Genomic DNA, 57387 nt, shown 5'->3' on the forward strand with positions numbered 1-57387 from the left:
GACGCACCACCGTTGGAGATCTCGCGCACCCTCGCCGAGACCGGTCGCGCGCCGAGCGCGGGCGCCCCGGCCCGCGCGCGCACCGCCAGTTCCGGCGGGATCCCGGATTCGGCCATGAAGGTCGTGAGCACCGGTTTGTCCGGCGCCGCCGCGGCGGCCGCGCGCAGGGCCTCGCCGAATCCGGTCATGGGCACCGGCACCGGGGGCGCCACCACCACGATCACCGCGTCGACCCGGGTGCTGCGCAGCGCGACGAGCACCGCTTCGCGGTAGTCGGCCGGGGTCGCCTCCGGGCCGAGGTCCACCGGCCCGTCCATCAGGGCACCGTCGGCGCCGCGTTCGGTCGGGCGGGCACCGGGGCCGCGATCGACCGCGGTGGTGGGGCGGTGGATTCGCAGCCCTTCGCTGCGGGCGGCGTCGACGGCCAGCCAGTTCAGGGCGGCGCTGTTGCCGATCACCGCGACCCGGGGACCGCGCGGCAGCGGTTGGCAGGCCAGCAGGGCGGCGCAGTCGAAGAGCTCGGAGATGGAGTCGACCTGGATGATCCCGGCCTGGGCGAACAGGTCGCGCACCACCGTGCGGTCCATGTCGGCGCCGGCGGCCACCCGACCACTGCTCACCGCGACGATCGGTTTGGCGCGCGCCACCCGGCGGGCCAGCCGGGAGAACTTGCGCGGATTACCGAAACTCTCCAGGTAGAGCAGGATCACCTCGGTGTCGGCGGCGGTGTCCCAGTACTGCAGCAGGTCGTTGCCCGAGACGTCGGCGCGGTTGCCCGCCGAGACGAAGCTCGACAGGCCGAGGCTGCGGGTGGCGGCCTCGCGCAGGATCGCCGCGCCGAGCGGGCCGGACTGGCAGAAGAACCCGATCGGGCCGCGCTCGGGCAGCACCGGGGCCAGGGTGGCGTTGAGGCCGACGGCGGGGTCGGTGTTGGCGATGCCGAGCGCGCTGGGCCCCACCACCCGCATCCCGTGCCCGCGCGCCGCGGCGACGAGTTCGTGTTCGGCGGCCAGCCCGGGGGCGCCGGTCTCGCCGAAGCCCGCGGTCAGCACCACCAGTCCCTTGACGCCCTTGGCCATGCAGTCGGCGAGAACGGCCCCGATCGCGGCGGGCGGCACGGCCACCACGGCGAGGTCGACCGCGTCGGGGATCTCGCGCACGGTGGCGTAGGCGCGCACGCCCCACACCGACCGCCGGTGCGGGTTCACCGGGAACACCGGCCCGCTGAATCCGCCCGCGAGCAGGTTGGCCAGCACCGCGCCGCCGACCCTGGTCCGCTCCGGAGACGCCCCGATCACCGCGACCGAGCCGGGGGCGAGCAGGTTGGCGACGCTGCGCGCCTCCGAGGCGGCCTCCCGCGCGTCGCGCACGGTGCGCAGCGCCTCGGTGGGGTCGATCGCGAACTCGAGATGCACCTCGGCGCCGTCGCGACTGCGCTGGAGCTGGTAGCCGGCCTCCCGGAAGACCGTGATCATGGCCTCGTTCTCGGCCAGCACCTCGGCGACGAAGGCGGCGACGTCGTTCTCGGCGGCGGCACCGGCCAGGTGTTCGAGCAGGACCGAGCCGAGCCCGCGCCCCTGGTGCTCGTCGGCCACCACGAAGGCCACCTCGGCCGCGCGCGGCCCCGGCCGGTCGAGCAGTTCGTAGCGGGCCACGCCGATGATCGCGGTCCCGAGCACCGCGACCAGGCCGACGCGATCGCGATAGTCGACATGGGTGGTGCGGTACATGTCCTTCGGCGAGATCTGCGGGTACGGACCGAAGTAGCGCAGGTACCGGGTGCGGTCGGACAGGCCGGCGTGGAAGACCGCCAGCGCCTCGGCGTCGGCGGGCATGATCGGGCGCACCCGGACCACGCGCCCGTCGGCGGCGAGCACGTCGCCGTACCAGTGTTGCGGTGGCGCGGGCGGATTCGCCGGTGTGTCGGGGGTATCGGGCAGCAGGGGCTCAGTCACGCGGATCCTCCGGGTCGAGACCGAGCAGGCCGAAACTCGCCCGCCGGGTGGCGCTGATGGCGGTGTCGACCGCGCGCTGCGCTCGAATCTGGCCCGCGTCACCGATTTCGGGGGTGCCGCCGGGCCCGTCCCACGCCCGGTAGGCGGTGTCTCCGCCGTCACCCATCGTCAAGGGTGGTTGCACACGCGGGGCGGCCGCGCGGACCTGCTCGATCCACTCGGCGGGCACCGCGGTCTCCGGCGCCAGCGGCCGATCCAGCGCGGCCGCCAGCAAATGCGTCCACGCGCGCGGCACCACCCGCACCACCCCGTAACCGCCGCCGCCGATGGCCAGCCAGCGTCCCTCGGCGTACTCGTCGGCGAGGTCGCGCATCGCGAGAAAGGCCGCGCGCTGGCCGTCGACGGTGAGTTCCAGATCGGCGAGCGGGTCCTCGCGATGGGTGTCGACACCGCACTGGCTGATGATGATCTGCGGCCGGAACGCGGCCACCGCGCCGGGCACCACCGCGTGAAAGGCCCGCAGCCACTGGGCATCTCGCGTGCCCGGCAGCAGCGGCAGATTGATCGAGGTGCCCTCGGCCGCGCCGACCCCGGTTTCCTCCGGCCAGCCGGTATTGGGCCACAGCGTCGCCGGGTGCTGGTGCAGCGACACGGTGAGTACGCGGGGGTCGGCGTAGAACGCGCGCTGCACCCCGTCGCCGTGGTGGACGTCGACATCGAGGTAGGCGATGCGGTCGAAACCGTGGTCGAGCAGCCACGAGATGGCGATGGCGGCGTCGTTGTAGACGCAGAACCCGGCAGCCGAATCCGGCATGGCGTGGTGCATTCCGCCGCCGATGCTGACCGCGCGCCGGGTGCGTCCGGCCGCGATCTCGCGCGCGGCGGCCATGGTGCCGCCCACGATCACCGAGGCCGCCTCGTGCATGTGCGGGAACACCGGGTTGTCGGCGGTGCCGAGCCCGTGCAGGGTGTCCTCGGGGGTGGGCGGGCCGTGGCCGGCCCGGCGCACGGCCTCGATGTAGGCGTTGCTGTGCACGCGCATCAGATCGGCGGGGGTGGCGGCGTCGGGCGAGAGCGGTTCGACACCGTCGAGCACACCCAGACTTTTCGCCAATGACATGGTGTACCGCAGGCGCGCCGGTTTCATCGGATGCTCCGGGCTCCAGGTGTAGCCGAGGAATCGCTCGGTCCACACGACGGTCCCTGCTGGTTCGCTGCGCGGCGACGTGACCATGCTCGCCACGCTAGCCGGAAGCAGCAGTCCCCGTGTGGCGTTGACATGCAGTAGAAATAGGGCCGCTGGTCCGGCGGGCGGAGCGGTGTTCGCGCGTGGGTAGAATCGTGCCGACGAAGGGGTATTCAGGTGAAGGATCTGGTCGACACCACGGAGATGTATCTCCGTACCATCTACGACCTCGAGGAAGAGGGCGTGGTGCCGTTGCGCGCGCGCATCGCCGAACGCCTCGAGCAGAGTGGTCCGACGGTGAGCCAGACGGTCGCGCGCATGGAGCGCGACGGCTTGCTCCTCGTGGCAGGCGACCGCCATCTCGAACTCACCGACAAGGGTCGCGCCATGGCCGTGGCGGTGATGCGCAAGCACCGGCTCGCCGAGCGATTGCTGGTCGACATCATCGGCTTGGATTGGGAGAACGTGCACGCCGAGGCGTGCCGGTGGGAACACGTCATGAGCGAGGAGGTGGAGCGGCGCCTGATCGAGGTGCTCAACCACCCGACCACCTCGCCCTACGGCAACCCCATCCCCGGCCTGGACGAGCTCGGTCTGACCGACGCTCCCGTCGAGGAGACGCTGATCCGGCTCTCCGATCTGCCCAACGGCCCGCTGCACGCGGTGGTCGTGCGCAGGCTCGCCGAGCACATCCAGACCGACCCCGAGGTCATCGGTCGTCTGCGGGAGGCGGGCGTGGTGCCCGACGCCCGCGTGACCGTGGAGACCAAACCGGGCGCGGTGCTGATCACGGTGCCCGGCCACAACGGTTTCGAACTGTCCGAAGAGATGGCGCATGCCGTCCAGGTGAGGCTGGTCTGATTCGTGAAACTCCTTGTCACCGGCGGCGCCGGCTATGTGGGCGGCGGATGCGCCGCGGTTCTGCTCGAAGCCGGGCACGAGGTCGTCGTGGTCGACGATCTGTCCACCGGTAACGCCGAGGGTGTTCCCGCCGGGGCGCGGTTCGTCGAGGGCGATATCGCCGTCGCGGCGTCCGCGGCACTGCGCGCCGAATCCTTCGACGGTGTGCTGCATTTCGCGGCCCAGTCGCTGGTCGGCGAGTCGGTGGAGCAGCCGGAGAAGTACTGGCACGGCAATGTCGTGAAGACGCTCACCCTGCTCGAGGCGATCCGCGAGACCGGCACCCCGCGCCTGGTGTTCTCCTCCACGGCCGCGGTGTACGGCGAGCCGGAGCAGGTGCCGATCACCGAGGACGCGCCCACGCGCCCCACCAATCCGTACGGGGCGAGCAAGCTCGCCATCGATCACGCGATCACCTCCTACGCGGCGGCCCACGATCTGGCCGCGACCAGCCTGCGCTACTTCAACGTGGCGGGCGCCTACGCGGGCCTCGGTGAGAACCGGGTGGTGGAAACACATTTGATCCCCCTGGTGTTGCAGGTGGCGCTGGGCCACCGCAAGGCGATTTCGGTGTACGGCACCGACTGGCCGACCCCGGACGGCACCTGTGTGCGCGACTACATCCACATCCGCGACCTGGCGCAGGCGCATCTGCTGGCCCTGTCCTCGTCGCAGCCGGGCACGCACCGGATCTGCAATCTCGGTTCGGGCACGGGTTTCTCGGTGCGCGAGGTGATCTCGGCGTGCGAGCGGGTCACCGGCCTGCCGATCGAGACGATCGACGCCCCGCGCCGCGCGGGCGATCCGGCCGTGCTGATCGCCTCGAGCGACCGTGCCGTGGCCGAGTTGGGCTGGCGGCCCGAGCACAACGACCTCGACGAGATCGTGACCGACGCCTGGGCGTTCCTGCGCTCGCTCGGCGCGAACGCCCACAGCGCCCGCTGAGTCGACCCGCGTCCGGTTCATCGGGCGATCGGCCCGATGTCGACGCCGAGGTCGGTGGCGATCCGGTAGCCGCAGTGCGCGAGTTGGCGCAGTCGTTCCGGGCGCAGCCCGGTCTGCAACGAGGTCTCGAGCAGCACCGCCATCGAGTGGTCGCCGTCGGCCTCGACCGCGGCGGCGATCGCGATCCCGGCGAACGGTCCGTCGCCGCGCAGGTAGGCGCTGTATCCGAGCAGCGCCGCCGCCTCGGCCCGGTCGGTGCCCGGCGTCGCCCTGGCCAACTGGGCCCACAGGCGCTCGGCCGTTTCGGCGTGCTCACCCAGGGCCAGCCCGTACATGGTGTCGCGGATCGCGCGGTCGCGCAGGGTCGCGGCCAGGCGGGCGAGTTCGCGTTCGGCGCGCGGTGCGCCCGAGGCGGTGTCGGCGATCTGCCACAGCACCCATTCCAGGGCGCGGCGCTGGAAGTCGAGCTGGTATCCGGCGCGCGTCGCCGCGGCCAGTCCGCGCCGGTAGCGCGCGATGGCGTCGCCGAGGTGGGGGCGCACGCGGGCGCGCAGCAGTTCGTCGGGGATCATCAGCGCCGTCATCTCCTGGCGCGAACCCCGGATCTGCCTGCCGTCCACCACCTGTGACACCGCGATGATCGAGGACGTGGGATCGGCCACCAATCCGGTGCCCATCGAGCCGAAGACGCTGTGGTAGCGCTGTCCCGCCGCGATCGCCTGCACCGCCCAGGCCCCGCGCAGCGCGATGCCGTCCTCGGCCAGGATGTCGGCCAACGCGGACGCGCGCAACACCTCGGCCCCCTCGAATTCGCCGCTGTCGTCGACGAAGACGGCGAGTACGCCGGTCGCCTCCTCCCGCAGGCAGATCGCCCCGAGGCAGGCCACGAACTGGTCGATGCGCGCCATGTCGACGGCGGCCTCGAGGTCGAACCGCACCACCGCTTCGATCATTTCCGTTCGCGCGCCGTCGTATTCGCGCAGGATGGCGACGACGAGGGAGCGTTCGGGCAGGAATCCGAGCATGGCGGGCATGGCGGCGATCAACTCGCCGGGATCATCGACCCGCAGTGGCCGGCGCGGACGGGCGCCGGGGTAGCGCGGGGTGGGTTCGGCGCAGCCGAGTGCGCGGGGGAAGGGGCGGGTGCGTGGGGTCCGGCGGGTGCGGTTCGTCGAGGGCGTCATGGGTCCACCGTGCCGGATGCCGCTCGGGCGACCGGTGTGGCGACCTGGGCTTTTCCAAGACCTGTGCACAACGTCGAACCTGTGGACAAACCCGGGTTCGCGCCCGGTCCGACGGAGGAGTTTGTCGGTGCCCGATGGTAGGTGGCTCAGCTGCCGCGCACGGAGTCGACGGTGGTGGCGAACATCTCGTCCACCGCGGCCGTATCCGGTTGTCCCGCACCGAAGATCATCGAGGTCACGGTGATCCGCACGTCCCCGACCCGGCCGATCGAGGTCTGCATGGTGCGCGTCAGGCCGGCACCGCCGACCGCGGGAACCACGGTGCGCCGCAACGCTATCGCCTCCTGCGCACCGGGGGGCGCGGTGGGGTCGAGAACGGTCGTGACGGTCGAACTCGCGCCCGCGCGCGAGACCGTGATCCGCTCGCAGCGGTGCAGCTGATCACGCAGCCGCGACAGCAGTTCGACATTGCGCGCCACCTCCACGGTGAGGGTGGCCCGGCTCGCGTCGTCGGTCCCCACCGCGACCGCCGCGGGCTCGGTGCCGGGCGCGACGTCGGGCGGTGTGCAGGCCGCCGGATCGACGGCATCGCCGATCCCCACCCCGTCCAGGTCGCCCGCCGCCGCGGCCGCGGCCTGAGCCGGGAGCACCACCGCCGGATATCGGGCGGGAAACCGGGCCGGGTCGGGCAACAGTTCGGCCAGCGGACTCGCGATCCGCTGCACCGAGACCGCGCTCTCGGCGACCGGCGTCCCGCTGACGCTCTGCGCGCACCCGGTGGCCGCGCACACCAGCGCCACCAGCACCGGCGACCAGCGTCGCACGCCCGCCGCACCCGTCGTGCGCACCACGTTCACGCCCTCCACTGTGCCCCACCGCCGCCACCGGCCGGTTCGCGCCACGCCGGGCGGGAATGCCCGACGCGCCCGTACTGTTGCCTACCAGGAACGGGCCGTCCCCGGCCGTGTGTGCCCACGCCGTTCGCGTGGGGGACAATGGAGATCCGCTTCCCCACCCCGCGAGCGATGGTGGACCGCGCAGGAAGGAGAAACGCGATGGATGACCAGTCGCATATGTACGAACTGGAGTTCCCGGCGCCGCAGTTGTCCTCGGACGACGGCGCCGGACCGGTGCTGGTGCACGGTCTGGAAGGTTTCACCGACGCCGGCCACGCCGTGCGCTTGGCGACCACGCACCTGCGCGAGAGTCTCGAAGCGGAGCTGGTGGCGTCCTTCGATGTCGACGAACTGCTCGACTACCGTTCGCGGCGCCCGCTGATGACCTTCAAAACCGACCATTTCGCCGATTACGCCGAGCCGGAACTGAACCTGTGGGCGTTGCGCGACACCACCGGCACCCCGTTCCTGCTGCTCTCGGGCCTGGAACCGGATCTGCGCTGGGAGAAGTTCACCACCGCGGTGCGCCTGCTGGCCGAGCAGCTCGGGGTGCGGCGCACGATCGGGCTCTCGGCGATCCCGATGGCGATCCCGCACACCCGCCCGCTGGGCGTCACCGCGCACGCCTCGGACAGTTCGCTGATCGGTGAGCACCAGCGCTGGCCGGGCGAGTTGCAGGTGCCGGGCAGCGCGTCCTCGCTGCTCGAGTACCGGATGGCCCAGCACGGCCACGAATCGTTGGGTTTCTCGGTGCACGTGCCGCACTACCTGGCCCAGACCGACTACCCCGAGGCCGCGCAGACGCTGCTCGAGAACGTCGCCGAGAACACCGGTCTGGATCTGCCGCTGTCGGCGCTGGGCGAGGCGGCCGCGCGGGTGCGCGAGCAGGTCGCCGAGCACATCGCGGGCAACGAGGAGGTGGAGACGGTCGTCACGGCGTTGGAGCGCCAGTACGACAGCTTCGTCACCGCCCAGGAACGTCAGTCCAGCCTGCTGGCCGCCGACGGCGAGCTGCCCAGCGGCGAGGAACTGGGCGCGGAGTTCGAGCGCTTCCTGGCCGAACAGGGCGGTTACGACGACACCCCCGGCGAGGGTCTGGTCTGACCCGCCGCCGGTCTGCGGGAAGTTCGGGTCCCGCCGACGACTAGGGTTGGCGGAGTGGATCTGACCGACCTGCTCGACATCCCCGGGACCGACGCCGACGCCCTCTACGAGTCGTTCGCGCTGTGGGCCGCCGAGCGGGGCACGACGCTGTATCCGGCCCAGGACGAGGCGCTGATGGAATTGGCGTCGGGGTCCAATGTCATCCTGGCCACGCCGACCGGGTCCGGCAAGTCGCTGGTCGCGGTCGGCGCGCACCTGTTCGCGATGGCCAACGGGCAGCGCAGCTACTACACCGCGCCGATCAAGGCCCTGGTCAGCGAGAAGTTCTTCGCGCTGTGCGAGGTGTTCGGCGCGGAGAACGTCGGCATGGTCACCGGGGACGCGGCGGTCAACGCCGACGCCCCGATCATCTGCGCCACCGCCGAGATCCTGGCGAATCTGGCGTTGCGCGAGGGCGCGGCGGCCCAGGTCGGCCAGATCGTGATGGACGAGTTCCATTTCTACGCCGATCCCGATCGCGGGTGGGCCTGGCAGGTGCCGATCATCGAACTGCCCGGCGCCCAGTTCCTGCTGATGTCGGCCACGCTGGGCGAGGTGGATTTCTTCGCCGACGATCTGCGCGCGCGGACCGGCCGGTCGACGGTGGTGGTCGCGGGCACCGAACGTCCTGTCCCCCTGACGTTCTCGTATGTCCGCACGCCCATCACCGAGACGCTCGAAGAGCTGGTGACCACCCATCAGGCGCCGGTCTATGTCGTGCACTTCACCCAGGCCGCGGCCCTGGAACGCGCCCAGGCGCTGACCAGCGTGAACTTCGCCTCCCGGGCGGAGAAGGACGCGATCGCCGCCGCCATCGGCGATTTCCGGTTCGCCTCGGGTTTCGGCAAGACCCTGTCGCGATTGATCCGACACGGGATCGGCGTGCATCACGCGGGCATGCTGCCCAAATACCGCCGCCTGGTGGAGAAGCTGGCCCAGGACGGGCTGCTGAAGGTGGTGTGCGGCACCGACACCCTCGGCGTCGGCATCAATGTCCCCATCCGCACAGTGCTGCTGACCGGGCTCACCAAATACGACGGCGTGCGCACCCGCAGGCTCAAAGCCCGTGAGTTCCACCAGATCGCCGGGCGCGCGGGCCGGGCGGGCTTCGACACGATGGGCACCGTGGTGGTGCAGGCCCCCGAACACGAGGTGGAGAACGCGCGCCTGCTCGCCAAGGCGGGCGACGACCCGAAGAAGCAGCGAAAAGTGGTGCGCCGCAAGCCCCCGGAGGGTTTCGTGTCGTGGAGCGAGGAGACCTTCGATCGGCTCATCGCGGCCCCGCCCGAACCGATGGTGTCGCGGTTCGCGGTCACCAATTCGATGCTGCTCAATGTGATCGCCCGCCCCGGCAACTGTTTCACCGCCATGCGCCACCTGCTCGAGGACAATCACGAACCGCGTCCCGCCCAGCGCCGACATATCCTGCGCGCCATCCGTCTCTACCGTTCGCTGCGCGATGCCGGGGTGGTGCAACAGCTCTCCGAACCCGACGCCAAGGGCCGGATGGCGCGACTCACCGTCGACCTGCAACGCGATTTCGCCCTCGATCAGCCGCTGTCGCCGTTCGCGCTGGCCGCGTTCGAACTGCTCGACCGCGACAGCCCCACCTACACCCTCGATGTGGTGTCGCTGATCGAGGCGACCCTCGAGGACCCCCGCCAGCTGCTGATGGCCCAGCAGCACAAGGCCCGTGGCGCGGCGGTGGCCGAGATGAAGGCCGACGGCATCGAATACGAGGAGCGCATGGAGCTGCTCGAGGAGGTGACCTGGCCCAAGCCGCTGGCCGAGCTGATCGACCCGGCGTTCGAGACCTACCGGGCCGGACATCCGTGGGTCTCGGAGTTCGCGCCGTCACCGAAGTCGGTGGTGCGCGACATGATCGAACGCGCGATGACCTTCGCCGAGCTGATCTCGCACTACGAACTGACCCGCTCCGAAGGTGTCGTGCTGCGCTATCTCGCCGACGCCTACCGGGCCCTGCGCCGCACCGTGCCCGACGCCGCGCGCACCGAGGAACTCGACGACCTCACCGAATGGTTGGGCGAGCTGATCCGCCAGGTCGATTCGAGCCTGCTCGACGAATGGGAACAGCTCACCAATCCCGGTGCCGAGAACGACACCGAGCAGATCGCGTTCGGCGCCGAGACGGTGCGCCCGATCACCGCCAACGAACGCGCCTTCCGGATCATGGTCCGCAACGCCATGTTCCGGCGCGTGGAACTGGCCTCCCGACGCCGCTGGAACGAACTCGACGACCTGGGCACCGGCCCCGACTGGGCCGAGGAGCTCGCCGACTACTTCGACGAGTACGCCACCATCGGCACCGGCCCCGACGCGCGCGGCCCGCAGCTGTTCACCGTGGAGCAGCGGCCCGGTTTCTGGCACGTGCGCCAGGTGATCGACGACCCCGCCGGCGACCACGGGTGGGCGCTGACCGCGATCGTGGATCTCGAGGAGTCCGACGCCGCGGGCGAGGTGGTGTTCGACGAGGTCACGGTGGCGGCGGGCTGAGTCATACGCGATCGCTATGCCGAATATGACGAATGTTTGACGGATTCGTTGTTGGGTAGGCGCCGCTGATAGTCTCTCCCGGCTGCCGAGGAGAAAGTTCACTGTGCCCGAGTCCCCGTATCTTGTGATCGACCCCGCGCGGGTTCGTGCCAACTACCGCACCCTCGCCACCGCCCTGGCGACGGGTCGCGGCGAGGGCACCCGGATCCGGTACGCCGTCAAGGCCGCCCCGGTGGCGGAGTTGATCACCCTGCTCGCCGCCGAGGGCGCCGAGTTCGACGTGGCCAGCATCGGCGAGATCGACCAGTGCCTCGCGCTCGGCGTCGACCCCGAGCGGCTGTGTTACGGCAACCCGATCAAGAAGAGCGCTCACATCGCGCGCGCCTTCGCCCTCGGGGTGCGCCGCTACGCCTGCGACACCGAGGACGATCTCGAACGCATCGCCGAGCACGCGCCCGGTTCCGAGGTCGAGGTGCGGTTCCTGTCGAGCGCCCCGGAATCACGCACTCCCTTCGGCACCAAGTTCGGTTGCGCGCCCGCCGAGGCCCTGCGCCTGCTGGTGCGCGCCCGCGATCTGGGGCTGGTAGTCGGCGGCCCGTACTTCCACGTGGGCTCCCAGCAGCTCGACCCGGCCGCCTGGCGGATCGGCATCGAGCAGGCCGGTGAGATCGTGGACGCGTTGGCCGCCAAGGACATTCACGTCCACGCGGTGAACGTGGGTGGCGGGCTGCCGATCTCCTACGCCGACGCCGCCCCCGAACTCGACGCGATCGCGGCCGCCATCGGCGCCGCCGCCGCGCGTCTCCTGCCCGCGACCACCGGTCTGATCGTGGAGCCCGGCCGTGCGCTGGTGGGCAACGCGGGCACTGTTCACGCCGAGGTCGTCGGCGTGCGTTTCGCGCCGGATGGTCGGCGCTGGGTGTATCTCGACATCGGCCGTTACAACGGTATGGCCGAGACGGAGAACGAGTACATCGCCTACCGGTTCGTCACCGATCGCGACGGCGATCCGGTGGACGAGGCGGTGGTCGCGGGTCCGACCTGCGACGGCGACGATGTACTGTATCAACGCACGAAGGTCCTTCTGCCGACCACGTTGCGAGCCGGTGACCGGATTCAGATCCTGCACACCGGCGCCTATACCGCGAGTTATTCGTCGGTGTCCTTCAATGGTTTTCCGCCCTTGACCGTTCATGTCTCGGGCGCTGAACCTACCCGCCCCGCCGGCTCCGCCGGCTGCCATCCCCTTAAGCGAGAGTGAGTTACCCCATGACGGCGGAATTCACCGGCTGGCACGTGCTGGCCGAGTTCGGTGGCGTCGACACAGCCCTGTGTGACGATCTCGAACAACTCGAATCGGCGTTGCGTGAGTCCTTGATCGCGGCGGGCGTCACCATCTGCGAAGTCGTTCACAAAAAGTTCGATCCGCAGGGGGTGACCGTCCTCGCGCTGTTGTCGGAGTCTCACGCCTCGATTCACACCTATCCGGAGTCCGGCGACATCTTCGTCGACGTCTTCACCTGCGGCAGCATCGGTGCGGGCGCCACGAAAGCCGTGGACCTGCTCCGAGATCGGTTGTCCCCCACCAGTGTTCGGATGCAGGTGGTCCAGCGTGGCCACGGCGCCGAGAAGATCTACGAACCGGTGGGCGACGGCCTGACCCGGATCTGGGATCTGCACGAGGTGATCGTCGACACCAATACCCCGTTCCAGCACATGGTGATCGCGCGGACCGATCAGGGCATCTCCCTGTTCTCCGACGACGATCGTCAGTCCACCGAGTTCTCCCAGCTCACCTACCACGAGGCCATGATGGTCCCGGCGTTCGTGCTGGCCGAGAAGCTCGACCGGGTGCTGATCATCGGCTCCGGTGAGGGTGTCGCCTCGCAGATGTCGGTGGCCGCCGGGGCGAGCCTGGTCGACCACGTCGACATCGACCAGCGCGAGGTGGAGCTGTGTGCCGAGCACCTGCCCTACGGTTACACCACCGACGAGCTGACCGCCGCCGTGGCGCACGAGGGTCCGATCCACGTGCACTACGCCGACGGCTGGGATTTCCTGGCCAAGGCGCAGGAGGCGGGCACCCGCTACGACGTGATCGTCATCGATCTGCCCGACGAGCGGGTCGAGGACGCGCAGCACAACCGCCTCTACGAGGCGGAGTTCCTGTCCCGATGTAAAGCACTGCTCGCCCCCGGCGGCGTGCTGTCGGCGCAGGCGGGCTGCGCGACCATGTGGCGCAACGAGACGCTCAAGCGTTCGTGGGGTCGGTTCCACGAGCAGTTCGCCACCGTGGTCCCCTACGGCAGCGACGAGCACGAGTGGACCTTCCTGTTCGGCCTGAACGAGAAGATCGACGACCCGGTCCGCGGCATGCGCGACCGACTCGCCCTGCTCCCCTACCGCGCCGAGACCATCGACGCGCGGGCCCTCGAGCGGGGTGCGATCGAGCCGTACGCGCTGCGCTGAGCTCGATCGGCTAGACACCGAAGGCGGTGATCCGGAACGTCGCGGATCACCGCCTTCGTGGTTTCGCCCACACCGTTGGCGAATCAGGCGGCGCCGTCGACCATGTCTTGACACGATGCGTGAAAAGAGTTTCGACAGAATCGAGTTCCCGCCATGACACCGCTGACCACGCACGGTCTGATGCCGATCCGGCAGCCCGCCGCGCACCGCCCCCGGCTCGACGAACTCTCCGCGGCGGGACAGTCCGGGTTCGGCGAACTCTTCGCGGCGGCACCCGATGTCACCGCGGCCGACTTCGCCCGGCTCGACGGCGATGTGACGATGCGCTCGTTCCCCGGGTCGGCCGAGCGCCTCCTGGGCCCGCTGATGGCGCGACCGGGCTACTTCTGGGTAGCGAAGTCGTTTCGTCACGTGGACGAGGAGGCGGTGGGCCACAACGTCGTTCGACTCCTGGGCGGCATGCGCGTGCTGAACTTCGTCGCCGCCGTCGGCGATTCGGTGGTCGACGGCCGCCCGGCGGTGCTGTTCGACTACGACGACCCCCGCCTCGGCTCCGCCCGGCCGGGCCGGCGCATCTACGACGAACTGCGCCAGATCGCCCCGGACCTGTGGCTGGGCCCGAGCTTCTTCGCGACCAAGAGCAAGCGAATCCCCATGGGCTGGTGCGCCCTCGACGCCTCGATTCCCTTCGAGGGCCCCGCCTGAGTAGGCGAACCGGCTCACCTCGGTCCCGTGCGGCCCGATAGTCGGCGCCGTCGAGCCCGCCGGCGGCAGGGGTCAGTCGTCGTCGACGCCGCGCGCGGCCAGGGCTTCGCCCATCGCGTCGGCGGTACGCAAGGCGCGCACCAGGACCGGGGTGACCAGGGCCGTGGCGGACCAGGAGACGCCGCGCGCCTTGCGAGCCTCGGCGACCTCGTGGACGATCTGGGCGAGCAGCGGAATGCAGCGGATCGCCAGGGCGAGCAGCAGACTCACCCGTTCGGGGTTCACGCCGAGGCGGCGCAGAGGGCCGAGGGCGCGAGTGAGGGCGTCGAGCATGTCGGTGACGCGGGTGGTCACCGTGACCAGCGCGGCCAACGCCACCGAGACCAGCAGCACGCCACAGACCACGAGCGCGCGCGTCGGGGAGGTGGTGAGCAGTTGGAACACCCCGATGATCGCCGTCATCCACAGCACCGGCCGCACCTGAGCCAGCGCCACCCGCCACGACACCCGGGCCAGCGCGAACAGCCCGGCCACCACCGCCACCGCGACCAGCACGCCGAGCGGGCCGCGCACGAACACCGTCAGCGCCAGGATCGCGGCGACCAGCAGCGCCAGTTTCACCCCCGCCGGCAGCCGGTGCAGCAGCGAATTCCCGGGAAGGTAGAGGCCGATCATTCGATCAGGCGCCGATAGGTCTCGATCGCGGTCGCGGGCGGTCCGTCGGCGACGACGCGACCGTCGTCGAGCACCACCACCCGGTCGAATCCGTCGAGCAGTCCGAGCTGGTGGGTCACCACGATCACCTGCTGATCGAGGGAGTTCAGCGCTTCCGACACCCGCCGGGCATTGCGCAGATCCAGCAGAGTGGTCGGCTCGTCGGCGACGATCACCTCCGGTTCCCTGATCAGCGCCGAACCGAGGGCGAGCAGCTGTTTCTGCCCGCCCGAGAGCAGGTGCGAGGGATGGTCGGGGTGCCCGGCGAGGCCGAAGCGCGCCAGCATCGCGCGCACCCGCTCGGCGATCTCGGCCTTGCCCAGTCCGCTGCGGCGCAGCGAGAAGGCCAGGTCCTCGGCGACCGTGGGCATCACGATCTGGGTGTCGGGGTCGGTGAACACGAACCCGACCTTGCGGCGCACCTGGGCGCCCTTGCGCGCGACGTCGAGCCCGTCGACGGTGACCGTGCCGGTGGTGGGGGTCAGCAGGCCGTTGAGCATGCGGGCCAGGGTCGATTTGCCCGACCCGTTGGCGCCGATGAACCCCACCCGGCCTTCGGTGATCCGCAGGTCGATCCCGCGCAGGACGGTCCGGTCACCGAAGCGGTGGCCGACCCCGTCGACGACGATCTCGCTCACGCCGCGCGGATGAGTCCGGGGTAGGCGCGATGCACGCCCTTGGCGACCACCGTGGCGATCACGACCTTGGCCAGGTCACCCGGGACGAACGCGAAGTTGGTCGAGATCGCCGCCCACACCCCGAGATCGGTGCGCACCAGCAGGCCGAGGGTGCCGAACAGGTAGATGAGCACGATGCCGCCGAACGCGTTGATCAGCAGGCCGAGCACCAGCGGGTACTTCGGCACGATCAGCGCGGTGAGCAGGCCGATCACCAGGGTCGCGGGAATCCAGCCGAGCAGGTAGCCGGCGGTCGGCGAGGCCAGGGCGGTGAGTCCGGTGCGTCCGCCCGAGAGCAGCGGCAGGCCGATCATGGTCAGCGCGATGAACACCGCCACCGCCGCGGTGCCCTTGCGCGGGCCGAGTACGGCGCCCGCGAGGATCACGCCGAGGGTCTGCAGGGTGATCGGGACGCCGCTGAAGCCGACGGTGATGGCGCCGGGCAGGCCGAGCGCCGCGATCAGGGCCGCGAATACCGCGATCTGGGCCAGGTCCCTGGCGGCGAATCCGGTGGAGCGCTGCGGGGATTTCTCGAGTTCGGGCACGGGCGGACATCCTTCGCAGCAGTAATTGAACGACGTTCAAGATAGCAGGAAGGTGGCTCGCGGCGGGGGCCACGATCGCTCAGAACGGACGCTTGGACCGGATCACCGCGGCCAGGTACTCGTAGTCGTCGGCGCGGGCCGAGGAGGACCGGTAGGCCAGCCCGATCGTGCGGCCGGGCGCGGGGGTGGCGAAGCGGGCGGTGTCGAGGGTGCCGCGCGCGGTTTCGGCGGGCACGGCCATCTCCGGGATGAGGGTCACGCCGAGCCCACCGGCCACGCACTGCACCACGGTGGTGAGCGAGGCGGCGCGGGTGTCGCCGACGGCGCCGGGGTGCGCGTCGGCGGCCCGGCACAGTTCCAGGGTCTGATCGCGCAGGCAGTGGCCCTCGTCGAGCAGCAGCAGCGGCAGTTCGGCGAGCTCGGGCGCGCCGAGGTCGGTGCGCCCGGCCAGCGCGTGCCCACGGGGGGTGACCAGCACGAACTCCTCGCTGTAGAGCGGGATCTCGACCAGGCCGCTGGTCTCGGTGGGCAGGGCGAGCACGGCGACGTCGAGGACGCCGGTGCGCAGCCCGTCGAGTAATCGCGCGGTCTGGTCCTCCACGACCTGGGGCACCGTCGCGGGCAGTTTGCGCCGCAGTTCCGGCAGCAGCTCGGGCAGCACGTAGGGCGCGACGGTCGGGATGATGCCGAGGCGCAGGGTGCCACCGAGGGTGTCGCCGGTGGCCGAGGCGAGGAATCGGTCGGCCGCCTCCAGCGTGGCCATCGCCTGTGGGAGCAGTCGCATTCCGGCCGCGGTGACCAGCACGCGACGGGTGCTGCGCTCGATCAACTGCAGTCCGAGGCCGTTTTCCAGTGATGCCAGGGCCTGCGATAACGTGGGTTGGCTCACAGCCGAACGCGCTGCGGCGGTGCCGAAATGTCGATATTCGGCGATGGCCACGAACGCACGCAGCTGCGACAGGGTTGGCTGATAAGTCTGATCACTCACACCTATCAGTGTACGGGGAGCAATCGTCTTTACCTTTTAGTAGGCTGACGTCAACACACCACCAATGAGGAGATGAAGCATGGCTCTGCTGACCATCGGCGACCAGTTCCCGGCGTACAACCTCAAGGCCGTCATCGGGGGCGATCTCTCCAAGGTCGACGCCCAGCAGCCCGACGACTACTTCACCCAGATCACCAGCGACGACCACGCGGGCAAGTGGCGCATCGTGTTCTTCTGGCCCAAGGACTTCACCTTCGTGTGCCCCACCGAGATCGCCGCGTTCGGCAAGCTGAACGAGGAGTTCGCCGATCGTGACGCGCAGGTCCTCGGCGCCTCGGTCGACAACGAGTTCGTGCACTTCCAGTGGCGCGCCCAGCACGACGATCTCAAGACCCTGCCCTTCCCGATCCTGTCCGACCTCAAGCGCGAGCTGGCCGCCGCCACCGGTGTGCTCAACGCCGACGGCGTCGCCGACCGCGCCACCTTCATCGTCGACCCGAACAACGAGGTGCAGTTCGTCTCGGTGACCGCCGGTTCGGTCGGTCGCAACGTCGACGAGGTGCTGCGCGTGCTCGACGCCCTGCAGTCCGACGAGCTGTGCGCCTGCAACTGGAAGAAGGGCGACCCGACCATCAACGCGGGCGAACTGCTTTCGGCCAGCGTCTGATTCACCCTTCCCCACCGAAATACCCAGAGGAGCCCCACTGATATGAGCATCGAGAACCTGAAGAACTCTCTTCCCGAGTACGCCAAGGACCTCAAGCTCAACCTGTCCTCGCTGGCCCGCACCACGGTGCTCAACGAGCAGCAGCTGTGGGGCACCCTGCTCGCCTCGGCCGCGGCCACCCGCTCGGCCACCACCCTGCGCGAGATCGCCGACGAGGCCGCCGATGTGCTGTCCGCCGAGGCGTACGACGCCGCGCTGGGCGCCGCCTCGATCATGGGCATGAACAACGTGTTCTACCGCGGCAAGGCGTTCCTGGACGGTCGCTACGACGACCTGCGCGCCGGTCTGCGGATGAACATCATCGGCAACCCCGGCGTCGACAAGGCCGATTTCGAGCTGTGGTCGTTCGCGGTGTCCTCGATCAACGGGTGCGCGCACTGCCTCGAGGCGCACGAGAAGACGCTGCGCGAGGCCGGTGTGTCGCGCGAGGTGATCTTCGAGTCGCTGCGCGCGGCCGCGATCGTGGCCGGTGTCGGCCAGGCGGTGGCCTCCACCGAGGCGCTGGCGTCGGCCGGCGTCTGATTTTCCACGCGGTACACAGCCCCGATCCGCTGGTGCGGGTCGGGGCTGTGTGGCGTCGGGAGACCGACCGAACAGCCCGGTAGGCTCGCGATCATGAACGCACATGATGTGCCCGATGCCCCGGATATCCAGGTCGAGGTCGTGCGAGTGTTCACCGATCCGGCAGGCAATCTCGGCAATGCGCTCGGCATCGCCCGCGCCGGTGACGTCGTGGCCCTGGACAAGCAACTGTTGGCCGCCCGGCTGGGTTTCAGTGAGACCACGGTGGTCTCCGATCCCGTCGACGGGGTCGCCGACGTGCGCATCTACACCCCGGCCATGGAGTTGCCCTTCGCCGGACATCCCACCGTGGGCACGGCGTGGTGGCTCGACGTGCAGGGCACGCCGGTGGAAACCCTGCGGGTCCCGGCGGGTCCGGTGGCGGTGACCCAGGCCGACGGCCTGACGTGGATCACCGCGCGCGCCGAGTGGGCGCCGACCTTCGAGTTCACCCAGATGGATTCGCTCGTGGAACTGGTGGGCCTGTCGGCCTCGGATTTCACCGAGGGCCAGCACTACCGGTGGGCGTGGGTCGACGAGGCGCGCGGCACGATTCGCTCGCGGATGTTCGCCCCCGCCATGGGGATCGCCGAGGACGAGGCGACCGGGGCGGCGGCGGTCGCGCTCACCGCGCAGCTGCGGCGCGGGCTGATCATCACCCAGGGGCAGGGTTCCCAGCTCTACACCGAGTGGGATTCCGACGGCTGGGTTCGGCTCGGCGGACGGGTCGCCGAGGATCACGTGGTGGTGCTCTAGGTGTGAAAGCGGCGTAGCCAGGGCGGGGTCGCCACCCAGGGGCCGCGCCGCGGAGGCGGATCGGTGCCGATGTCGGCGAGGATCCGGGTTTCCAGGGCGCGCGGCGGGGCGTGTTCGTCGTCGACGGCCAGCAGCGCCAACATCTCGTGCACGCCGCGCACGCGGGCCGCGAACTGGGACAGGCTGTTCGGGGCGGTGGCGCTGAGTTTGTTCTCGATGTGGTGGTGTTCGAGTTCGGCGACCGCGTCGAGGGCGTAGGCGTCGGCGACCGACAGGACCGAGCCGGGCGGGCTCCACGACTGTTTGCCCGGCCAGCCGATGATGCGCTGTTCGGCCAGCCGTTCGATGCCGTCGGCCAGCAATCTGGTGACCATCGGCACGCGCATGCCCAGCTCGCGGCTGATGGCCCGGTAGGTGCGGCCGCCGTAGTAGGCCAGCACGAAGACCTCGCAGCGGCTGTCGAGGGGGTCGTCGAAACCGAGTCGGGCGGCGGCGGCCAGCCAGGGGACGTCGTCGTCGCGGCGGTCGAGGCGCAGGCGTTGGACCGCGAGGCGGTGGATCTGCGCCAGGAGCCAGGAGTGGTCGGCGGGGACGGCGAGGGGGTCGCGGTCGAGCGGGGTGCGCGCGGCCGCGAATTCGTCGGGTTCGGGGGGCTCGTCGTCGTGGCGGCTCTCGGGTGGGCCGGGTTCCTTCGGGGCGTAGACGACGCCGCTGCCGAAGGCGACATCCATCGCCCCGTACGGGAGCAGGTCCGAGCGCACGCCGGTCGCCGCGAAAGCCGCCCGGCCCCACGGCGTGCCGAGGTCGGGGCCCGGTCGCGGCGGTGGCGGCGCGGGCTCCGGGGCGGCGGGGACGATCTCGGGCTCGTCCTCGTCGAAGGTCCAGCGCGCCAGGCGCGCACGCCGGTACCCCTCACGCACGACCTCCTCGGCCGCCCCGCGCCGGTGCAGCACACGCAGCGCCAAACCGAAGGCCGCGGCGCCGGTGGCGTTGTAGAGCGAGTGCATCTGCTCGCGATCGTCGGCGCCCGCGGCGATCTCGGGGACGCGCGCCCCACCGGGCCCCGGCGTGTGTCGAGGACCACGCTGCCCGCTCATCGTCGAATTCCTGCCCGCACTAAGGCAATTCGCAGCACACGCGGTTGTGGATCGGTATTCACCGCGCGAAAGCGGCGATCAGCATGAACGCCGTCCCGATATCCATCACCACGTGGGGTACCAGCGCCGAGGTCAGCGGGTGGGAACCGACCGGGTGGACGGCGTGGTGCCACCGGGATCGGCGCCCGAGGGTGGCGAGCACGAGCAGCGCGTCCAGGGCGAACAGCACCGCCAATCCGAGCGCGGGCCAGCCGGTTTCGCCGTGTGTCGCACCGTGCGCGGCCATCGCGTAGAGCATGGCCGCGGCGGCGACGGTGTGATAGCCGAGGGCTTGCACACCGTGGTCCGGGGCCCCGGACCGTCGGCGTACGCAGCGTTCGACGAGCAGCAGCGCGAAGGTGACGGTGAGCGCGGTGAGGACTCCGCGCATCGCGTGCGGGTCGGTGCCCGCGGGAAACACCAGCATCGCCAACATCGCCAGGCACATCAGCAGGTGCGCGCTGTCGGAGGCGGTATCGGCACGCTGCGCCTGCGGCACGCGCCGAGCCAACCGGGTCGCCACGATCCCCGACGCCAGCACGAACGCGGCGACCACCGGCCACCGCACCAACGCGTATTGCTCGACGAATTCGGCCACACCCCACCACCTTCGAGTCGACACCCGCCCGACAATGCTCGCACCCCGACACCACCCACGCGGGTGTTTCGCGCGGTCACAGGCTTGCGCATCGCGTTCGCCGGCTCGGTGGGGCCACCACGCGTCACGGCTTCGTCGACCGCGCGGTCACCGCGACAACACGGTGCCCGAGTCGCGCGAACCCGACCCGCACCCGCAAACTGGACTCATGACCGATAGCCGAACCCCCGCGGTCGACCAGCTCACCGTGGTGGCCGACGACCTCTCCGGCGCGCCGATCCGCGCCCTACTCGCCGCCCACCACGCCGAAATGGCGGACACCTCCCCCGCCGAGAGCATGCACGCCCTCGACCTCACCGCCCTGCGTGATCCCGCGATCACCGTGTGGAGCGCCTGGGTGGGCGCGGATCTCGCCGGGTGCGGCGCGCTGAAGGAACTCGACCCCGAACACGGCGAGATCAAGTCCATGCGCACCGCACCGGAATTCACCGGCCGTGGGGTGGCGGCGGCGGTGCTCGCCCATCTCGTCGCGGTGGCCCGGGAGCGCGGATACCGCCGCCTGAGCCTCGAGACCGGCGCCGAGGACTTCTTCGCCCCCGCGCGCCGCCTCTACCTGCGCCACGGGTTCACCGAGTGCGGACCCTTCGGCAGCTACTCCCCCGACCCGTTGAGCCGGTTCTTCACCCTCGCACTGGACCCCGCGTAGCCACCGGCCCGAGCGTTACCGCAGGCTCACCTCCTACCGAATCGGGCGGGACCCGAGTCTCAGCATCCGTGGCCGCATGTCGTCAGGAACGGGGATCGGCCCGGTGCGGTAGTCCCGAATCACCCCAGCGCGCTGGCGAAGCCCGCGACCAGGTCGGCGACCTGGGCGTCGGTCATGACGAAAGACGGGGAGATCTGCATGGCGCCCGCACCGGCGGCGCGGCCGGAGATGCCGTGTTCGCGCAGGGTTTTGACCAGGGCGGGGCCTTCGGACGGGTCGACCAACTGGACCGCCGCCACCGCGCCGAGCCCGCTGCGGACCTCGGCGACGCGGGGGTGCTCGGCCAGCGGGGCCAGGGCGACGTGCAGGGTGGTTTCGAGGCGCGCGGCTTCCTCGAGGAGTCCTTCGCGTTCGACGATGGCGAGGTTGGCCAGGGCTGCGGCCGCCGCACCGGCGTGACCGCCGTAGGTGTAGCCGTGCCGGAACCAGGTGCCGCCCGCGTAGAACGGTTCGGCCAGGTGCGGGGCGATGAAGACCGCGCCCATCGGCAGATAGCCTGAGGTCAGGCCCTTGGCGGTGGTCATGAGGTCGGGGCGAAGGTCGAAGCGGGTGGAGGCGAACCAGGAGCCGCCGATGCGACCGAAACCGGTGACGACCTCGTCGGCCACGAACAGGATGTCGTGATCGCGGCAGATCTGGCGCACCTCGGCCAGATACCCCTCCGGCGGCAGGTACACCCCGCCCGCGCCGATGATCGGCTCGCAGAAGAATGCGGCGATGCGTTCGGCGCCGATCTCCTCGATCAGGGCGAGCAGGGATTTCGCGTCGTTCCATTCGACCGTGCGGGTGTCCTCGACCAGCACGCCGTAGCCCTCCTTGTTCGGCGTCAGACCACCGAGCGAGGTGCTCGCGTAGTGCATGCCGTGGTAGGCGAAACGGCGACCGACCAGGATCTTCTTGTCGGCGCGGCCCTGTTCGTGCCAGTAGCGCCGGGCCAGTTTGGCCGCGGTCTCCACCGAGTCCGAGCCGCCGGAGGTGAAGAAGATCTTGCTGCCGGGCACCGGGGCGATCGAGGAGAGCTTCTCGGCGAGTTCCTGGGTGGGGGCTTCGGTGAGGTCGCCGAAGTTGGAGTAGTGGGCGATGGTGCGCAACTGCGCGGCGGTGGCGTCGGCGATCTCGCCGCGCCCGTGGCCGACATTGGCGAACCACAGTCCGGCGGTGGCGTCGAGGTAGCGCTTGCCGGCCGTGTCGAAGACGTAGGCGCCCTCGCCGCGAGCGATCACGAACGCACCGTCACGATCGACGGCACCCATATCGGCGAATCCATGCCAGAGCGCATTCATGGCTCCACATTTACTCCACCGCGCGCGGTCGTGCGCGCTGGACCCGCCGCCGCCGTCAGTCCGACCGACGTTCGCGCCACCGCGCGGGCAGGTCGCCGAGCGCGGCCATGGCCACCGCGAGCACGACGAACACCACCAGCAACACCGCCAGCCCGATGGTCAGCGACCCGTAGCCCTGGGTCCGCGGATCGATGAAAGGGTATGGATACCAGTCGACGATCGGGCCCCGGATCAGGGTGTACACGCCATAGCCGACCGGGAAGATCAGCCACAGGCCGATCAGTCGCGGGGTGGCCCGCAGGCGCGCCGCCATCGGGACGAACAGCCAGTCCAGCAGCAGGACCAGCGGCACGATGCGGTGCAGGACGTCGTTGATCCACCGGTCGGTGAGCATCACGTCGACCTCGGCCAGCAGCACGGCGTAGACGACCATCGTGATCAGCATGTAGAGGGTGACCGCGCCCCGGAAGGTCTGCCAGTGCGCGCCCTGCGGGGCCAGCGCGCCACCCACGAGCAGCACGATCACCGAGAGCACGTTGGATTCGATGGTGAAGTAGCTCAGGTAGTTGGTGAGCGAGAAGGTGGCCGAGTCGATATTGCGCAGGGGGATCCACACCAGCGCGAGCACGCCGAGCAGGCCGAAGCCGATCCGGTAGGCCCGAATCCACCAGGCGGTTCGCTCGCCGTGCGCGTCGCGTTGTTCGGTGGGCTGATCGCTCATGACGGCTCCGTTCCGACGGTGTTCGGGCGCCCCGCGTCGGTCGACGTCGCACACCTCAACACTGGTCGGATCTTCGCACGGGTGCCCGACGGTCGGCAGGAACCCGGCGAACCGCCGTCTCGTGGTGTGTCGTTGGTCTCCGCGAGTGGGTGGTCGGGGCTCGCGGGGAAAAACCAGTGGCGGCCTCCATTAGGCTGGGAGGCGCAATGACCAGGACAGCTAGTACCGGAACCCGCGCGCTGCGCACCCGCCTGGCGGAGGTCTCGCTGCGCGACGAACATCGGTTCGGGCGCCTGCTGGACCGCGCGCGTCCCGACGATCTGCCCGGCCTCGAGGCCCAGATCGACGCCGCCGCCGCCCGCGTGGCCCATCGCCGCGCGGCGCTTCCGCAGATCACCTACCCGGAACAACTGCCGGTGTCCGCGCGCCGCGACGACATCGCCGCGGCCATCGCCGCCAACCAGGTCGTGATCGTGGCCGGTGAGACCGGTTCGGGCAAGACCACCCAGATCCCGAAGATCTGCCTCGAACTCGGTCGCGGCGTGCGGGGCACGATCGGGCACACCCAGCCGCGCCGCCTCGCCGCGCGCACGGTGGCCGAACGCATCGCCGAGGAACTGGGCACCGAACTCGGCGACGTGGTCGGCTACACCGTCCGGTTCACCGATCAGGCCTCCGATCGCACGCTGGTCAAGCTCATGACCGACGGCATCCTGCTCGCCGAGATCCAACGCGACCGGATGCTGCGCCGCTACGACACGATCATCATCGACGAGGCGCACGAACGCAGCCTCAATATCGACTTCCTGCTCGGCTATCTCAAGCAGTTGCTGCCGCGGCGGCCCGATCTCAAGGTGATCATCACCTCGGCCACCATCGACCCCGAACTGTTCGCCCGCCACTTCGCCGACGCGCAGGGCACGCCCGCCCCGATCGTCGAGGTGTCGGGGCGCTCGTATCCGGTGGAGTTGCGGTATCGGCCGCTGTCGCTGGAACTGCCCGGGGTCGAGGACGACGAGGACACCCGCGTGGTGGACCGCGATCCGACCGACGCCATCGCCGACGGGGTGCGCGAACTGTTCGCCGAGGGCGACGGTGACGTGCTGGTGTTCCTGTCCGGCGAACGCGAGATCCGCGACACCGCCGACGCCCTACGCGACCTGCGACTGCCCCGCACCGAGATCGTGCCGCTGTACGCGCGACTGTCGGCGGCCGAGCAGCACAAGGTGTTCGCCCCGCACACCGGGCGCCGCGTGGTGTTGGCCACCAATGTCGCCGAGACCTCGCTGACGGTGCCCGGCATCCGCTACGTCATCGACCCCGGCACCGCCCGGATCTCCCGGTATTCGATGCGCACCAAGGTGCAGCGACTGCCGATCGAGGAGGTTTCGCAGGCGTCGGCCCGGCAGCGATCCGGTCGCTGTGGTCGTGTCGCCGACGGTATCTGCATCCGCCTGTACTCGGAGGAGGACTTCGAGGCGCGGCCCGCGTTCACCGAACCGGAGATCCTGCGCACCAACCTCGCCGCGGTCATCCTGCAGATGACGGCGCTGGGCCTGGGCGATATCGAGAGCTTCCCGTTCGTGGAGGCCCCCGATCGCCGCGCCATCCGCGACGGCATCGCCCTGCTCGAGGAACTCGGGGCCCTCGCGCATGGCAGCTCGAAAACCCTCGGCGGCGACGAGGATTCGGACGGGCACCTGCGCCTCACCCCGATCGGGCGCGAGATGGCGCAGCTGCCGGTGGACCCGCGCATGGCCCGCATGCTCGTCGAAGCCCACCGCAATGGGTGCCTGGACGAAGTGCTGGTCATCGTGGCGGCGCTGTCGATCCAGGACGTGCGCGAGCGACCGGTCGAGCATCAGCAGGCCGCCGACACCCAGCACGCGCGCTTCACCGTCGAGGGCTCGGACTTCCTGTCGTACCTGCGCCTGTGGGACTACCTGACCGAACAGCGGAAGTCCCTGTCGTCCAACCAGTTCCGTCGCATGTGCCGCGACGAGTTCCTGCACTACCTGCGAATCCGGGAGTGGCAGGACCTACACGGCCAGTTGCGGACCATCGTGCGAGGCATGGGCTGGAACGACAGCCACGCGAAGTCGGACAGCGCCTCGTCGGGCGGAGAAGCCACTTCCGGCCGCGCGGAGGGCGACGGCGCTTCGAGAACCGGGCGTCGCGGCCGAGGGGCCACCGACGACTCGTCGGGCACTGGCCGTCGTGGCCGAGGTCGGGCGAACACCCAACGCGCGGTAGCGGATTCGACGGGCCACACCGGCGGGCGCGAGGATTCTTCGGGGGGCCGACGGGACGGCGCACGCCGGGGTGAGTCCCCTCGTGACGGTGCCGGGCGGGGGCAGGCGCGCGACGGTGGCGCGAAAACTGTTCGCGGGCAGGCGGATTCGGTGGTCGAGGACGATGCAATGCCGTGGCCGAGCGCGCAGATCCATCAGTCGCTGCTGGCGGGCATGCTCTCGCATATCGGTGTGCGCGAAGCGGAGTCGCGGGAATTCCTCGGGGCGCGCAATGCCAAGTTCATGATCTTTCCCGGGTCGTCGCTGGCCAAGAAGGCGCCGCGCTGGGTGATGGCGGCGGAGCTGGTGGAGACCTCGCGGCTGTGGGGGCGCATCGCGGCCAAGGTCGAGCCGGAATGGGCCGAGCGGCTGGCCGGTGACCTGGTCAAGCGCACCTACTCCGAACCGCACTGGTCGTCCAAGCGGGGTTCGGCGCGAGCATACGAGCGGGCCACGCTCTACGGCGTGCCGCTGGTGACCGGGCGGCCCGTGGACTTCGGGCGCATCGACCCGGAGCAGTCGCGTGAACTGTTCATCCGCCACGCCCTGGTCCAGGGCGAGTGGCAGACGCGGCACGGGTTCTTCGCCCGCAATCGCGCTCTCATCGACGATGTGGCCGATCTCGAGCATCGGGCCCGGCGCCGCGACATCCTCGTCGACGACGAGGTGCTGTTCGAGTTCTACGACCAGCGCATCCCGGCCGACATCGTCTCGGTGCGCCACTTCGACAGCTGGTGGCGCAAGACCGAACGCAACGATCCCACCCTGCTGGACTTCTCGACCGACACCGTGGTCAATACCGGTGTCGCCGCCTTGGACCCGACCGATTTCCCGGACGCGTGGCGCCAGGGCGAGCTGAGTTTCCCGCTCACCTACCAGTTCGAGCCCGGCCAGGACGACGACGGTGTGACCGCGCGGATCCCGGTCGAGCAGCTCGCCCACGTGCGGGCGGTCGGCTTCGACTGGCTGGTGCCGGGCATGCGTGAGGAACTGGCGGCCGCGTTCATCAAGACGCTGCCGAAGACGTTGCGTCGCGCCGTGGTTCCGGCACCGGATTTCGCCGCGGCGGCCCTGCGCGCGCTCACCCCGCGCGCCGAACCGCTGCGCACCGGGCTCGCGCGCGAACTGTCGCGACTGGGTTCGGCCACCATCACCGCCGAGGACCTGTCCCCCACCGCCCTGCCCGATCACCTGCGCATGACCTTCGCCGCGGTCGATCAGCGGGGCACCGTGCTCGCCAAGAGCAAGAGTCTGCCGCAACTGAAAGCCCAACTGGCCGACCAGGTGTCGGCGTCGGTGGCCCGTGCGACCGCCGGCGCCGAGCGGGCGCCCGCCACGGTGTGGACCTCGGAATCGTTGGGCTCGGTGGCGCCGACGGTGAGCCGCCAGGTCGCCGGCCAGACCGTGACCGGCTATCCCGCGCTGGTTCCCGAGGGCGACGGTGTGGCGGTGCGCGTGCTGAGCTCGCCCGGCGAACAGGCCGCCGCCATGCGCGCGGGCGTGCGCACGCTGCTGCTGGCCGCCGTCCCCACCTCCACCCGCGCGGTGACCGCGGGCCTGCCCGCCCGCGACCGCCTCGCCCTGAGCCAGAACCCCGACGGTTCCCTCGACGCGCTGGTCGAGGACTGCCGGGTCGCCGCCGCCGACGAACTCATCGCCAAGGCGGGCGGCCCCGTGCGCTCCCCCGAGGAGTTCGACAAGCTGGTCGCGGCCGTGCGCCCGCAGCTGAGCACCGCCGTGGTCGCGCTGATCCGCGCCGTCGTGCCGGTGCTGGCCGCCGCCCAGCAGGCTCGGGCCGCCCTGGCCGACACGCTGGAAACCGATATCGCCGACGACGTCTCCCAGCAACTCGACGACCTGCTGTTCCCCGGCTTCGTCGCCGAATGGGGACGGGTCCGCCTGCGCGATCTCCCCCGCTACCTGCTCGCGGCGGCCCAACGCCTGGAATCGCTGCCGGGTTCGGCGGTGCGCGACCGACAGGCCATGGTCGAGGTCGATCGCATGCTCGCCGCCTACGACAAACTCGTCGCCGCCCTACCTCCCGCCCGCAAGAACGCGCGCGAGGTCACCGAGATCTGGTGGATGATCGAGGAACTGCGCGTCAGCCTCTTCGCCCAGAAACTGGGCACGCCGTACCCGGTCTCGGCCAAGCGCATCGAGAAGGCGATCAGCTCGATCCGCCGCTGAGACCGCGTGGAGTCGTCGCGGCTCGGATCCGGCGAGCCGGATTCGCGCTGCGGCGGTGTCGGGCCGATCAGTCGGTGGTGACGGCCGCGGCGCGGGCGGCGCGCATCTCGGTGATCTCGCGTTCGAAATCGGCGGCGCTGGTGAAGGATCGGTAGACCGAGGCGAAGCGGAGGTAGGCGACTTCGTCGAGGTCGCGCAGGGGGCCGAGGATGGCGAGGCCGACCTCGTGGCTGGGGACCTCGGGGGAACCGGTGGCGCGCACGGCGTCCTCGACCTGCTGGGCGAGCAGGTTCAGGGCGTCGTCGTCGACCTCGCGGCCCTGGCAGGCGCGGCGCACGCCGACGATGACCTTCTCGCGGCTGAACGGTTCGGTCACCCCGCTGCGCTTGACCACCGACAGGATCGCGGTCTCGACCGTGGTGAAGCGGCGCGAACAGGCCGGGCAGGAACGGCGGCGGCGGATCGCGGTGCCCTCTTCGACTTCCCGCGAGTCGACGACGCGCGAGTCGGGGTGTCGGCAGTACGGGCAATGCATCCGAGGGTTCCTTCGTCGATGCGCACTTCTATTCCATGGCGCTTGACAGGATACCGGTCATGATCACATCACCCGTCACTGCGTGTCCGGGTGTGGCGAGATGTCGGAACCGGACGCGACGTCGGGTCCCGGTCGGTGTCACTCGATGAGCGGTCGGCAATACCCCGTCACCGAACCGTGCCCGGCATCGCCGGCAGACCCGACTGCTGCGAGACACCGGGAACCGAGGAGTCGATCTGGTCGACGAAACTGCCCGACCGCACATGCGCCAGCAGCAGGAACGCGACCACGAGCAACGCGGTCACCAGCGCGGTGACCGCCAGCGTCGCGAAACCGACCTTGGCCTGTTCGACCCGGTGCAGGGGGTGCAGACCGCGCGCGGGCCGAGCGCTGGGCACGGAGCCGCGGGTGTAGAGCGAGACTTCGGTGCGCGGCGCGCGCGGCCGGGGCCCTCGATCCGCCGATGGCCGAAGTCCCACACGGGTTCGCGATTCCCGACCCGCCACAGATTCCGGGTGGGTCGCGGCTTCCCGGCCCGGCACGGACTCCCCGCGCTTCACGAGTTCGTTGCGCGCTCGGCGGTCGGCGTGGACCCGAGGCTCCGTGCGGACCACAGATTCGTCGCCGGTCCTGCGTTCAGTGCCGGTCGTACGTTCGGTGCGCATCGCCGGTTCGCTGCGGGGCACCGTGGCGAAGGCGAGGTCGAGTTCGGCGTCGGTGAGCGGGATGCGACGCGGTGGGCGGACGATATCCGCCGGTTCGGTGGCGGTGGTGTTCGTGGGAGCGCTCAGCACCCCGGACCGGACGATACTGCGGGCGACATCGGCCGGGGCTCGAGTTTCGACAGGAGTGGAGGCGGGCGGCGCGTCGATTGCCCGCGCCCGGTTTTCGGTGGGTGAGGGCGTGGGACGGACGAGGGTGAACGGGCGTGGGGTGCGGGGGATTCGGCGACGGCGAGGCAGCGGCTGCGGGGCCGCGGTGGAGTCGAAGGAACGCAGGGCGCTGGTGGCTGTGCTCATCGGAAGAACCTCCGGGGTGGTGTGCTCCGCTGCTGCGAGAAAGTACTGGTGAGGCGGCAATGCCTCCCGTTGTTCGAACACCTGTGCGACGAACTGATGTTCGATTTCTACCAGATCCCGGCGCCGATGTCAGCACGAAACGCCCGACATGCTCGAACAGATGTTTGATAGTTCGGCGTGGCCCGACTAGCCTCGAGACAGCGAATTCGACAACTCAGAAGGGCGGGACACGGTGACCCACACAGACGACACGGGTGACGAAAGCGGCACCGGCACCGTCACATCGGGATCCGGCGCGGATCTCACCGTGCGTCAACGCACGGTCCTCGATGTCATCCGGTCCTCGGTGACCGAACGGGGCTATCCGCCCAGCATCCGCGAGATCGGTGACGCGGTCGGGCTCACCTCCACCTCCTCGGTGGCCCACCAGCTGCGCGCGCTCGAACGCAAGGGATATCTACGCCGCGACCCGAATCGGCCCCGCGCGGTGAACGTGCGCGGGCTCGACGAGGCGGTGCACGCGGTCACCGCACTGCCCCAGCAGGCCGACGAGGCCGATCCGAACCGCCCCACCCCCACCTTCGTCCCGGTCCTGGGTCGCATCGCCGCCGGTGGGCCGATCCTGGCCGAGCAGGCCGTGGAGGACGTGTTCCCGCTGCCGCGCGAACTGGTCGGCGAGGGTTCGCTGTTCCTGCTCAAGGTCGTGGGTCAGTCGATGATCGACGCGGCCATCTGCGACGGCGATTTCGTGGTGGTGCGCCAGCAGAACGTGGCCGAGGGCGGCGATATCGTCGCGGCGATGATCGACGGCGAGGCCACCGTGAAGACGTTCAAGCGCACCGGCAAGGACGTGTGGCTGATGCCGCACAACCCGCACTTCGAACCCATTCCGGGTAACGACGCGCAAATCCTGGGCAAGGTCGTCACGGTCATCCGCAAGGTCTAGCGGCGCGCGCTCGCGTGCATCTCCCAGATCAGTAGTTCGGCGGCGGTCAGCGCGGTGACGCGGTGGCCGCCGTTCGCGGTCAGACGCACCGCGTCGCCCTGTTCGAGGACGCCGTGCCCTTCGTAGTCGACGCGGCCGCGCGCCACGAAGACATGGCCGTAGGGGGCGTCGGGCACCGTGATCGCGGAACCGGGGTCGAGGCGGGCGACGTGGAAGGCCGCGTGACGGTTGCCGAGGCCGATCGCCGACTCGCCGCGATGGCGGGCCAACCCGGAGGCCACCGGAACCAGCGCGTTGCGGGCGAGGTCACCCTCGATGTCGAGTTCCTGGTAGCTCGGGGCCACGCCGGTGGTGTCGGGCGGAATCCACATCTGCACCACGTGCAGACGATCGCGCTCGCGGTAGCCCGCGCCGTTGCGCTCCGAGTGCAGCACGCCGGTGCCCGCGCTCATCCGCTGGGCGAGACCGGGCCGGATCACACCCGAGTGCCCGGCCGAATCCTGGTGCACGATACTGCCTTCCAGCACCCAGGTGAGGATCTCGGTGTCGCGGTGCTGATGGGAGTCGAACCCCTCACCCGGTGCCACGATGTCCTCGTTGTGCACGAGCAGCAGCCCGTGCGCGTAGTCCTCGTGTACGAAGTTGCCGGTCACCGGAAACGACTGCCGCGAATCGAGCCACTCGGTCCGCCAGCGTCGACGTTCCGCACCGGGCACCACCTCGACCTGTCGCATCACCGCCACCCTCTCACCAACCGGACTCCAGTCCGCATAACCGGGTCAACGGCATCGACACCCCCAGCATTCCCACTCCCCCACCACTGGACCGGTGATCACCACGCTCTGGTGTCACCGCCGGCCCCGAAATCCGCCACCACAGCGTGGTGATCAACCGTCCAGGGTCGAGTGGCGGCGGCTCGGGCAGGACCGGTTACCAGGGAAGCGCGTTGCGGAGGCGGCCGGCGAGGGTGCGGCCGGTGTCGCGGTCGCGTTCGTTGAACAGGAACTGCAGTTCCTCCTCGAGGCCCTTGCGGACCACGTCGCGCAGGTCGGCGGCGGCGCTGTCGAGGTCGTCGGACCGGGTCCACGGGGTGGGGTCGATGGGGGCGCCCGCGGAGAAGTAGAAGCGCTCGGGGCGGGGTAGGAAGGTCGGGCCTACGCCGGTGACCAGGGGTGGGCTCAGTTCGGGGTTGATGCCGAGCAGGCGGCAGGTCCAGCGCAGCGGGGCCATGACCGGGTGTTGGCCGTCGACGACGATGTCGAGCGCGTCGTCGACGCCGATCATCGCCAGCGGCACGATCGGCACCCCGGCCTGGATCGCCATGCGGGCGAAACCGGTGCGGCCCTCCCATTTGAGCACGTACTTCTCGCCGGATCGCCGGATCGCCTCGCGACCGCCGCCGGGGAACACCACCACCGCTTCCCCGCGCTCGAGCAGTGTCAGGCAGTTCGACCGGGTACCGCGCACGGTGCCGAAATGGTGCAGGAAGTGGCGCACCCCGGGCACCATCAACACGTGCTCGGCCAGGCCGCGCACCAGGCGACCGCGTTCGCGCAGGATCTCCGGCATGATCAGCGGCGCGTCGATCCCGCCGAGCAGGTTGTGGTTGGCCACGATCAGCACCGGTCCCTCGGCCGGGATGTTGTCCAGGCCGTAGAACCGGGGACTGGTCCACACGCGCAGCGGCGCGAGCAACGCCTCGAGCGCGCGGATATCCCATTCGCTCGGCGTGGGATCCAGCGGCGCCCCGTCCGACAGAATTCCGCCGCTGGTCCCCCGCACGTCATCGATGCGCTGTTGATCGTTCGACATAACACCCTCCTGCTGTCGATATACGACGATAGCGTCCGAAAACGCTTGTGTCCCATCGACATTTGACCGCAACCGGCGGGCAAATCAGGGCGGGGTGGTTCAGCTGCGCGCAGGCTCCGCCGGTCCGGAATGGGCGTATTCCGACAGGGCCGCGGCCAAGGAGTGCGGCACGCGCGCACGCACGCGGGTCCCGCCCTCCTCGTGATCGGCGGTGATGATGCGCCCGTCGGCGTGGATGCGGGCCAGCAGGTCGCCGCGGCTGTAAGGCAGCAGCACACTGATGTCGACATCGAGGCCGCCGAGTACCTCCGGCAGTCGCTCACGCAACTCCTCGATGCCCGCGCCGGTGTGTGCCGAGACGAACGCCGCCTTCGGCAGCATCCCGCGCAACCGGGTGAGCTCGTTGGGGTCGGCGGCGTCGATCTTGTTGACCACCAACAGTTCCGGCGGTGCGGGGGTGCCCTGCTCGCGGATCACGTCGGTGATCACCTCGCGCACCGCCTTGATCTGCTCGAGCGGCAGCGGGTCGGCGCCGTCGACGACGTGCAGCAGCAGGTCGGCACCGGTGACCTCCTCGAGGGTGGAGCGGAAGGCCTCGACGAGCTGGGTGGGCAGGTGGCGCACGAAACCGACGGTGTCGGTGAACACCATCTCGCGACCGTCGTCGAGCGCGGCCCGGCGGGTGGTCGGGTCGAGGGTGGCGAACAGCGCGTCCTGCACGAGCAGGCCCGCGCCGGTGAGCGAGTTCATCAGGCTGGACTTGCCCGCGTTGGTGTAGCCGACGATGGCGATCGAGGGCACGCCGCTCTCGGTGCGTCGGGCGCGCATGGTGTCGCGCGCGGTCTTCATCTCGCGGATCTCCCGCCGCAGCTTGGCCATCCGCTCGCGGATGCGCCGCCGGTCGGTCTCGATCTTGGTCTCACCGGGACCACGCGTACCCACACCGCCACCGGCGCCGCCCGCGCGACCACCGGCCTGGCGCGACATCGACTCACCCCAGCCGCGCAGTCGCGGCAGCATGTATTCCATCTGCGCCAGCGCGACCTGGGCCTTGCCCTCACGGGAGGTGGCGTGCTGGGCGAAGATGTCGAGGATCAGCGCGGTGCGGTCGATGACCTTGACCTTGACGACCTTCTCCAACGCGGTGAGCTGGGCGGGGGTGAGCTCACCGTCGCAGATCACGGTGTCGGCGCCGGAGTCGAGCACCACGGTGCGCAGCTCCTCGGCCTTGCCCGAACCGATGTAGGTGGCCGGGTCGGGCTTGTCGCGGCGCTGGATGAGCGCCTCGAGGACCTCCGAGCCCGCGGTCTCGGCCAGCGCCGCCAACTCGACCATGCTCGCCTCGGCCTGGGCGGAGCTGCCGGTGGTCCACACCCCGACGAGCACGACGCGCTCGAGGCGCAGCTGCCGGTACTCGACCTCGGTGATGTCGGTGAGCTCGGTGGACAGCCCGGCGACGCGACGCAGCGAGGAGCGCTCGTCGAGCTGCATCTCACCGCGCGTCGGCTCGGCCGCCCAACCGGGCTGTTTCATGCGCGCGGCGTGGCGGGCCAGCGCATCGTCGACATCACCGCGATCGGCGGTCACGTCGGGCTCGGCCGCGGTGGAATCCTCGGCCGAGGTGGATTCTGTGGGTTCTACTGGTTTCGTCATACGTTGTCCATGCTGCCACGTCCGGGTGACACCACGCACGCGGTTATCGCGCTACTGCGCATCCCACCACGTTCGCGACAGGGTCCCGGTGGCCAGCAGGACCGACGGACCGCGCATCCACGCGCGTCCCTGCACGATCGTGATCCGCACGGTCCCGCCGGGCACCCGCACGGTGACCTCGCCGGTCTCGGTGCCCACCGACACGCCCGCGGCGGTCAGCGCGGCGGCGGCCGCGGCCACGGTTCCCGTTCCGCACGACCGGGTTTCGCCCACGCCCCGCTCGTAGACGCGCATGTCCACGGCGTTGTCGGCGTCGAGGGCGGTGAGGATCTCGACGTTCACCCCGTGCGGGAACAGGTCGGGATCGAAGCCGGGCGAGGCGCTCAGATCGAGTTTGGCCAGCGACTCGGCAGTCAGGGCCTCGTCGACACAGGCCAGATGCGGATTGCCCACATCGATGCCGATGCCGGCCAGCGCCCAGCCCGCGAGGGTGGCGGTGGAGGTGCCGAGTTCGCGCACGACGCCCATGTCCACGGTGACCTCACCGTCGGTGGCCGCCGCCGCGTGCACGACCACCGGACGCGCCCCGGCCCGACTGCCGACCACGTACTCGGTGCGCGATTCCAGCCCCCTGGCGTTGAGGTAGTGCGCGAAGACCCGCACGCCGTTGCCGCACATCTCCGCGATCGACCCGTCGGCGTTGCGGTAGTCCATGAACCAGTCCTCGGCGCCGACCCCCTCGGGCAGCGCCTCGAGCACACCCGCGCCGAGCAGCGCACCGGCCTTGGCCACGCGCAGCACCCCGTCGGCGCCGAGGCCGCGCTGTCGGTCGCACAGGGCCGCCACCCGGTCGGCGGTCAGGTCGAGACGGACCTCGAGGTCGGGCAGCACCACGAAGTCGTTCTGGGTGCCGTGGCCCTTGCTGAATTCGATATCGGACACGCTGTTCATTCTCCTCTGCGGCGAAAGGGGTGCGTTAGCGGGCGAAGGTGCGTCGTTGCCGGGCGATCTCGTAGAGGCTGATCGCCCCCGCCGAGGGCGCGCCGAGCGAGCTGGCGGTGCCGCCCATCGGGATGGTGACCAGGTCGTCGCAGGCCTCGAGCCAGGCCGCGCTCATCCCGGCGGTCTCGTTGCCGACGACCAGGATGGTGGCCCCGGTGAAGTCGTGATCGTAGATGGTGCCCGGCGCGTGCTCGTCGGTGCCGACGATGCGGGTCGGGATGCCGCGCGCCACCTGCCGATCCCGGAATTCGAGGATCTGGGCGGGCCCCGCCGCGCGCAGCACCGGCATCGCGAACAGCGAACCGGTGGAGGCGCGCACCGCCTGCGGGTCGAACTGGTCGGCGCCGTGGCCGGTCACGATCACCCCGGACGCGCCGAAGGCGTCGGCCGAGCGGATGAGCGTGCCGAGGTTGCCGGGCGAGTTCGGTCGGTCGAACACGACCACCACCGGCGCGTCCTCCCCCGGTTCGCCGGGCGCGTATTCGGCCAGGTCCGGGTGCTTGGCCACCGCCACGGCGACGATCTCCGGGGCGTTGGCCGCCTTCTCACCCAGTTCGGCGATGAGTTCGGGGACCAGCCCGATCTGGGGCACGTCGGCGGTGTCGAGCACCTCGCGCGCCCAACTCGACAGTTCGGGGCCGCCGAGCCGGTAGATCAGCGTTTCCAGGGGCCAGCCGTTGTCGAGGGCCTGGGTGATCGGGCGCACGCCCTGCACGAGAAACCGGCCGTCACGATGACGTTTGGTCCGGTTGTTGAGGTAGGCCTGCCACACCTGCACCGAGGCGTTGCGGGTTGTCACTCGTCGGGTCACTGCGCGGTCCGTCCTGTCTGGTCGATGCCCGCCGCGTCCAGCAGGGCCAGTGCTGTCGCGACGAGCCGGGGATCGGCGCCGTCGACCCAGCTCACCCGGGGGTCGCGGCGGAACCACGACCGCTGCCTGCGCACGTACCGGCGGGTGCCGATGAGGGTGCGCTCGCGGGCGTGGGCGAGGTCGTATTCGTCGTCGAGGTAGGCCAGCACTTGGGCGTAGCCGATGGCGCGGCGGGCGGTCTGGCCTTCGCGCAGGCCGTGCTCGAGCAGGCCGCGGACCTCCTCGACCAGGCCGGTGTCGAACATCAGGGCGGTGCGGGCCTCGATGCGCGCGTCCAGGGCGGCGGTCTCGCGGTCGACGCCGATGATGCGGGTGTTCCAGCGCGGGGTGCCGATGGTCGGGGCCGAGGCGGCGAAGGGGCGGCCGGTCAGTTCGACGACCTCGAGCGCGCGCACCATCCGGCGACCGTCGGTGGGCAGGATGGTGTCGGCGGCGACCGGGTCCGCGTCCCGCAGCGCCAGGTGCAGGGCCCGCACGCCCTGCTCGGCGAGCACGGCCTCCCAGCGCGCGCGGACCTCGGGGTCGGTGGCGGGGAAATCCCACTCGTCGAGCAGCGCCTGCACGTACATCATCGAGCCGCCCACGATGACCGGCGTCCTGCCGCGCGCGAGGATGTCCTCGACGATCGCCAACGCCGCGCTCTGATACGCCGCGACCGTGGCGGTCTCGGTGACGTCGAGAACGTCGAGCAGGTGGTGGGCGATGCCGCGACGCTGCGCGGGCGGCAGTTTCGCGGTGCCGAGGTCCATCCCGCGATACAGCTGCATGGCGTCGATGTTGACGATCTCGCCGTCGAGTTCGGCGGCCAGATCCAGGGCCAGGTCGGATTTGCCGGTGGCGGTGGGGCCGACGACCGCGATCGGTCTCGGAGTCACTGGTCACCGTCCTGTCCGCCGGGTTGCCACACGCTCACGTCGTAGCCCACACCGAAGGGGGCGCCCCGGTAGAGGGTACGCACCCGCGGATCGGCCGCGTCGGCGGCGAACAGTCCGCCCATGACCTGGTGGGCGGCGCGTCCGTCGAGCAGCACCGCCGCGCACAGGTCGGGCTCGAGCGCGGCCAGGCCGGCCCGCGAACCGCTGGCGAGGGCGGCGTCGAGGCGTTGCTGTAGTGGCAGCGCGCGCTCGTCGAGATAGCCGGGCGCCTGCACGGTCAGGGTCGCGGCACCGTCGGCGACGACCAGTACCCCGACCGACTCCGACGCGCCGTCGAGTTCGGCGCGCAGCGCGGCTCCCGCCGACATACAGTCCGAGGGCGCGGTGTCCGCCGCGAACAGTCTCGCGTGCACCGGAATTCGCGGCGCGACCCGTTCCCGCAACCATCCGGCGATCAGTACCGGAAGCGGAAGCTGGGCGTCTGCCGGCTCCGGCTGCCCGTCGACCGGTCCGAGGCCGACCACCACATCGGCGCCGAACCCGCGAAACGTCCCGCGCGTCGCCGGACCGTAGGTTCGGTCATGGCTGTCGACGCCGAGCACCACCCACCGGTCCGCGCGTGCGGCCAGGTTCGCGGCGGCGTCGAGGGCGGCCGCGCGCAGCACCGAGGTCGGATCGTCGGGATCGCTGCCCGACCCGGAAACCCGCCCGCACAGTTCGGGCACCAGCATCGGCGGCGACGGGACCAGGGCCGCTATCGAGAACACGCGGTAACCGTAGCCGCAGCCGCGTCGGTGACCCGCATCCGGCGTCGCGGTGGCGCGCACGGGTCTGCGAGTGTCCGGCGCGGTGATGCCCACCGTGATTGCTAGTGTTTTCGTGTGCGACTACCCACGTCGTCCGGGACGAAATCCCAGGAAATCGGCTCGTCGATCCGCCGGATCGATGGTTTCCTCGACTCGAACCGGGTTCAATGGGATGTGCTAGGGCGTAACCAGGCAGCCGTGACGCGCGGCAGGGACGGAGAGCAATGACCGACAGCAACGGAACCGCGAAGCCCACCCCCGGTCCGGCCCCGCGACCGTCCGGTACCCCCAAGCCCGGCGCGAAGGCGCCGAAACCGCACGCCGTGAAACCGGCGCCGGGTCCCGACCAACCGCACCCGCATCCGGTGATCGTCCCGGCCGTCACCGACCCGAGCAAATGGGGCCGCGTCGACGAGGACGGCACCGCCTGGGTGCGCACCGCCGACGGCGAACGCGTGATCGGCTCCTGGCAGGCCGGCGACGCCGCCGAGGGCCTCGAGCACTTCGGTCGCCGCTTCGACGACCTGGCCACCGAGGTCGCGCTGCTCGAGGCCCGCCTGGCCGCGGGCGCCGACGCGCGCAAGACCAAGACCGCCGCCCTCGCCCTGGCCGAGACGCTGCCCACCGCCGCGGTGATCGGCGATCTCGACGGTCTCGCGGCCCGCCTGCAGGCCATCACCGAGCACTCCGAGGAAGCCGCCGCGCACGCCAAGGAGGAGAAGGACCGGGCCCGGCACGAGCACACCGAGCGCAAGGAAGCTCTCGCCGCCGAGGCCGAGCAGATCGCCGCCGACTCCACCCAGTGGAAGGCCGCCGGCGACCGGCTGCGCGAGATCCTCGACGAGTGGAAGTCGATCCGCGGGGTCGATCGCAAGGTCGACGACGCCCTGTGGAAGCGCTACTCCAAGGCCCGCGAGGCGTTCAACCGGCGTCGCGGCGCCCACTTCGCCGACCTCGACCGCGAACGCGCCACCGCCAAGACGCGCAAGGAAGAACTCTGCGTGCGCGCCGAGGAACTGGCCGACTCCACCGACTGGGCGGGCACCGCCGCGGTGTTCCGCGACCTGCTCACCGAGTGGAAGGCCGCGGGCCGGGCGCCGCGCGAGGCCGACGAGTCGCTGTGGCGGCGGTTCAAGAGCGCCCAGGACGTGTTCTTCGCCGCCCGCAACGCCGCGGTCTCCGAGCGCGACGCCGAGTTCGACCAGAACGCCGCCGCCAAACTCGAACTGCTCGCCGCCTACGAGCACATCGACCCGGCCAACGGTGTCGACGCCGCTCGCAACGCGCTGCGCGAACTGCAGGACAAGTGGGATGCCGTCGGCAAGGTCCCGCGCGAGCGCATGCAGGAGCTGGAAGGCAAGCTGCGCGCGATCGAGAAGCGGGTCCGCGACGCCGCCGATCAGCAGTGGCGGCGCTCCGATCCCGAGGCGGTCGCCCGTGCGGCGCAGTTCCGCGAGCGGGTCGCCCAGTTCGAGGAGCAGGCCGCCAAGGCCACCGCGGCGGGCAAGAAGCGCGACGCGGACAAGGCGCTCGCGCAGGCTCAGCAGTGGCGTGAGTGGGCCGAGGCGGCCGAAGGCGCCGTCAGCAATCTGTAGGTCGCGAATCCCCTACCGCGACAACTGTTCGCACTGAGGCCAGTCGGCCGACAGACACCAAACCCCCGACCGGATCGGTCGGGGGTTTCGTTGTCGGGAGGCTATTCGCCGGTCAGGCGCTTGCGGTCGCGATCCTCGGCCTCGCGGGCCGCGTTGCGTCGCTGTTCCTCGGCGGCGAGCTGCACGGCCGTGCGACTCCACACCACCCGGATCCAGTGGAAGGTGAGCACCATGATCGCGACGGTGCCCAGGATCAGGCCGATGCCGGGGCCCGCGCCCTCGTAGTTGCCCAGGCCGGGGGTCTGGCGGTGCCAGATGGACAGCACACCGAACACGCTGCCCACGGCCGAACCCGCGCACGCGATCCAGGCCAGCACCCAGCGGCGGGTGGTCAGCGCCAGCAGCGAGAAGCCGACACCGAAGACGATGGCCAACCACACGAAGATCCGCGACGGCAGCCCGATGTGTTCGGCACCGGCGGCCTCGGTGTTGAGCAGGACGTCGAAACCGCGCGCGCTGCCCGCCGTCGGCAGCACCAGCGAGAACAGCAGCGCGAAGACCGCGCCCGCCACCACCAGCGCTCGCGCGCCGGGGTCGATCTCCCCGGCGATACGGCGCTCGACCGCGTCGAGATCGCCGCGGAACTGTTCGAAATCCTGGTCGTCGCGTGTCGGGTTCACCGGGTTCGGGCTCCTGTCCACAGGCTGATCATTGGTGGGTCCCACTGTGCCATCCCCAGGCTCGTCACCCGCACCCGACCCACTACGTCCGGTAGTAGATTCGTCGTCGGCGGTCACGCCGAGCATCCGGTCGAGCACCCGCTCGCGACCGGTTCCACCACCGGCGCGCCGATGCGCGGCAGCCCGAGCCCGACCCCGATGGGCGCGGTCTTGGGCGTGATCCCGCGTTCGTGCGCGTCACCGGCGGCGGTGCGCCGATGCGACTTCACCGCGCTGTCGGCGATGAGGTGGTGCGGCGCGGCCTCGGTGATGTCGACGGTGACGATGTCGCCGGGACGGATCCCGCGCACCTCACCGGGCCGGAAATGCACCAGTCGACCGTCGCGCGCGCGACCGCTCATCCGGGCGGTCACCGCGTTCTTCTTGCCCGCGCCCTCGGCCACGAGCAGTTCCACCTCGGTGCCGATGAGCGCCTGATTGGCTTCCCAGGAAACCTGATCCTGCAGCGCGATCAGCCGCTCGAAGCGTTCCTGGACGACCGCCTTGGGCAGCTGATCGGGCAGCTCGGCGGCCGGGGTACCGGGACGCTTGGAGTACTGGAAGGTGTAGGCGCTGGTGAACCGCGCGCGCCGAACCACGTCGAGGGTCTCGAGGAAGTCCTCCTCGGTCTCGCCGGGGAAGCCGACGATGATGTCGGTGGTGATCGAGGCGTGCGGCATCGCGGCGCGCACCTTGTCGATGATGCCGAGGAACCGTTCCTTGCGATACGAGCGGCGCATCGCCTTGAGGATCCGGTCCGAGCCCGACTGCAACGGCATGTGCAACTGCGGGCAGACGGTGGGCGTCTGCGCCATCGCCTCGATGACGTCGTCGGTGAACTCCGCCGGGTGCGGGGAGGTGAAGCGCACCCGCTCGAGGCCCTCGATCTGCCCGGTCGCGCGCAGCAGCTGGGCGAAGGCGCCCCGGTCGCGCGGTTGGTCGGGATCGACGAAGTTCACGCCGTAGGAGTTCACGTTCTGGCCGAGCAGGGTCACCTCGAGCACGCCCTGATCGACGAGTGCCTGCACCTCGGCGAGCACGTCACCGGGACGGCGGTCGACCTCCTTGCCGCGCAGCGCGGGCACGATGCAGAACGTGCAGGTGTTGTTGCAGCCCACCGAGATCGACACCCACCCCGCGTAGGCCGACTCGCGCTTGGCGGGCAGGGTGGAGGGGAACGCCTCGAGCGATTCGAGGATCTCCACCTGCGCTTGTTCGTTGTGGCGGGCGCGCTCCAACAGCACCGGCAGCGAGCCGATGTTGTGCGTGCCGAACACCACGTCGACCCACGGCGCCTTGCGCACCACGGTCTCGCGATCCTTCTGCGCCAGGCAGCCACCGACGGCGATCTGCATGCCGGGGCGTCCCTGCTTGACCGGGACCAGCTGGCCGAGGGTGCCGTAGAGCTTGTTGTCGGCGTTCTCGCGCACCGCGCAGGTGTTGAACACCATCAGATCGGGCGTCTCGCCGGCCGCGGCTCTGGTGTACCCGGCGTCTTCGAGTAAGCCGGACAGGCGCTCGGAGTCGTGCACATTCATCTGGCAGCCGAATGTGCGCACCTCGTAGCTGCGCGTCGTCGCGCCCTCCGTCGCGTTCTGAACCGTCGATTCCACCCGTCCAGGGTACGGGCAACCCCGACAGTGACATGCATCACGGTTGCGTTCGGGCGATAATACGCAAAGGTAACCGACACCCCCGCGTTACCAGCAGATGACGTATCGGCGTGCCGGTCATGGCATGTCGTGGAAAGCCGGGCAATTCTCCGGAATGGACATAAGGTTTCACACCATGACCGACGACGCCGCACCCGCGACCGGGAAAGCCGACGCCGCAGCCGCGACGGCTGCCGTGCCGATGATCTCGATGCACAACGTGGAAAAACACTTCGGTGAGCTCCACGTCCTGCGCGATATCCACCTCGATGTGCCCCGTGGGCAGGTCGTGATCGTGCTCGGCCCCTCGGGGTCGGGTAAATCGACCCTGTGCCGCACCATCAACCGCCTCGAACCGATCGACTCGGGCGACATCGCCATCGACGGCGTGCCACTACCCGACGAGGGCAAGGCGCTGGCCGCGTTGCGCGCCGAGGTCGGCATGGTGTTCCAGTCGTTCAACCTGTTCGCGCACAAGACGATCCTCGAGAACGTCATGCTCGCGCCGACCAAGGTCCGCGGCAAGAAGAAGGACGAGGCCCGCAAGCACGCGCTGGCCCTGCTCGACCGGGTCGGCATCGCCAACCAGGCCGACAAGTACCCCGCGCAGCTCTCCGGCGGTCAGCAGCAACGCGTCGCCATCGCCCGGTCGCTGGCGATGGACCCCAAGGTCATGCTCTTCGACGAGCCCACCTCCGCGCTGGACCCGGAGATGGTCAACGAGGTCCTCGACGTGATGGTCTCGCTCGCCAAGGAGGGCATGACCATGGTCGTGGTCACCCACGAGATGGGCTTCGCCCGCCGCGCCGGGGACCGGGTGCTGTTCATGGCCGACGGGGAGATCGTCGAGGACGCCGCCCCCGAAACGTTCTTCACCGCACCGAAGTCCGAACGCGCCCGAGATTTCCTCGGCAAGATTCTCAGTCACTGACTCGCAGCACCATCGTCACAAGGAGAAGGAAACCCATGAGGATCAATCGTGCGATACGCGTCGGCATCGGCGCCGCGGCACTGGCCCTGACGGCCACCGTCACCGCGGCCTGTGGCGGCGGTGACGACAAGTCGGCCCTGGACAACGCCAAGGACGGCAAGCTGACCATCGGCATCAAGTTCGATCAGCCGGGCCTTGGCCTGCGCAACACCGACGGCACCTACAGCGGTTTCGATGTCGACGTCGCCAAGTACGTGGCCGACAAGCTCGGCGTGAAGCCGGAGAACATCACCTTCAAGGAAGCGCCCTCGGCCCAGCGCGAGACGCTGATCGAGAACGGTCAGGTCGACTACATCGTCGCGACCTACTCGATCACCGACAAGCGCAAGGAGAAGGTCGATTTCGGCGGCCCGTACTACGTCGCGGGTCAGGACCTGCTGGTCCCGGCGGCCAACACCGACATCACCGGCCCCGATTCGCTCGCGGGCAAGAAGGTCTGTTCGGTGAAGGGGTCCACCCCCGCGCAGAACATCGAGAAGAACTACCCGCAGGCGCAGCTGCAGACCTACGACACCTACTCGCTGTGCATCGAGGCCATGCGCAGCGGCGCGATCGACGCGGTCACCACCGACAACGTCATCCTCGCCGGTTACGCCGCCCAGGCGCCGGGCACCTTCAAACTGGTGAACAAGCCGTTCACCACCGAGAAGTACGGCATCGGCCTGAAGAAGGGCGACGGCGAACTGCGCGGCAAGATCAACGACGCCATCCAGTCGATGATCGACGACGGTTCGTGGAAGGCCGCGCAGGAGAAGAACTTCGCGGGCACCGGCATCGCGGTTCCGGCACCGCCGACCATCGATCGCTACTGATCAACCACTGATCATCGGTGACCCGGCCCCGTCCGGGTCACCGATGCGGTGTCGTCCCGCTGGCCTTACACACCGATCGGAGGACGCGCGTCCGTGTTCGACCTGATCTCGAGGTATGACTCCCAAATCCTCGACGCATTCTGGGTAACCATCAAACTCACCTTCTTCTCGGCGATCGGCGCACTGGTCATCGGTACCGTCGTCGCCGGTATGCGCGTGTCCCCGATTCCGGTCGCGCGCTGGGTCGGCGCGACGTACGTCGCGATCTTCCGCAACACCCCGCTCACGCTGATCATCGTGTTCACCTCGCTGGGTCTGTACACGACCCTGGGGTGGAAGCTCGCGGGCGACGACCTGCGCGAGAACAACTACCGCTGGGCCATCATCGGCCTGAGCGTCTACACCGCGGCGTTCGTGTGCGAATCGCTGCGCTCGGGCATCAACACCGTGGCGCTCGGCCAGTCCGAGGCCGGTCGCTCGCTCGGCTTCGGGTTCACCCAGAACCTGCGCCTGATCGTGTTGCCGCAGGCCTTCCGCGCGGTGATCGCGCCGCTGGGCAGCGTGCTGATCGCGCTGACCAAGAACACGACCGTCGCCTCGGTCATCGGTGTGGTCGAGGCCGCGTACCTGATGGGCGAGATGAACGAGAACGAGGCCGCCGTGCTGGCGGTCGGCGCGATCTTCGCCCTCGGCTTCATCATTCTCACCCTGCCCACCGGCCTGCTGTTCGGTTGGCTGGCCAAGCGATACGAGGTGGCACGATGAGCGGCGCGTCGGTCCTGTTCGACGCACCCGGGCCCCGCGCGCGGCTGCGTCACCACCTGTACTCGGTGCTGGTCGTCATCGCCGTCGTGGCGGGCGGCTGGTGGCTGTATCGGGCCTTCGCCGAGAAGGGCCAGTTCACGGCGGCGAAGTGGAAGCCGTTCCTCGAGGCGCAGGTCTGGGAGACCTACCTGCTGCCGGGGCTCGAGGGCACCCTGACCGCCGCGGCGATCTCCATCGTCGCCTCGGTGTTCTTCGGCATGGTCTTCGGCATCCTGCGCCTGTCCGACCACGCGTGGGTACGTGGTGTGGCGGGCACGATCGTCGAACTCGCCAGGGCCATCCCGGTGCTGATCCTGATGATCTTCCTGTTCGCGTTCTTCGGCACCTACAAGCTGTTTCCGCCGGATCAGCTCGCCTTCGCCGCGGTGGTCATCGCGCTGACCATCTACAACTCCGCGGTCATCGCCGAGATCGTGCGGGCCGGTATCCGGTCGCTGCCCAAGGGCCAGACCGAGGCCGCGGTCGCGCTCGGGATGCGCAAGAACCAGCTGATGCGGTTGATCCTGCTGCCCCAGGCCGTCACCGCGATGTTGCCCGCGCTGGTCTCGCAGATGGTGGTCGTGCTCAAGGACACCGCGCTGGGCTACCAGATCGGCTACATCGAACTGGTGCGCTCGGGCCAGCAGGAGGGCGCGGCGCTGCAGAACACGATTCCCGCGCTCATCGTGGTCGCCGTGCTGATGATCTCGCTGAACATGGCGCTCAGTTTCCTGGCCACCACGCTGGAGAAGCGGTTGCGTTCGCGCAAGAAGGGCGGCGGTGCGGTGTTGGCCGCCGACTCGGTCGTCACCGACGCCGCCCCCGGCGTCGACGTCACCAAGAACTAGGCACCACAGTGAGCGAGGCCCGATCCGAACCGGATCGGGCCTCGTTCGCGTTCGGGACCTACTTGTCGTAGCGGTAGAACCCCTCACCCGAGCCCGCACCGAGCTTGCCCTTGTCGATGTAGTTCTGCTTCAGCCACGCGGCGAGCTTCTTGTGCTCGTCGTCGCCGTTGCTGAGGATGTTGTACGGCGTCGTCAGGCCGACGATGTCGAGGATCTGGAACGGGCCCATGGGCGCCCCGGTGGCGATGCGCCAGGTCTCGTCCACGGCGGCGGGTTCGGCGTAACCGCCCGCGGCGAGCGCGATGCCGGAGTTCAGGAACGGCACGAGCAGCGAGTTGAGGACGTAACCCGCCTTCTCCTTGTGCAATTCGATCGGCACCATCCCGATCGCCTTCGCGAATTCCACGACCGCGGTGAACACCGCCGGATCGGTCTGTTCGGTGCCCATGACCTCGGCGGTGTTGAACTTCCAGACCTGGTTGGCGAAGTGCAGCGCCAGGAACCGGTCGGCGCGGCCGGTGAAGTCGACGATGTCGCTGGGCAGCAGGGTCGAGGAGTTCGTGGCGAAGACGGTGCGCTCGGGCGCGAGGGCCGCGAGCTTGCCGTAGAGGTCGCGTTTGATCGAGAGGACCTCCGGCACCGCCTCGATGATCAGGTCCGCCTCCCCCGCCGCGACGGCCAGGTCGTCGGTCAGGGTGATCCCGGCCGCGGTCGCCTCGGTCTTGCTCGCGTCGGCGCCCGCCACGTCACGCTGATAGGCCTTCGTGAGCCCGGCGAATCGCTCTCGGGCGGCGGCGAGGGCCTCGTCGCTGATGTCGTAGGCGGTGACATCGAACCCGTGGTAGGCGGTCTGGAACGCGATCTGGGATCCGAGCACCCCCGTCCCGAGGACGGTCACCTTGCGGAATGTGATGGTCATACGTCAGCCTCCCAGTCCGGAAGCGGACACTCGGCCGCTCCGCGAGATTTCGGTCTGTACCCACCGTCCATCATGGCCCGCGAAGCCGCCCGTGGGGGCTGAACGACCCGCGCGTTTCGCGCGTCCACGCTCAGCCCGCGGTGACCAGCCCCTGCGCGACCATCCAGTCGCGGGCGACCTCGGCGGGTTCGCGGCCGTCGATGTCGACCTGCCGGTTGAGTTCGGTGATGACCTCGTTGGTCAGGCGCGCGGAGATCGGGGCCATGATCTGCACGACGCGGGGGTTGGCCTCGGCGAAGGCGCGGTGCATGACCAGCGCGGCGTTGTACTTCGGGAAGAAGGCCCGGTCGTCTTCGAGCAGGACCAGTTCCAGGGCGGGGATGCGGCCGTCGGTGGCCGCGACCGAGCCGAAGCGGCACTGTTTCGCGTCGGCGGTGGCCTGGTAGACCAGTGCGTCCTGGACGATCTGACGCTGCGCGGTGCCCAGGTCGATTCCGTAGGCGCCGGCCAGGCCGGGGTACCCGTCGGGGCGCACGTTGAATTCGGTGCCGACGCAGGTGGTCGCGGCGCCGGGGTCCTTCGCGAGCAGGGCCGCGTAATCCGACAGGGTGGTCACCCCGGTTTCCTCGGCGACGCGTTTGCTGGTGACCAGGGCGTAAGTATTGTTCATCGGCGCCATCGCCGCCCAGACCATGTCGTGCTCGGCGAGGTCGGCGTCGCGGACCGCGTCGAACTGGGCGGCCTCGGTGGGGATCGGTTTCTCCTTGCCGAGATAGTTGACCCAGCCGGTGCCGGTGTAGTCGTAGGCGATGTCGATCTGGCCGTGCAGTTGGGCGTCGCGCAGACTGTTGGAGCCTTGGATATTGGTCAGGTCGCGCACGTTCGCGCCCGCGGCGGTGAGCGCGAATTCGATCAGGTAGCCGAGGATGTTGGCCTCGGTGAAATCCTTGGAGCCGACCGTGACCGCGACGCCGTCGAGTTCGGGCACCGGCCGGATGCTGCCCGGCCCCACCGGCAGCGGCACCGAACTGCCCGATTGCAGGCCGCAACCGGCCACGACCAGCACGCTCAGCACCGCGACGAGACCGCGCACGGTTCGGGTGGACCTCACCGCAACCCCCTCGGGCCGAGGAACTGTTCGGCCAGCGCGCCCAACCAGTCGACGAGCAGGGCCAGCGCGACCGCGAGCACCGCGCCGACGGTCAGGGTGACGGTGTCGCGCAGTTTGTAGCCGGTGTCGATGAGGATGCCGAGCCCGCCCGCGCTCACCATGAACGACAGGGTGGCGGTGCCGACGGCCAACACCAGCGAGGTGCGCAACCCGGCGAGGATGTAGGGCACGGCCAGCGGGAATTCGATGCGGCGCAACACGAGTCCGGCCGACATGCCCTGCCCGCGACCCGCGTCGATCACGGCCGGATCGACCTGCTGGTAGCCCAGGATCGTGTTGCGCAGCACCGGCAGCAGCGAACAGAACGCGATCGGCGCCACCCCCACCCAGAAGCCGGTGGTGCGGGTGAGCAGGTAGCACAGCACGATCAGGCCGATCGCCGGGGCGGAGGCGCCGATATTGGCGATCCCGACGAAAACCGGTGCCAGCCGCCGGAATCGGGGCCGGGTGAGCAGTGTCCCGAGCGGGACGGCCACCGCGATGACGATGAGCACCACCGCCGCGGTGATCAGGATGTGCTGCCAGGTCACCTCGGCGATATTGCCGACGCCGATACTGGCCTGCTGGGTCACGGTGAGATCGCGCCGGAACGCCCACACGAGCACCCCGACGGTGAGGATCACGACGATCGCCGGTTGCACGAGCAGGCGCCAGTATTCGGCGCGGCGTTGGGCGGCGGGGCCGGCGGCGACGGGCACATCGATCGTTCGCGAGCGGCCGGGGAGGGTCTTCGTCACCATGCGGTCCTACCCCTCCCCGTCACGGGAGCGGTCCCTTGGTCGTGTGCGACGCGGGTCGGCGGCGATGTCCGCCGACCGTGGTGACCGGAGCGCGGGCCGCGAGGTGGCGCGGCCGTCATGCCGTGGCCGTTTCGGTGGTGGCGAGGTGGCTGATCAGCGTGTCCACGGTGACGATCCCGAGGTAGGTGCCGGTGTGGTCGACGACGACGGCCGAGGCGGTGCGTTCGGTGAGTAGCGCGGCCAGGGCGTCCTGGAGGGTGGCGTCGGCGGGCAGGGTGGTGCCGATCGGGGTGCCGAGGTCGGGCAGCGAATCCGCGTGGGCGAGTTCGTCGTCGGTCACTCGTCGCAGTGGGCGCCGGTTCGGGTCCACGACGATGCCCCAGGTGCGGTTCGCCTCGCGCAGGGCGGCGGCGAAGGCGGTGGGAGCGGTGTCCTCGGTGACCGCGACACCCTGGTCGAGGTCCAGGTCGGCCAGGGCGGTGAGGCCGAGGCGGTCGATGGTGGCGGTGGCGCCGACGAATCCGGCGACCGTCTCGTCGGCGGGCGCGGCCAGGATCGCGGCGGGGGTGTCGTACTGCAGGATGCGGGAGCGGTCGCCGAGCACTGCGATGCGGTCGCCCAGTTTCACGGCTTCGCCGAAATCGTGGGTGACGAAGACGATGGTCTTGCCGAGTTCGCGGTGCAGGCGCAGCAATTCGTCCTGGAGCAGGCCGCGGGTGATCGGGTCGACCGCGCCGAAGGGTTCGTCCATGAGCAGGACGGGCGGGTCGGCGGCCAGGGCCCTGGCGACACCGACGCGCTGCTGCTGTCCGCCGGAGAGCTGGCGCGGGTAGCGGCCGCGGTAGGTGTCGGGGTCGAGGCCGACGAGGCGCAGCATCTCGTCGGTGCGGTCGGCGGTGCGGCGGCGGTCCCAGCCGAGCAGGCCCGGCACCGTGGCGATGTTCTTGGCCACGGTCAGATGCGGGAACAGTCCGGCCTGCTGGATCGAATAGCCGATGCCGCGGCGCAATTCGTCGGCGTCGATCGCGGCGGCGTCGCGGCCGCCGATGGTGACGGTGCCCGAGGTGGGTTCGATCAGCCGGTTGATCATGCGCATGGTGGTGGTCTTGCCGCAGCCCGAGGGGCCGACCAGGACCACGATCTGTCCGGCCGGGATGGTCATCGACACTTCCTCGACCGCGGGTTCTGGCTGTTCGGGGTAGCGTTTGGTGACCCGGTCGAGCACGATCTCCACCCCGGAGACCGCGGAAGTTCCTGCCGCCGTGGTGGTTTCGCTGGTCGCGGTGTCGATGTCAGTCACGAATTCCCCTCGGGATGGTGAGCCGTCCGAGCAGCATCAGCACGCCGTCGAGCGCGAGTGCGAGCACGACGATGAGGACGGTGCCGGTGAGCGCCTGCGGCACCGCGTTCGGGCTGCCGAGCCGGGATAGCCCGGAGAAGATGAGATTGCCCAGGCCGGGACCCTTCGCGTACGCCGCCAGGGCCAGGATGCCCATGATCATCTGGGTGCTGACCCGCATGCCGGTGAGAATCGATGGCCAGGCCAGGGGCAGTTCGATTTTCGTGAGCAGCCGCCACCTGTTCATCCCCACACCGCGCGCCGCGTCGGTCACCGCCGGATCCACCGACGACAACCCCAGCACCGTATTGCGCAGGATCGGCAACAGCGCGTAGAGCACCAGCGCCACGATGGTCGGCGCGACCCCGAGCCCGAGGAACGGAATCAGCAACCCCAACAGCGCGAACGAGGGCACCGTCAGAATCGCCCCCGCCGTCGCGGTCGCCGCCGCCGACCCGAGCGGACTCCGATACACGAGCACCCCCAGCGCCACCGCGATCAGCGTCGCCACCACCAACGACTGCACCACCGCCGACACATGCAGATACGAATCGACCAGCAACTGTTCCCGCCGGTTCACCACGAACGACCACAACGCGTCCACAATGCCCTCCCCGGTCGTTCGACAGCCGCATCGGCCCTATCCCCCAGAATGCCCACCCGCCCGCGAGCGAAACACCCACTCCCCTGAACCACCCACCGTGAACAGCACTGCGCGACAGCACATTTCAGCAGCTCCACCCCCACTCTACGCGCCAACACCCCCACCTCGAGGCACTTCGGAAACCTCACCTTCCGGACACCGCTCTACTCGCGCGGCTCCATCGGCGCGTACTGGGCCAAAACGCCGTCCCTGATCATCCACACCTGAAAGCAAATGTCGCCCTGATCCATCAGGAACAGCTGGACAGTGTCGGGCTCGAGCCATGCGAATTCGGCGACCTTGGTCAGCAGCGCCGGAATATCGGCGTGGTTCAGGGCACCCGCCCACACAGTGCACTCGGGCATCTTCCGGCCGCCCCACCGCACCTCACTGCTCGTGAGGTCGCGGAGATAGCCACATCCCCGCAATGTCGATCCGTGCGGCCCGCCGTGCGACCGCAACCAGTCGCTGAACTCGACCACCAGCGGCTCGTCCTCGAACGAGACCGACAGCATCATGTTCGTCACCCAGCTCATCGATCGGCGTCGGCCAGTTCGGCTTTCACGACGGCGAAGGCAGTGGACGGGCTGTATCCGCGACGGGCCAGCATGTCGACCAGGCGGCGGGTGAGCTTGGCGCGGTCCAGATCGGTGGGCATGGCGCGGAGTTTACGGCGGACCAGGTCGATGGCGGCGTGTTCGTTGCCGGGCATCGGCCTGCGTGACAGGTAGTCGGAAGCTTCCGGTTCCGCTGTGTCGCTGGCAGTTTCGCCTGCCGTGACCGCCGATCGGTTCGCATGCCCGGCGCCGCGCTCCGAATTCTCGACGCGAGGCGGCCGCACCTCGGCCCGCGTGCGCTCGAAGCCCGCGTCGTCGAGTTCGGTGGTGACGACGGCGAAGGCGGTGGACTGGTCGTAGCCGCGGCGGGCGAGCATGCCGACGAGGCGGCGGACGGCTTTGTCGCGGTCCAGGCCTGCGGGCAGGGTGCGGAGTTTGCGGCGGACGAGGTCGGCGGCGCGGGCGGTCTCGGCGTCGTCGGTGACCGTCGACAGGGCTTCTTCGGCATCGCCGGGGGCGACGCCTTTCTCGCGCAGCTCGCGTTGGAGCGCCTTCTTGCCCCGCCCGGAGTAGGTGTGGCGTTCGTGCACCCACTGTTCGGCGAAGGCCGCGTCGTCGATGAGGCCGACTTCGGTGAGGCGTTGCAGGGCAGCCTCGGTGATCTCGAGCCGAAAACCCTTCTCACCGAGGCGCTTGGCCAGCTCGGCGCGGCTGCGGGCGCGCACCGAGAGCAGCCGTAGGCACACGTCCTTGGCTTGTTCCAGGGTGGCGCCGGGTCGGTCGCCCGGGGCGAGCCGGCGTGTGCCGGCCCGCCTGTCGGGCTCTCCCGGCTGGGATCCGGCCGCCACCGGATCCACCTGTCCTCCGTCGTCACCACCGACGACGGTCGACAGGGAGACTTCGTCGCGGGATCGTCGCCGACCCGCGCTCCCCCACTCTTCATGATCAACACCAACTCGCGCAGCGAAATGCGAGGGTTTGTCACAATCGGGGAATCCGGTCGGGTGCGCGCGCTGCGGATCGCCCGCACCCGACCGAATCTTTTTCGCGTCCGCATCGGCACGAGCCGACCGGACGGGTCCATCGCCGCGACCGCGTCGCGGCGGGGGCGAGACCACCGGCTCCGGCTCGACCTCGATCCCGAGGCGAGCCAGCTGCCTGCGCATGTCCTCGACCGGATCGGCCGGGTCACGCGCGGGGCCGGGGCTCGACGTGGTCATCGGCTCAGAAGTCGGCCGGGGCGTCGGCGTCGGCGGTCAGGACGGCACCGATACCCAGCTTCTCCTTGATCTTCTTCTCGACCTCGTCGCGCACGTCGGTGTTCTCCAGCAGGAACTTGCGGGCGTTCTCCTTGCCCTGGCCCAGCTGATCGCCCTCGTAGGTGTACCAGGAGCCGGACTTGCGGATGAAGCCGTGCTCGACGCCCATGTCGATGAGCGAGCCCTCCTTGGAGATGCCCTGGCCGTAGAGGATGTCGAACTCGGCCTGCTTGAACGGCGGGGCGACCTTGTTCTTGACGACCTTGACGCGGGTGCGGTTGCCGACCGCGTCGCTGCCGTCCTTGAGGGTTTCGATGCGACGCACGTCCAGGCGCACCGAGGCGTAGAACTTCAGCGCCTTACCACCGGTGGTGGTCTCGGGCGAGCCGAACATGACGCCGATCTTCTCGCGCAGCTGGTTGATGAAGATGGCGGTGGTGCCGGAGTTGCTCAGGGCACCGGTCATCTTGCGCAGCGCCTGGCTCATGAGGCGGGCCTGCAGACCGACGTGGCTGTCGCCCATCTCGCCTTCGATTTCCGCGCGCGGCACCAGGGCGGCGACGGAGTCGATGACGAGGATGTCGATGGCGCCGGAGCGCACCAGCATGTCGGCGATTTCCAGGGCCTGCTCACCGGTGTCGGGCTGGGAGACCAGCAGCGCGTCGGTGTCGACGCCCAGCTTGCGGGCGTAGTCGGGGTCGAGGGCGTGCTCGGCGTCGATGAAGGCGGCGACACCGCCCGCGGCCTGGGCGTTGGCGACGGCGTGCAGCGCGACGGTGGTCTTACCCGAGGATTCCGGGCCGTAGATCTCCACGACGCGACCGCGCGGCAACCCGCCGATGCCCAGCGCGACGTCGAGGGCGATGGAGCCGGTGGGGATGACGGCGATCGGCTGACGGGTCTCCTCGCCCAGGCGCATGACCGCGCCCTTGCCGAAGCTCTTCTCCACCTGCGCCAGTGCCAGTTCCAGCGCTTTGTCGCGATCGTAGGCCTGCGGTGCCATGTTGTATGCCCCTTCTCGAGCTGAGTGTCTCTCTGGTTGGCGCCCACAGTAGAGGCCGGCACCGACAAGTTCTGGCGCCCAGGTTAGTCGAACACCCATTCGAGTCAAGCGACGCGCCCACCGACACGCGAAGCAGCCGCTCAGACCGGCAATCCGACAGCGAAGCGGCACGTCCCCGCCGCGGCAGCACCGAGTCGTCACCCTCGGCGCGCGACCTGTCGATGGTCGCGGCGTCGACCGCGCGCACGAACCCGGCGGGGCCGGTACGCCAGGGGTGGCTGAGGCGTCAGAACAGTTCGTCGAGCAGCCGGTAGTAGTCCAGCTTCGCCCGATCGGGTTCGGGCAGGCCGTAGGCGGTGCGGAAGGCCGTGACCGCCTCGGGGCCGAAGTCCTCGGCGAGGTCGCGTTCGGCCAGGGCCAGGTCGCGGTAGCGGTCGCCGTGGCCCAGGGTGGCGACATCGATCAGTAGGCCACCGGTGAGGACGTTGCCCGGGGTGAAGTCGCCGTGGGTGACGACCAGGTCCTCGGTGGGTGGGCGGGACTCGCGTAGGCGCTCGAGGATCTGGCGGGGTTCCAGGTCGCGGTGGTCGTCGTCGAAATCGGCGGTGTCGACGAAACCTTCGATCACCGCGCGCTGGGCTCGGGCCAGGGTGGCCTCGAGTCCGCTGTCGAACGGGCAGTCGGCCACCGGCAGCGCGTGCAACGCGCGCAGGGTCTGCCCCAGCTGGGTGCCGACCTCGACGCCGGCCGAATCCGGCTGTGCGGCAAGCGAGCCCACGCCGGCGTCGGCGAGTACGAGCACGTCCTCGGCGAAGGCGGCCACCTCGGGCACCGGAATTCCGTTGTCGCGCAACCAGCTCAGCCGCGCGTACTCGGCGACCGCGCGCGGCCCGCGCTTGATCCAGTATCCGCCCGAGCGCACCAGGTTCCCGTCGCGACCCTCGTGCTCGTCCGACCATCCCGGCACCGGCCCGAGCAATTTCTCGATCACCGGCGGCAGCGGCAGGGCCAGTTCGGCGAGGTGGTCCAGCGCGGCGCGGGTGGATTCGATGAGTTCGGAGTCGCCGTCGGCCACCCGCAGGCGCATGGCCTCGTTGAGCAGTGCGCGCGCTTCGCCGGGGCGGTGCTGTTCGGCGAGGGATTTGCCCAGGTGATGGGCGGCGAAGGAGACCAGGTCGGGGTCGAGGGCGCGGCTGGCGTGCAGGGCGCGCCGGTAGAGGATCTCGGCGTAGCCCGGTTCGCCCTGGTAGCGGTAGACATCGGCCAGATTGATCCAGACGGTGATCCGGCGACGCTCGGTATCGGCCAACTCGAGGGCCTGATCGAGCCGGTCGAGGGCCTCGTCGTGGCGGCCGAGCAGCATCAACGCGATGCCCAGCCTGCGCAGACCGGCGAAATCGTGCGGGTCGGCCACCGCGACCCGGATCGCCAGTGTCTCGGGGTCCACCGGGATCATCCGCAACCGCTCGTCGAACCGATACGGTCGCGTGTCGGAGTTCTGGGCTGTCACGGCCATTTCCTGGTCACCACCGGTTTCGGGGTACGTCGAACTCGGCACACAGGGCTCGCCACACATCGCGCGGGTCGACGCCGTCATCGATCGCGACCGCGCCCGTGCGCCCCAACTGGGGGATCACGTGATCGCTCAGCATGGCGTCGGCGCGCGCCACGCCGAACTCGGTGTGCATCAGCTCCTGGAATTCGGTCAACCGCACGATGCCCAACATACCCGCGCCGGGTGACACCCGACAGGGCCCCGCTCAGTCACCTCGACGGCACCCGACGGGGTCGGCCCGTCCGCGCCGGTTACCGCTTCGCGGCGTCGTGACAGATCCGGACCGGGTCCTCGACCGCCGCCAGACCGGCGGCGGCCTGTCGCGCCGCCGCCGCGTAGCCGGGATCGTCGAGTACCTGCCGCACCGCCGCGCCGACCGCCTCGGGGGTGAGCGGCCGCACCAGCACCGAACTGCCCTGTCGCACCGCGCGATTGGCCAGTTCCCACTGGTCACCGCCGCCGGGCACGGTCACCACCGGCACCCCGGCGGCCAGGGATTTGGCGAGCAGACCGTGCCCACCACCCCCGACGACGACCGACGCGTGCGTGAGCAGTTCGTCCTGACGACCCAACCCGGCGGTGGCCCAGTCGGGCAGATCCGCCGGTGGCGTGTCCAGAGTCGAGATGGCCACGCGCACACCGAGTCCCGCCATTCCGGCGAGCACGGTCGCGGCCATGTCGGCGACGCCGGTGTGGGCGGTGGAGGGCGCCACCATCACCAGGGGCCCGTCGCCGGGCGGCAGCGGGAGGACAGCGTCGGTGGGTTCCCACAGCAGCGGGCCGACAATGGAGGTGTCGGCGGGCCAGTCCGGGCGGTCCATCTCCAACGCGGGCAGCGTGGCGACCAGGCGGGCGGTGGGACCGGGGTCCTCGGCGGGCAGCCCGATGGTCTCGCGCGCGGCCGAACGCTGCCGCTGACCGGTGCGCACCGCCCGCGCGGTCATCGTGCGCAGCACCCCGTCACGCACCCGACCGCGCACCCCCTCCCCCGGCGCCAGGCCGCTGCCGATCGGCGGCAGGGCCCGCGACGGCAGGTAGAGCGGGTGCGGGGACAGTTCCACCCACGGCAGCCCCAACCGTTCCGCGGCCATGCCGCCACCGGCGGTGAGCACGTCGGAGACGATCAGGTCGGGCAGCATGGCGCTGAGTTCGGGCAGGTTCTCGGCGGCGATGTGGGCGGCGCGGTCGTGGATGCGCGCGCCCGCGTCGCCGTCGTCGTCGGTGGGGCGCGGTGCCAGGCCGCGGAGTTTGCGCACGCTGATGCCCGCGGCGCGGGCCTGGTCCAACCATCGGGGTCCGGTGAACAGCACCGGCTCGTCTCCCGCGTCCAGCAATCGCAGACACAGCGCGATCGCGGGAAACGCATGCCCTGGATCGGGCCCGGCCACCACAGCTATTCGCATTCGCCCACCCTGCCATATCCGCAGGCCGCGCCCCCGGTGCCGTCCGCCGATCAGCCGCCGAAGGTGAACAGTTCGAAGCCGACGGCGTGCGCGGCGGGGAAGCCTTCCTTGGGCCCGGTAGCGAACGAGACGATCTCGCGCACTTGCTCTTCCACCGGTACCGGGCTGAGTACCTGCAGGTACCGTCGGTGCGCGGCGAGCGAGGCCCGCGCCTGTTCCAGGTGCGCGCTCACGTCGACCGCGTGGGTGGCGTTCGGTCCCACCACGGCGGCCCAGCGCGCCGACCACGGTGCCGACTCGGCGATCTCGGGGAAGATCCACTCGTTGCCCGCGTCCGAGATCGCGTCCAGCGCGCTGCGGCCGACGGCCCGGTGATCGGCGCTGTTGACCATTCCCGGCGCCCAGGTGTCACCGAAGTTGAACAGCACCACCATCTCCGGGCGATGTCGGCGCAACGCGGCCGCCAGGTCTCGGCGCAATGCCAGCCCCTCCTCGATCCGCCCGTCCGGGTGGTCGAGGAATTCGACGGTGTGCACGCCGACTTCGCGTGCCCCCGAGATCTCCTCGATCTCGCGCAGCGGCGCGGCCTGCGCGGGCGGCATGCCCGCGATGCCCGCCTCGCCGCGCGTGACGAGTAGATAGCGAATGTCCTTGCCCTGCGCGGTCCAACGCGCGACCGCCGCCGCGGCGCCGTATTCGATGTCGTCGGGATGGGCGACGATCACCAGTCCGCGCTGCCAGTCCTCGGGTACCTGTTCCATCCCCCGAATGCTAGGCGCCCCGCTCAGTTGATCGGTGTCTTGTCGCCACTGGACACCGCCTTGTAGAGCAGGTACAGGCCCGTGCCGATGGCGCTGATCACCAGAATGGGCATCAGCGCCTCGATCAGCGCGCCGAGGATCCAGAACGCGAGCAGCGCGAGTACGACTATGCCGACAACTTTGACAACCATGATGACTCCTCATCAGCTCCGCGACCGCCGTCCAGCGATCCGATACCGTCGATCCTCCCACTCCTCGGGCCACAGATCACCAGGTCAGCCCCGATATCCGGGTAGAGATCAGGGTTCACCCCGAGACGGGGCTACCGTGAGTCGTCAGGGATCACCCGCCCGGCGATCGCCTCGTTCGACACGGGTTCGTTCCTTCCGTCGGCAAACGACCGACACGGAGTCGGACGAGCGCCCATAATCGGGGCTCACTGCGTAGGAGGACTTTCATGGAACCCATCGTCACGATCGCCGGCGGCGCGATCCGCGGGCGGACCGAGGCCGGTGTCACCCGCTTTCTCGGAGTGCCGTTCGCGGCGGCGCCGGTCGGACCCCAGCGCTTCCAGCTGCCCGAACCCGCGCCCGCGTGGGACGGGGTGCGCGACGCGACGCAACCGGGCGCCACCTGCGCGCAGACCCCGTATCCCGCCCCGATCCACGCGCTGATCGGCAGCGACGGGATCCCCGGCGACGAGTACCTCAACGCCAACATCTGGACCCCCGACCCGTCCGCCGACGGCCTGCCGGTGCTGGTATGGATCCACGGCGGCGCGTTCTCGCGCGGGTCCAACGCGCGGGCGATCTACGACGGGACCGCGTTCGCGCGCGACGGCGTGGTCATGGTCGGCATCAACTACCGGCTCGGCATCTCCGGGTTCGCCGAGCTCGAGGGCGCCCCGTCCAATCGCGGTCTGCACGACCAGATCTTCGCGCTGCGGTGGGTGCGCGAGAACATCGCCGCGTTCGGCGGCGACCCGGACAATGTGACGATCTTCGGCGAGTCCGCGGGCGCGATGAGCGTGGCCTCGCTGATCGCCGCGCCGCAGACCACCGGCCTGTTCCGCCGGGCGATCATGCAGAGCGGCAACGGCGCGGTCGCCGCCGACGCCGCCGACGCGCGCAAGGTCTCGGCCGCACTGGCCGCCGAACTCGGCATCGCCGCGACCGCGGCGGATTTCGGCAAGCTCGGTCCCGACGAGTTGCGCGCCGCGCAGAACGCCATCGCCCTGGCGTTGATGACCG

General features: G+C 70.0%; 55 protein-coding genes and 1 pseudogene (1 of these 56 running past the window's edge). 19 read left to right on the forward strand and 37 right to left on the reverse strand.

Annotation, left to right across the window (positions count from 1 at the left end; genetic code table 11):
• The coding region (locus ACFP3H_RS16265) for a GNAT family N-acetyltransferase (RefSeq protein ID WP_378606520.1) at positions 1–1955 on the reverse strand (1955 nt) is incomplete at its 3' end.
• The gene (locus tag ACFP3H_RS16270; RefSeq protein ID WP_378606521.1) at positions 1948–3189 is read right to left on the reverse strand and encodes an acetoin utilization protein AcuC; all 1242 of its coding nucleotides are present in this window, start codon (positions 3187–3189) and stop codon (positions 1948–1950) included. The genes ACFP3H_RS16270 and ACFP3H_RS16265, both read right to left, overlap by 8 nt.
• 129 nt (positions 3190–3318) lie before the next feature.
• Between ACFP3H_RS16270 and ACFP3H_RS16275 the strand changes: the two genes are divergently transcribed.
• A complete protein-coding gene (locus ACFP3H_RS16275; protein ID WP_378606523.1) occupies positions 3319–4002 on the forward strand; it encodes a metal-dependent transcriptional regulator in 684 nt (227 codons plus the stop codon).
• A gap of 3 nt (positions 4003–4005) precedes the next feature.
• Positions 4006–4986: a UDP-glucose 4-epimerase GalE gene (galE, locus tag ACFP3H_RS16280; RefSeq protein WP_378606525.1), complete on the forward strand. Its 981-nt coding sequence runs from the start codon at positions 4006–4008 to the stop codon at positions 4984–4986.
• A gap of 17 nt (positions 4987–5003) precedes the next feature.
• Here galE and ACFP3H_RS16285 read toward each other — a convergent pair whose 3' ends face one another.
• Together ACFP3H_RS16285 and ACFP3H_RS16290 are read right to left on the reverse strand one after the other, a co-directional pair.
• A complete protein-coding gene (locus tag ACFP3H_RS16285) occupies positions 5004–6170 on the reverse strand; it encodes a DUF4192 domain-containing protein (protein WP_378606528.1) in 1167 nt (388 codons plus the stop codon).
• A 146-nt stretch (positions 6171–6316) separates the two neighbouring features.
• Positions 6317–7027 (reverse strand): sensor domain-containing protein, encoded by a 711-nt coding sequence (locus ACFP3H_RS16290; RefSeq protein ID WP_378606531.1) that lies wholly within the window; start codon positions 7025–7027, stop codon positions 6317–6319.
• 198 nt (positions 7028–7225) lie between these two features.
• On the opposite strand from ACFP3H_RS16290, the gene ACFP3H_RS16295 reads away from it, so the two are divergent.
• The 5 genes from ACFP3H_RS16295 (at position 7226) to ACFP3H_RS16315 (ending at position 13897) form a co-directional block, all read left to right on the forward strand.
• Positions 7226–8170: a proteasome assembly chaperone family protein gene (locus tag ACFP3H_RS16295; protein WP_378606534.1), complete on the forward strand. Its 945-nt coding sequence runs from the start codon at positions 7226–7228 to the stop codon at positions 8168–8170.
• Between the two features lie 54 nt (positions 8171–8224).
• Positions 8225–10723: a DEAD/DEAH box helicase gene (locus tag ACFP3H_RS16300; RefSeq protein WP_378606537.1), complete on the forward strand. Its 2499-nt coding sequence runs from the start codon at positions 8225–8227 to the stop codon at positions 10721–10723.
• A 103-nt stretch (positions 10724–10826) separates the two neighbouring features.
• Positions 10827–11984 (forward strand): type III PLP-dependent enzyme, encoded by a 1158-nt coding sequence (locus tag ACFP3H_RS16305; RefSeq protein WP_378606540.1) that lies wholly within the window; start codon positions 10827–10829, stop codon positions 11982–11984.
• 8 nt (positions 11985–11992) lie between these two features.
• Positions 11993–13192: an adenosylmethionine decarboxylase gene (gene speD / locus ACFP3H_RS16310; RefSeq protein ID WP_378606543.1), complete on the forward strand. Its 1200-nt coding sequence runs from the start codon at positions 11993–11995 to the stop codon at positions 13190–13192.
• A 153-nt stretch (positions 13193–13345) separates the two neighbouring features.
• Positions 13346–13897, forward strand: coding sequence for a hypothetical protein (locus ACFP3H_RS16315; RefSeq protein ID WP_378606546.1), 552 nt, complete (start codon positions 13346–13348; stop codon positions 13895–13897).
• Between the two features lie 72 nt (positions 13898–13969).
• On the opposite strand, the gene ACFP3H_RS16320 is transcribed toward ACFP3H_RS16315, so the two are convergent.
• The 4 genes from ACFP3H_RS16320 to ACFP3H_RS16335 all read right to left on the reverse strand — a co-directional run bounded on the left by ACFP3H_RS16320 (position 13970) and on the right by ACFP3H_RS16335 (position 16821).
• Positions 13970–14572 carry an energy-coupling factor transporter transmembrane component T family protein gene (locus tag ACFP3H_RS16320; protein WP_378606549.1) on the reverse strand — a complete coding sequence of 201 codons (603 nt, stop codon included), beginning with the start codon at positions 14570–14572 and terminating at the stop codon, positions 13970–13972.
• Positions 14569–15249 (reverse strand): energy-coupling factor ABC transporter ATP-binding protein, encoded by a 681-nt coding sequence (locus ACFP3H_RS16325; RefSeq protein WP_378606552.1) that lies wholly within the window; start codon positions 15247–15249, stop codon positions 14569–14571. The genes ACFP3H_RS16320 and ACFP3H_RS16325 overlap by 4 nt, the downstream gene beginning before the upstream one ends.
• Positions 15246–15833: a biotin transporter BioY gene (locus ACFP3H_RS16330; protein ID WP_378606555.1), complete on the reverse strand. Its 588-nt coding sequence runs from the start codon at positions 15831–15833 to the stop codon at positions 15246–15248. Before ACFP3H_RS16330 ends, ACFP3H_RS16325 begins: the two co-directional genes overlap by 4 nt.
• 79 nt (positions 15834–15912) lie before the next feature.
• Positions 15913–16821: a hydrogen peroxide-inducible genes activator gene (locus ACFP3H_RS16335; protein ID WP_378606558.1), complete on the reverse strand. Its 909-nt coding sequence runs from the start codon at positions 16819–16821 to the stop codon at positions 15913–15915.
• A gap of 79 nt (positions 16822–16900) precedes the next feature.
• Between ACFP3H_RS16335 and ACFP3H_RS16340 the strand changes: the two genes are divergently transcribed.
• From ACFP3H_RS16340 to ACFP3H_RS16350, 3 genes are all read left to right on the forward strand, one after another.
• On the forward strand, positions 16901–17488 hold the full coding sequence (locus ACFP3H_RS16340) for a peroxiredoxin (protein ID WP_378606561.1): 588 nt from the start codon (positions 16901–16903) through the stop codon (positions 17486–17488).
• Between the two features lie 42 nt (positions 17489–17530).
• The gene (gene ahpD, locus ACFP3H_RS16345) at positions 17531–18070 is read left to right on the forward strand and encodes an alkylhydroperoxidase, AhpD family (RefSeq protein ID WP_378606564.1); all 540 of its coding nucleotides are present in this window, start codon (positions 17531–17533) and stop codon (positions 18068–18070) included.
• Between the two features lie 93 nt (positions 18071–18163).
• The gene (locus ACFP3H_RS16350) at positions 18164–18865 is read left to right on the forward strand and encodes a PhzF family phenazine biosynthesis protein (RefSeq protein ID WP_378606567.1); all 702 of its coding nucleotides are present in this window, start codon (positions 18164–18166) and stop codon (positions 18863–18865) included.
• On the opposite strand, the gene ACFP3H_RS16355 is transcribed toward ACFP3H_RS16350, so the two are convergent.
• Together ACFP3H_RS16355 and ACFP3H_RS16360 are read right to left on the reverse strand one after the other, a co-directional pair.
• A complete protein-coding gene (locus ACFP3H_RS16355) occupies positions 18862–19962 on the reverse strand; it encodes an RskA family anti-sigma factor (protein WP_378606570.1) in 1101 nt (366 codons plus the stop codon). The two genes, ACFP3H_RS16350 and ACFP3H_RS16355, sit on opposite strands and share 4 nt — an antisense overlap.
• A gap of 58 nt (positions 19963–20020) precedes the next feature.
• Positions 20021–20599: a DUF5134 domain-containing protein gene (locus ACFP3H_RS16360; RefSeq protein WP_378606573.1), complete on the reverse strand. Its 579-nt coding sequence runs from the start codon at positions 20597–20599 to the stop codon at positions 20021–20023.
• 208 nt (positions 20600–20807) lie between these two features.
• Between ACFP3H_RS16360 and ACFP3H_RS16365 the strand changes: the two genes are divergently transcribed.
• Positions 20808–21305 carry a GNAT family N-acetyltransferase gene (locus tag ACFP3H_RS16365; protein WP_378606576.1) on the forward strand — a complete coding sequence of 166 codons (498 nt, stop codon included), beginning with the start codon at positions 20808–20810 and terminating at the stop codon, positions 21303–21305.
• Between the two features lie 119 nt (positions 21306–21424).
• On the opposite strand, the gene ACFP3H_RS16370 is transcribed toward ACFP3H_RS16365, so the two are convergent.
• Entirely contained in the window at positions 21425–22648 is a 1224-nt protein-coding gene (locus ACFP3H_RS16370; protein WP_378606579.1) for an aminotransferase family protein, read from the reverse strand.
• Between the two features lie 55 nt (positions 22649–22703).
• Positions 22704–23369, reverse strand: a complete 666-nt coding sequence (locus tag ACFP3H_RS16375; protein ID WP_378606582.1) for a Pr6Pr family membrane protein — start codon at positions 23367–23369, stop codon at positions 22704–22706.
• A 206-nt stretch (positions 23370–23575) separates the two neighbouring features.
• Between ACFP3H_RS16375 and hrpA the strand changes: the two genes are divergently transcribed.
• A complete protein-coding gene (gene hrpA, locus ACFP3H_RS16380) occupies positions 23576–27847 on the forward strand; it encodes an ATP-dependent RNA helicase HrpA (RefSeq protein ID WP_378606585.1) in 4272 nt (1423 codons plus the stop codon).
• A 67-nt stretch (positions 27848–27914) separates the two neighbouring features.
• Here the strand turns inward: hrpA and nrdR are convergent, their stop codons facing one another.
• On the reverse strand, positions 27915–28382 hold the full coding sequence (gene nrdR / locus ACFP3H_RS16385; protein WP_378606588.1) for a transcriptional regulator NrdR: 468 nt from the start codon (positions 28380–28382) through the stop codon (positions 27915–27917).
• Between the two features lie 167 nt (positions 28383–28549).
• On the reverse strand, positions 28550–29401 hold the full coding sequence (locus ACFP3H_RS16390; protein WP_378606591.1) for a hypothetical protein: 852 nt from the start codon (positions 29399–29401) through the stop codon (positions 28550–28552).
• Between the two features lie 232 nt (positions 29402–29633).
• Here ACFP3H_RS16390 and lexA point away from each other — a divergent pair, with 232 nt between their 5' ends.
• Positions 29634–30347, forward strand: a complete 714-nt coding sequence (lexA, locus tag ACFP3H_RS16395; protein ID WP_378606594.1) for a transcriptional repressor LexA — start codon at positions 29634–29636, stop codon at positions 30345–30347.
• Here lexA and ACFP3H_RS16400 read toward each other — a convergent pair.
• From ACFP3H_RS16400 to ACFP3H_RS16430, 7 genes are all read right to left on the reverse strand, one after another.
• A complete protein-coding gene (locus ACFP3H_RS16400) occupies positions 30344–31081 on the reverse strand; it encodes a pirin family protein (protein ID WP_378606597.1) in 738 nt (245 codons plus the stop codon). The genes lexA and ACFP3H_RS16400 overlap by 4 nt on opposite strands.
• A 196-nt stretch (positions 31082–31277) precedes the next feature.
• Positions 31278–32159 (reverse strand): lysophospholipid acyltransferase family protein, encoded by an 882-nt coding sequence (locus ACFP3H_RS16405; RefSeq protein ID WP_378606600.1) that lies wholly within the window; start codon positions 32157–32159, stop codon positions 31278–31280.
• Between the two features lie 99 nt (positions 32160–32258).
• The gene (gene hflX / locus ACFP3H_RS16410) at positions 32259–33692 is read right to left on the reverse strand and encodes a GTPase HflX (protein ID WP_378607412.1); all 1434 of its coding nucleotides are present in this window, start codon (positions 33690–33692) and stop codon (positions 32259–32261) included.
• Between the two features lie 171 nt (positions 33693–33863).
• A complete protein-coding gene (gene dapF, locus ACFP3H_RS16415) occupies positions 33864–34745 on the reverse strand; it encodes a diaminopimelate epimerase (RefSeq protein WP_378607415.1) in 882 nt (293 codons plus the stop codon).
• A 43-nt stretch (positions 34746–34788) separates the two neighbouring features.
• A complete protein-coding gene (locus ACFP3H_RS16420; RefSeq protein WP_378606603.1) occupies positions 34789–35625 on the reverse strand; it encodes a TrmH family RNA methyltransferase in 837 nt (278 codons plus the stop codon).
• A complete protein-coding gene (gene miaA / locus ACFP3H_RS16425; RefSeq protein WP_378606606.1) occupies positions 35622–36560 on the reverse strand; it encodes a tRNA (adenosine(37)-N6)-dimethylallyltransferase MiaA in 939 nt (312 codons plus the stop codon). Before miaA ends, ACFP3H_RS16420 begins: the two co-directional genes overlap by 4 nt.
• Positions 36557–37327 carry a class III extradiol ring-cleavage dioxygenase family protein gene (locus ACFP3H_RS16430; RefSeq protein ID WP_378606609.1) on the reverse strand — a complete coding sequence of 257 codons (771 nt, stop codon included), beginning with the start codon at positions 37325–37327 and terminating at the stop codon, positions 36557–36559. The genes miaA and ACFP3H_RS16430 overlap by 4 nt, the downstream gene beginning before the upstream one ends.
• 263 nt (positions 37328–37590) lie before the next feature.
• Here ACFP3H_RS16430 and ACFP3H_RS16435 point away from each other — a divergent pair, with 263 nt between their 5' ends.
• Positions 37591–38961 (forward strand): DUF349 domain-containing protein, encoded by a 1371-nt coding sequence (locus tag ACFP3H_RS16435; protein WP_378606611.1) that lies wholly within the window; start codon positions 37591–37593, stop codon positions 38959–38961.
• Positions 38962–39062: 101 nt separating this feature from the next.
• On the opposite strand, the gene ACFP3H_RS16440 is transcribed toward ACFP3H_RS16435, so the two are convergent.
• Both ACFP3H_RS16440 and miaB read right to left on the reverse strand, forming a co-directional pair.
• Positions 39063–39641 (reverse strand): Rv2732c family membrane protein, encoded by a 579-nt coding sequence (locus ACFP3H_RS16440; RefSeq protein WP_378606614.1) that lies wholly within the window; start codon positions 39639–39641, stop codon positions 39063–39065.
• 113 nt (positions 39642–39754) lie between these two features.
• Positions 39755–41293, reverse strand: a complete 1539-nt coding sequence (gene miaB / locus ACFP3H_RS16445) for a tRNA (N6-isopentenyl adenosine(37)-C2)-methylthiotransferase MiaB (RefSeq protein ID WP_378606617.1) — start codon at positions 41291–41293, stop codon at positions 39755–39757.
• A gap of 241 nt (positions 41294–41534) precedes the next feature.
• Here miaB and ACFP3H_RS16450 point away from each other — a divergent pair, with 241 nt between their 5' ends.
• The 4 genes from ACFP3H_RS16450 (at position 41535) to ACFP3H_RS16465 (ending at position 44787) form a co-directional block, all read left to right on the forward strand.
• Positions 41535–42263 (forward strand): amino acid ABC transporter ATP-binding protein, encoded by a 729-nt coding sequence (locus ACFP3H_RS16450; protein ID WP_378607418.1) that lies wholly within the window; start codon positions 41535–41537, stop codon positions 42261–42263.
• 35 nt (positions 42264–42298) lie between these two features.
• Positions 42299–43135: a glutamate ABC transporter substrate-binding protein gene (locus tag ACFP3H_RS16455; RefSeq protein WP_378606620.1), complete on the forward strand. Its 837-nt coding sequence runs from the start codon at positions 42299–42301 to the stop codon at positions 43133–43135.
• Between the two features lie 93 nt (positions 43136–43228).
• Complete coding sequence (locus ACFP3H_RS16460; RefSeq protein ID WP_378606622.1) at positions 43229–43900, forward strand: amino acid ABC transporter permease; 672 nt, start codon at positions 43229–43231, stop codon at positions 43898–43900.
• Positions 43897–44787 carry an amino acid ABC transporter permease gene (locus tag ACFP3H_RS16465; protein WP_378606625.1) on the forward strand — a complete coding sequence of 297 codons (891 nt, stop codon included), beginning with the start codon at positions 43897–43899 and terminating at the stop codon, positions 44785–44787. Before ACFP3H_RS16460 ends, ACFP3H_RS16465 begins: the two co-directional genes overlap by 4 nt.
• Before the next feature lie 58 nt (positions 44788–44845).
• On the opposite strand, the gene ACFP3H_RS16470 is transcribed toward ACFP3H_RS16465, so the two are convergent.
• The 14 genes and pseudogenes from ACFP3H_RS16470 to ACFP3H_RS16535 form a co-directional block, all read right to left on the reverse strand.
• Positions 44846–45706, reverse strand: coding sequence for a 3-hydroxyacyl-CoA dehydrogenase (locus ACFP3H_RS16470; protein WP_378606628.1), 861 nt, complete (start codon positions 45704–45706; stop codon positions 44846–44848).
• Between the two features lie 130 nt (positions 45707–45836).
• On the reverse strand, positions 45837–46817 hold the full coding sequence (locus ACFP3H_RS16475; protein WP_378606631.1) for a glycine betaine ABC transporter substrate-binding protein: 981 nt from the start codon (positions 46815–46817) through the stop codon (positions 45837–45839).
• On the reverse strand, positions 46814–47617 hold the full coding sequence (locus ACFP3H_RS16480) for an ABC transporter permease (protein WP_378606634.1): 804 nt from the start codon (positions 47615–47617) through the stop codon (positions 46814–46816). Before ACFP3H_RS16480 ends, ACFP3H_RS16475 begins: the two co-directional genes overlap by 4 nt.
• 115 nt (positions 47618–47732) lie before the next feature.
• Entirely contained in the window at positions 47733–48917 is a 1185-nt protein-coding gene (locus ACFP3H_RS16485) for an ABC transporter ATP-binding protein (RefSeq protein WP_378606637.1), read from the reverse strand.
• Positions 48910–49560, reverse strand: coding sequence for an ABC transporter permease (locus tag ACFP3H_RS16490; RefSeq protein WP_378606640.1), 651 nt, complete (start codon positions 49558–49560; stop codon positions 48910–48912). The genes ACFP3H_RS16485 and ACFP3H_RS16490 overlap by 8 nt, the downstream gene beginning before the upstream one ends.
• Before the next feature lie 203 nt (positions 49561–49763).
• The gene (locus tag ACFP3H_RS16495) at positions 49764–50117 is read right to left on the reverse strand and encodes a squamosa promoter-binding protein 15 (RefSeq protein ID WP_378606643.1); all 354 of its coding nucleotides are present in this window, start codon (positions 50115–50117) and stop codon (positions 49764–49766) included.
• 14 nt (positions 50118–50131) lie between these two features.
• Complete coding sequence (locus tag ACFP3H_RS16500) at positions 50132–50311, reverse strand: hypothetical protein (RefSeq protein WP_378607421.1); 180 nt, start codon at positions 50309–50311, stop codon at positions 50132–50134.
• Positions 50312–50473: 162 nt separating this feature from the next.
• Positions 50474–50920 (reverse strand): annotated as a pseudogene (locus tag ACFP3H_RS16505) (regulatory protein RecX); the annotation flags it as partial.
• 460 nt (positions 50921–51380) lie between these two features.
• A complete protein-coding gene (gene recA, locus ACFP3H_RS16510; protein ID WP_378606646.1) occupies positions 51381–52418 on the reverse strand; it encodes a recombinase RecA in 1038 nt (345 codons plus the stop codon).
• A gap of 286 nt (positions 52419–52704) precedes the next feature.
• Positions 52705–53934, reverse strand: a complete 1230-nt coding sequence (locus ACFP3H_RS16515; RefSeq protein ID WP_378606648.1) for a phosphotransferase — start codon at positions 53932–53934, stop codon at positions 52705–52707.
• Positions 53935–53941: 7 nt separating this feature from the next.
• A complete protein-coding gene (locus ACFP3H_RS16520) occupies positions 53942–54133 on the reverse strand; it encodes a DUF3046 domain-containing protein (protein ID WP_378606651.1) in 192 nt (63 codons plus the stop codon).
• A 91-nt stretch (positions 54134–54224) separates the two neighbouring features.
• Positions 54225–55376 carry a glycosyltransferase gene (locus tag ACFP3H_RS16525; protein WP_378606654.1) on the reverse strand — a complete coding sequence of 384 codons (1152 nt, stop codon included), beginning with the start codon at positions 55374–55376 and terminating at the stop codon, positions 54225–54227.
• Positions 55377–55426: 50 nt separating this feature from the next.
• Positions 55427–56137 (reverse strand): PIG-L deacetylase family protein, encoded by a 711-nt coding sequence (locus ACFP3H_RS16530; RefSeq protein WP_378606657.1) that lies wholly within the window; start codon positions 56135–56137, stop codon positions 55427–55429.
• Between the two features lie 23 nt (positions 56138–56160).
• Positions 56161–56328 carry a hypothetical protein gene (locus ACFP3H_RS16535; RefSeq protein ID WP_378606660.1) on the reverse strand — a complete coding sequence of 56 codons (168 nt, stop codon included), beginning with the start codon at positions 56326–56328 and terminating at the stop codon, positions 56161–56163.
• Positions 56329–56594: 266 nt separating this feature from the next.
• On the opposite strand from ACFP3H_RS16535, the gene ACFP3H_RS16540 reads away from it, so the two are divergent.
• On the forward strand, positions 56595–57387 hold the 5' portion of the coding sequence (locus ACFP3H_RS16540) for a carboxylesterase/lipase family protein (protein ID WP_378606663.1). Its footprint extends 701 nt past the window's final position; only the first 793 of its 1494 coding nucleotides appear in the window; it begins with the start codon at positions 56595–56597; the stop codon falls past the right edge of the window.

The organism is Nocardia lasii (assembly GCF_042658545.1).
In the GTDB taxonomy this organism is placed as follows: domain Bacteria; phylum Actinomycetota; class Actinomycetes; order Mycobacteriales; family Mycobacteriaceae; genus Nocardia; species Nocardia lasii.

Coding starts and splice junctions, on each gene's coding strand:
- ACFP3H_RS16455 (WP_378606620.1), top strand. CDS start 42,299: ATGAGGATCAATCGTGCGATACGCGTCGGCATCGGCGCCGCGGCACTG.
- ACFP3H_RS16525 (WP_378606654.1), bottom strand. CDS start 55,376: ATGCGAATAGCTGTGGTGGCCGGGCCCGATCCAGGGCATGCGTTTCCC.
- ACFP3H_RS16390 (WP_378606591.1), bottom strand. CDS start 29,401: ATGAGCACAGCCACCAGCGCCCTGCGTTCCTTCGACTCCACCGCGGCC.
- nrdR (WP_378606588.1), bottom strand. CDS start 28,382: ATGCATTGCCCGTACTGCCGACACCCCGACTCGCGCGTCGTCGACTCG.
- ACFP3H_RS16340 (WP_378606561.1), top strand. CDS start 16,901: ATGGCTCTGCTGACCATCGGCGACCAGTTCCCGGCGTACAACCTCAAG.
- ACFP3H_RS16370 (WP_378606579.1), bottom strand. CDS start 22,648: ATGAATGCGCTCTGGCATGGATTCGCCGATATGGGTGCCGTCGATCGT.
- ACFP3H_RS16400 (WP_378606597.1), bottom strand. CDS start 31,081: ATGCGACAGGTCGAGGTGGTGCCCGGTGCGGAACGTCGACGCTGGCGG.
- speD (WP_378606543.1), top strand. CDS start 11,993: ATGACGGCGGAATTCACCGGCTGGCACGTGCTGGCCGAGTTCGGTGGC.
- ACFP3H_RS16495 (WP_378606643.1), bottom strand. CDS start 50,117: ATGATGCTGTCGGTCTCGTTCGAGGACGAGCCGCTGGTGGTCGAGTTC.
- ACFP3H_RS16270 (WP_378606521.1), bottom strand. CDS start 3,189: ATGGTCACGTCGCCGCGCAGCGAACCAGCAGGGACCGTCGTGTGGACC.
- ACFP3H_RS16350 (WP_378606567.1), top strand. CDS start 18,164: ATGAACGCACATGATGTGCCCGATGCCCCGGATATCCAGGTCGAGGTC.
- ACFP3H_RS16515 (WP_378606648.1), bottom strand. CDS start 53,934: ATGGCCGTGACAGCCCAGAACTCCGACACGCGACCGTATCGGTTCGAC.
- ACFP3H_RS16480 (WP_378606634.1), bottom strand. CDS start 47,617: ATGGTGACGAAGACCCTCCCCGGCCGCTCGCGAACGATCGATGTGCCC.
- hflX (WP_378607412.1), bottom strand. CDS start 33,692: ATGAAACAGCCCGGTTGGGCGGCCGAGCCGACGCGCGGTGAGATGCAG.
- ACFP3H_RS16365 (WP_378606576.1), top strand. CDS start 20,808: ATGACCGATAGCCGAACCCCCGCGGTCGACCAGCTCACCGTGGTGGCC.
- ACFP3H_RS16295 (WP_378606534.1), top strand. CDS start 7,226: ATGGATGACCAGTCGCATATGTACGAACTGGAGTTCCCGGCGCCGCAG.
- ACFP3H_RS16530 (WP_378606657.1), bottom strand. CDS start 56,137: ATGGAACAGGTACCCGAGGACTGGCAGCGCGGACTGGTGATCGTCGCC.
- ACFP3H_RS16320 (WP_378606549.1), bottom strand. CDS start 14,572: ATGATCGGCCTCTACCTTCCCGGGAATTCGCTGCTGCACCGGCTGCCG.
- ACFP3H_RS16405 (WP_378606600.1), bottom strand. CDS start 32,159: ATGTCGAACGATCAACAGCGCATCGATGACGTGCGGGGGACCAGCGGC.
- ahpD (WP_378606564.1), top strand. CDS start 17,531: ATGAGCATCGAGAACCTGAAGAACTCTCTTCCCGAGTACGCCAAGGAC.
- ACFP3H_RS16315 (WP_378606546.1), top strand. CDS start 13,346: ATGACACCGCTGACCACGCACGGTCTGATGCCGATCCGGCAGCCCGCC.
- ACFP3H_RS16285 (WP_378606528.1), bottom strand. CDS start 6,170: ATGACGCCCTCGACGAACCGCACCCGCCGGACCCCACGCACCCGCCCC.
- ACFP3H_RS16465 (WP_378606625.1), top strand. CDS start 43,897: ATGAGCGGCGCGTCGGTCCTGTTCGACGCACCCGGGCCCCGCGCGCGG.
- ACFP3H_RS16470 (WP_378606628.1), bottom strand. CDS start 45,706: ATGACCATCACATTCCGCAAGGTGACCGTCCTCGGGACGGGGGTGCTC.
- ACFP3H_RS16535 (WP_378606660.1), bottom strand. CDS start 56,328: ATGGTTGTCAAAGTTGTCGGCATAGTCGTACTCGCGCTGCTCGCGTTC.
- ACFP3H_RS16450 (WP_378607418.1), top strand. CDS start 41,535: ATGATCTCGATGCACAACGTGGAAAAACACTTCGGTGAGCTCCACGTC.
- hrpA (WP_378606585.1), top strand. CDS start 23,576: ATGACCAGGACAGCTAGTACCGGAACCCGCGCGCTGCGCACCCGCCTG.
- ACFP3H_RS16355 (WP_378606570.1), bottom strand. CDS start 19,962: ATGAGCGGGCAGCGTGGTCCTCGACACACGCCGGGGCCCGGTGGGGCG.
- ACFP3H_RS16435 (WP_378606611.1), top strand. CDS start 37,591: ATGACCGACAGCAACGGAACCGCGAAGCCCACCCCCGGTCCGGCCCCG.
- ACFP3H_RS16375 (WP_378606582.1), bottom strand. CDS start 23,369: ATGAGCGATCAGCCCACCGAACAACGCGACGCGCACGGCGAGCGAACC.
- recA (WP_378606646.1), bottom strand. CDS start 52,418: ATGGCACCGCAGGCCTACGATCGCGACAAAGCGCTGGAACTGGCACTG.
- ACFP3H_RS16500 (WP_378607421.1), bottom strand. CDS start 50,311: ATGCCCGGCAACGAACACGCCGCCATCGACCTGGTCCGCCGTAAACTC.